General features: G+C 38.4%; 55 protein-coding genes and 1 tRNA gene (2 of these 56 running past the window's edge). 28 read left to right on the top strand and 28 right to left on the bottom strand.

Annotation, left to right across the window (positions count from 1 at the left end):
- Positions 1-1,513, top strand: the 3' portion of a protein-coding gene (gene htpG / locus BLS38_RS08865; RefSeq protein WP_092748723.1) for a molecular chaperone HtpG. The gene continues 410 nt to the left of window position 1, outside the view; 1,513 of the gene's 1,923 nt are visible here — the last part of the coding sequence; its start codon lies beyond the left edge, outside the window; it ends in the stop codon at positions 1,511-1,513.
- A 47-nt stretch (positions 1,514-1,560) separates the two neighbouring features.
- On the opposite strand, the gene BLS38_RS08860 is transcribed toward htpG, so the two are convergent.
- The 4 genes from BLS38_RS08860 to BLS38_RS08845 form a co-directional block, all read right to left on the bottom strand.
- Positions 1,561-2,496: a hypothetical protein gene (locus tag BLS38_RS08860; protein WP_092748721.1), complete on the bottom strand. Its 936-nt coding sequence runs from the start codon at positions 2,494-2,496 to the stop codon at positions 1,561-1,563.
- 217 nt (positions 2,497-2,713) lie between these two features.
- Positions 2,714-3,379 carry a DsbA family oxidoreductase gene (locus BLS38_RS08855; RefSeq protein WP_092748771.1) on the bottom strand — a complete coding sequence of 222 codons (666 nt, stop codon included), beginning with the start codon at positions 3,377-3,379 and terminating at the stop codon, positions 2,714-2,716.
- A gap of 105 nt (positions 3,380-3,484) precedes the next feature.
- Positions 3,485-4,651: an acetyl-CoA C-acyltransferase gene (locus tag BLS38_RS08850; RefSeq protein WP_092748719.1), complete on the bottom strand. Its 1,167-nt coding sequence runs from the start codon at positions 4,649-4,651 to the stop codon at positions 3,485-3,487.
- Between the two features lies 1 nt (position 4,652).
- A complete protein-coding gene (locus tag BLS38_RS08845; protein ID WP_171258560.1) occupies positions 4,653-6,701 on the bottom strand; it encodes a 3-hydroxyacyl-CoA dehydrogenase NAD-binding domain-containing protein in 2,049 nt (682 codons plus the stop codon).
- Positions 6,702-6,989: 288 nt separating this feature from the next.
- Between BLS38_RS08845 and BLS38_RS08840 the strand changes: the two genes are divergently transcribed.
- From BLS38_RS08840 to pgsA, 3 genes are all read left to right on the top strand, one after another.
- The gene (locus BLS38_RS08840; protein WP_092748715.1) at positions 6,990-7,718 is read left to right on the top strand and encodes a pyridoxine 5'-phosphate synthase; all 729 of its coding nucleotides are present in this window, start codon (positions 6,990-6,992) and stop codon (positions 7,716-7,718) included.
- A gap of 79 nt (positions 7,719-7,797) precedes the next feature.
- On the top strand, positions 7,798-9,552 hold the full coding sequence (gene uvrC / locus BLS38_RS08835) for an excinuclease ABC subunit UvrC (protein WP_213030512.1): 1,755 nt from the start codon (positions 7,798-7,800) through the stop codon (positions 9,550-9,552).
- A 145-nt stretch (positions 9,553-9,697) separates the two neighbouring features.
- Positions 9,698-10,288: a CDP-diacylglycerol--glycerol-3-phosphate 3-phosphatidyltransferase gene (gene pgsA / locus BLS38_RS08830; RefSeq protein ID WP_092748713.1), complete on the top strand. Its 591-nt coding sequence runs from the start codon at positions 9,698-9,700 to the stop codon at positions 10,286-10,288.
- 44 nt (positions 10,289-10,332) lie between these two features.
- On the opposite strand, the gene BLS38_RS08825 is transcribed toward pgsA, so the two are convergent.
- A complete protein-coding gene (locus BLS38_RS08825) occupies positions 10,333-11,112 on the bottom strand; it encodes an IclR family transcriptional regulator (RefSeq protein ID WP_092748767.1) in 780 nt (259 codons plus the stop codon).
- Between the two features lie 248 nt (positions 11,113-11,360).
- On the opposite strand from BLS38_RS08825, the gene BLS38_RS08820 reads away from it, so the two are divergent.
- From BLS38_RS08820 to BLS38_RS08810, 3 genes are read left to right on the top strand one after another with little or no spacing between them, the layout of a single operon-like run.
- Positions 11,361-13,442 (top strand): FUSC family protein, encoded by a 2,082-nt coding sequence (locus BLS38_RS08820; RefSeq protein WP_092748711.1) that lies wholly within the window; start codon positions 11,361-11,363, stop codon positions 13,440-13,442.
- Positions 13,439-13,648: a DUF1656 domain-containing protein gene (locus BLS38_RS08815; protein WP_092748709.1), complete on the top strand. Its 210-nt coding sequence runs from the start codon at positions 13,439-13,441 to the stop codon at positions 13,646-13,648. The genes BLS38_RS08820 and BLS38_RS08815 overlap by 4 nt, the downstream gene beginning before the upstream one ends.
- Positions 13,649-13,656: 8 nt before the next feature.
- A complete protein-coding gene (locus tag BLS38_RS08810) occupies positions 13,657-14,667 on the top strand; it encodes an HlyD family secretion protein (protein WP_092748707.1) in 1,011 nt (336 codons plus the stop codon).
- An 8-nt stretch (positions 14,668-14,675) separates the two neighbouring features.
- Here BLS38_RS08810 and ruvX read toward each other — a convergent pair whose 3' ends face one another.
- The 3 genes from ruvX to recN all read right to left on the bottom strand — a co-directional run bounded on the left by ruvX (position 14,676) and on the right by recN (position 17,411).
- Positions 14,676-15,113 (bottom strand): Holliday junction resolvase RuvX, encoded by a 438-nt coding sequence (ruvX, locus tag BLS38_RS08805; RefSeq protein WP_092748705.1) that lies wholly within the window; start codon positions 15,111-15,113, stop codon positions 14,676-14,678.
- Positions 15,106-15,660: a YqgE/AlgH family protein gene (locus BLS38_RS08800; protein WP_092748703.1), complete on the bottom strand. Its 555-nt coding sequence runs from the start codon at positions 15,658-15,660 to the stop codon at positions 15,106-15,108. The genes ruvX and BLS38_RS08800 overlap by 8 nt, the downstream gene beginning before the upstream one ends.
- A gap of 86 nt (positions 15,661-15,746) precedes the next feature.
- Positions 15,747-17,411, bottom strand: coding sequence for a DNA repair protein RecN (gene recN, locus BLS38_RS08795; RefSeq protein WP_092748701.1), 1,665 nt, complete (start codon positions 17,409-17,411; stop codon positions 15,747-15,749).
- A gap of 272 nt (positions 17,412-17,683) precedes the next feature.
- Here recN and ppnP point away from each other — a divergent pair, with 272 nt between their 5' ends.
- Both ppnP and rlmB read left to right on the top strand, forming a co-directional pair.
- Entirely contained in the window at positions 17,684-18,007 is a 324-nt protein-coding gene (gene ppnP / locus BLS38_RS08790) for a pyrimidine/purine nucleoside phosphorylase (protein WP_092748699.1), read from the top strand.
- Positions 18,008-18,111: 104 nt separating this feature from the next.
- Entirely contained in the window at positions 18,112-18,864 is a 753-nt protein-coding gene (gene rlmB, locus BLS38_RS08785) for a 23S rRNA (guanosine(2251)-2'-O)-methyltransferase RlmB (RefSeq protein ID WP_092748697.1), read from the top strand.
- Here rlmB and coaE read toward each other — a convergent pair.
- Genes coaE through pilB form a run of 4 tightly spaced genes read right to left on the bottom strand, consistent with a single transcriptional unit; the run spans position 18,850 to position 23,355 of the window.
- Entirely contained in the window at positions 18,850-19,452 is a 603-nt protein-coding gene (gene coaE / locus BLS38_RS08780) for a dephospho-CoA kinase (protein ID WP_092748695.1), read from the bottom strand. The two genes, rlmB and coaE, sit on opposite strands and share 15 nt — an antisense overlap.
- On the bottom strand, positions 19,452-20,315 hold the full coding sequence (locus BLS38_RS08775) for a prepilin peptidase (protein WP_092748693.1): 864 nt from the start codon (positions 20,313-20,315) through the stop codon (positions 19,452-19,454). The genes coaE and BLS38_RS08775 overlap by 1 nt, the downstream gene beginning before the upstream one ends.
- Positions 20,315-21,538 carry a type II secretion system F family protein gene (locus tag BLS38_RS08770; protein ID WP_092748691.1) on the bottom strand — a complete coding sequence of 408 codons (1,224 nt, stop codon included), beginning with the start codon at positions 21,536-21,538 and terminating at the stop codon, positions 20,315-20,317. Before BLS38_RS08770 ends, BLS38_RS08775 begins: the two co-directional genes overlap by 1 nt.
- Before the next feature lie 23 nt (positions 21,539-21,561).
- Entirely contained in the window at positions 21,562-23,355 is a 1,794-nt protein-coding gene (gene pilB / locus BLS38_RS08765; RefSeq protein ID WP_092748689.1) for a type IV-A pilus assembly ATPase PilB, read from the bottom strand.
- A gap of 225 nt (positions 23,356-23,580) precedes the next feature.
- On the opposite strand from pilB, the gene tpiA reads away from it, so the two are divergent.
- The 3 genes from tpiA (at position 23,581) to BLS38_RS08750 (ending at position 24,863) form a co-directional block, all read left to right on the top strand.
- On the top strand, positions 23,581-24,375 hold the full coding sequence (gene tpiA / locus BLS38_RS08760; RefSeq protein WP_092748687.1) for a triose-phosphate isomerase: 795 nt from the start codon (positions 23,581-23,583) through the stop codon (positions 24,373-24,375).
- A gap of 14 nt (positions 24,376-24,389) precedes the next feature.
- A complete protein-coding gene (gene secG, locus BLS38_RS08755) occupies positions 24,390-24,725 on the top strand; it encodes a preprotein translocase subunit SecG (RefSeq protein ID WP_092748685.1) in 336 nt (111 codons plus the stop codon).
- Positions 24,726-24,778: 53 nt separating this feature from the next.
- Positions 24,779-24,863: transfer RNA gene (locus BLS38_RS08750), tRNA-Leu, on the top strand.
- Positions 24,864-25,337: 474 nt separating this feature from the next.
- On the opposite strand, the gene BLS38_RS08745 is transcribed toward BLS38_RS08750, so the two are convergent.
- The 3 genes from BLS38_RS08745 to BLS38_RS08735 all read right to left on the bottom strand — a co-directional run bounded on the left by BLS38_RS08745 (position 25,338) and on the right by BLS38_RS08735 (position 27,676).
- The gene (locus BLS38_RS08745) at positions 25,338-25,577 is read right to left on the bottom strand and encodes a hypothetical protein (RefSeq protein ID WP_092748683.1); all 240 of its coding nucleotides are present in this window, start codon (positions 25,575-25,577) and stop codon (positions 25,338-25,340) included.
- A gap of 103 nt (positions 25,578-25,680) precedes the next feature.
- The gene (locus BLS38_RS08740; RefSeq protein WP_092748681.1) at positions 25,681-26,166 is read right to left on the bottom strand and encodes a BLUF domain-containing protein; all 486 of its coding nucleotides are present in this window, start codon (positions 26,164-26,166) and stop codon (positions 25,681-25,683) included.
- A gap of 742 nt (positions 26,167-26,908) precedes the next feature.
- Positions 26,909-27,676, bottom strand: a complete 768-nt coding sequence (locus BLS38_RS08735; RefSeq protein WP_092748679.1) for an META domain-containing protein — start codon at positions 27,674-27,676, stop codon at positions 26,909-26,911.
- A gap of 189 nt (positions 27,677-27,865) precedes the next feature.
- Here BLS38_RS08735 and BLS38_RS08730 point away from each other — a divergent pair, with 189 nt between their 5' ends.
- A complete protein-coding gene (locus BLS38_RS08730) occupies positions 27,866-29,485 on the top strand; it encodes a PglL family O-oligosaccharyltransferase (protein WP_092748765.1) in 1,620 nt (539 codons plus the stop codon).
- Between the two features lie 39 nt (positions 29,486-29,524).
- Here the strand turns inward: BLS38_RS08730 and bfr are convergent, their stop codons facing one another.
- The 9 genes from bfr to gmk all read right to left on the bottom strand — a co-directional run bounded on the left by bfr (position 29,525) and on the right by gmk (position 38,737).
- Entirely contained in the window at positions 29,525-29,995 is a 471-nt protein-coding gene (gene bfr, locus BLS38_RS08725) for a heteropolymeric bacterioferritin subunit Bfr (RefSeq protein WP_092748677.1), read from the bottom strand.
- A gap of 187 nt (positions 29,996-30,182) precedes the next feature.
- Complete coding sequence (locus BLS38_RS08720) at positions 30,183-30,377, bottom strand: bacterioferritin-associated ferredoxin (RefSeq protein ID WP_092748675.1); 195 nt, start codon at positions 30,375-30,377, stop codon at positions 30,183-30,185.
- Between the two features lie 237 nt (positions 30,378-30,614).
- A complete protein-coding gene (locus BLS38_RS08715; RefSeq protein ID WP_092748673.1) occupies positions 30,615-32,249 on the bottom strand; it encodes an ABC transporter permease in 1,635 nt (544 codons plus the stop codon).
- An 80-nt stretch (positions 32,250-32,329) separates the two neighbouring features.
- A complete protein-coding gene (locus tag BLS38_RS08710) occupies positions 32,330-33,352 on the bottom strand; it encodes an extracellular solute-binding protein (RefSeq protein ID WP_092748671.1) in 1,023 nt (340 codons plus the stop codon).
- Between the two features lie 40 nt (positions 33,353-33,392).
- Positions 33,393-34,508: an ABC transporter ATP-binding protein gene (locus BLS38_RS08705; protein ID WP_092748763.1), complete on the bottom strand. Its 1,116-nt coding sequence runs from the start codon at positions 34,506-34,508 to the stop codon at positions 33,393-33,395.
- Between the two features lie 541 nt (positions 34,509-35,049).
- Positions 35,050-35,430: a RidA family protein gene (locus tag BLS38_RS08700; RefSeq protein ID WP_092748669.1), complete on the bottom strand. Its 381-nt coding sequence runs from the start codon at positions 35,428-35,430 to the stop codon at positions 35,050-35,052.
- Between the two features lie 19 nt (positions 35,431-35,449).
- A complete protein-coding gene (locus tag BLS38_RS08695) occupies positions 35,450-37,567 on the bottom strand; it encodes a RelA/SpoT family protein (RefSeq protein WP_092748761.1) in 2,118 nt (705 codons plus the stop codon).
- 195 nt (positions 37,568-37,762) lie between these two features.
- Positions 37,763-38,041, bottom strand: a complete 279-nt coding sequence (gene rpoZ / locus BLS38_RS08690) for a DNA-directed RNA polymerase subunit omega (RefSeq protein WP_092748667.1) — start codon at positions 38,039-38,041, stop codon at positions 37,763-37,765.
- Positions 38,042-38,116: 75 nt separating this feature from the next.
- Positions 38,117-38,737, bottom strand: coding sequence for a guanylate kinase (gene gmk, locus BLS38_RS08685; RefSeq protein ID WP_092748665.1), 621 nt, complete (start codon positions 38,735-38,737; stop codon positions 38,117-38,119).
- Positions 38,738-38,868: 131 nt separating this feature from the next.
- Here gmk and ispH point away from each other — a divergent pair, with 131 nt between their 5' ends.
- The 14 genes from ispH to BLS38_RS08615 all read left to right on the top strand — a co-directional run bounded on the left by ispH (position 38,869) and on the right by BLS38_RS08615 (position 51,497).
- The gene (ispH, locus tag BLS38_RS08680; protein ID WP_092748663.1) at positions 38,869-39,819 is read left to right on the top strand and encodes a 4-hydroxy-3-methylbut-2-enyl diphosphate reductase; all 951 of its coding nucleotides are present in this window, start codon (positions 38,869-38,871) and stop codon (positions 39,817-39,819) included.
- Between the two features lie 147 nt (positions 39,820-39,966).
- Positions 39,967-40,395 (top strand): pilus assembly FimT family protein, encoded by a 429-nt coding sequence (locus BLS38_RS08675; RefSeq protein ID WP_244518246.1) that lies wholly within the window; start codon positions 39,967-39,969, stop codon positions 40,393-40,395.
- The gene (gene pilV / locus BLS38_RS08670) at positions 40,395-40,922 is read left to right on the top strand and encodes a type IV pilus modification protein PilV (RefSeq protein WP_092748661.1); all 528 of its coding nucleotides are present in this window, start codon (positions 40,395-40,397) and stop codon (positions 40,920-40,922) included. Before BLS38_RS08675 ends, pilV begins: the two co-directional genes overlap by 1 nt.
- Positions 40,922-41,761 carry a prepilin-type N-terminal cleavage/methylation domain-containing protein gene (locus BLS38_RS08665; RefSeq protein WP_244518244.1) on the top strand — a complete coding sequence of 280 codons (840 nt, stop codon included), beginning with the start codon at positions 40,922-40,924 and terminating at the stop codon, positions 41,759-41,761. Before pilV ends, BLS38_RS08665 begins: the two co-directional genes overlap by 1 nt.
- Complete coding sequence (locus BLS38_RS08660; RefSeq protein WP_092748657.1) at positions 41,758-42,567, top strand: pilus assembly PilX family protein; 810 nt, start codon at positions 41,758-41,760, stop codon at positions 42,565-42,567. Before BLS38_RS08665 ends, BLS38_RS08660 begins: the two co-directional genes overlap by 4 nt.
- Positions 42,568-42,577: 10 nt before the next feature.
- Positions 42,578-46,273 carry a pilus assembly protein gene (locus BLS38_RS08655; RefSeq protein ID WP_092748655.1) on the top strand — a complete coding sequence of 1,232 codons (3,696 nt, stop codon included), beginning with the start codon at positions 42,578-42,580 and terminating at the stop codon, positions 46,271-46,273.
- Positions 46,274-46,282: 9 nt separating this feature from the next.
- A complete protein-coding gene (locus BLS38_RS08650; protein ID WP_092748653.1) occupies positions 46,283-46,720 on the top strand; it encodes a type IV pilin protein in 438 nt (145 codons plus the stop codon).
- Entirely contained in the window at positions 46,714-47,151 is a 438-nt protein-coding gene (locus BLS38_RS08645; RefSeq protein ID WP_092748651.1) for a type IV pilin protein, read from the top strand. The genes BLS38_RS08650 and BLS38_RS08645 overlap by 7 nt, the downstream gene beginning before the upstream one ends.
- Positions 47,152-47,280: 129 nt before the next feature.
- Positions 47,281-47,538: a 30S ribosomal protein S16 gene (rpsP, locus tag BLS38_RS08640; RefSeq protein ID WP_092748649.1), complete on the top strand. Its 258-nt coding sequence runs from the start codon at positions 47,281-47,283 to the stop codon at positions 47,536-47,538.
- 15 nt (positions 47,539-47,553) lie between these two features.
- Positions 47,554-48,102 (top strand): ribosome maturation factor RimM, encoded by a 549-nt coding sequence (rimM, locus tag BLS38_RS08635; protein WP_092748647.1) that lies wholly within the window; start codon positions 47,554-47,556, stop codon positions 48,100-48,102.
- A 43-nt stretch (positions 48,103-48,145) separates the two neighbouring features.
- Entirely contained in the window at positions 48,146-48,886 is a 741-nt protein-coding gene (gene trmD, locus BLS38_RS08630) for a tRNA (guanosine(37)-N1)-methyltransferase TrmD (protein WP_092748645.1), read from the top strand.
- 140 nt (positions 48,887-49,026) lie between these two features.
- On the top strand, positions 49,027-49,398 hold the full coding sequence (gene rplS / locus BLS38_RS08625; protein WP_092748643.1) for a 50S ribosomal protein L19: 372 nt from the start codon (positions 49,027-49,029) through the stop codon (positions 49,396-49,398).
- A gap of 402 nt (positions 49,399-49,800) precedes the next feature.
- Positions 49,801-50,712 carry a tRNA pseudouridine(55) synthase TruB gene (gene truB / locus BLS38_RS08620; RefSeq protein WP_092748641.1) on the top strand — a complete coding sequence of 304 codons (912 nt, stop codon included), beginning with the start codon at positions 49,801-49,803 and terminating at the stop codon, positions 50,710-50,712.
- A gap of 11 nt (positions 50,713-50,723) precedes the next feature.
- Positions 50,724-51,497: a sulfite exporter TauE/SafE family protein gene (locus BLS38_RS08615; protein ID WP_092748639.1), complete on the top strand. Its 774-nt coding sequence runs from the start codon at positions 50,724-50,726 to the stop codon at positions 51,495-51,497.
- 33 nt (positions 51,498-51,530) lie between these two features.
- Here BLS38_RS08615 and BLS38_RS08610 read toward each other — a convergent pair whose 3' ends face one another.
- From BLS38_RS08610 to serA, 3 genes are all read right to left on the bottom strand, one after another.
- Entirely contained in the window at positions 51,531-52,388 is an 858-nt protein-coding gene (locus tag BLS38_RS08610; RefSeq protein ID WP_092748637.1) for an EamA family transporter, read from the bottom strand.
- A 26-nt stretch (positions 52,389-52,414) separates the two neighbouring features.
- Positions 52,415-53,308: an EamA family transporter gene (locus BLS38_RS08605; protein ID WP_092748635.1), complete on the bottom strand. Its 894-nt coding sequence runs from the start codon at positions 53,306-53,308 to the stop codon at positions 52,415-52,417.
- Positions 53,309-53,375: 67 nt separating this feature from the next.
- On the bottom strand, positions 53,376-54,608 hold the full coding sequence (serA, locus tag BLS38_RS08600; protein ID WP_092748633.1) for a phosphoglycerate dehydrogenase: 1,233 nt from the start codon (positions 54,606-54,608) through the stop codon (positions 53,376-53,378).
- Between the two features lie 88 nt (positions 54,609-54,696).
- Between serA and BLS38_RS08595 the strand changes: the two genes are divergently transcribed.
- The gene (locus BLS38_RS08595) at positions 54,697-56,106 is read left to right on the top strand and encodes an FAD-binding oxidoreductase (RefSeq protein WP_092748631.1); all 1,410 of its coding nucleotides are present in this window, start codon (positions 54,697-54,699) and stop codon (positions 56,104-56,106) included.
- A 110-nt stretch (positions 56,107-56,216) separates the two neighbouring features.
- On the opposite strand, the gene BLS38_RS08590 is transcribed toward BLS38_RS08595, so the two are convergent.
- On the bottom strand, positions 56,217-57,671 hold the 3' portion of the coding sequence (locus BLS38_RS08590) for an aminopeptidase P family protein (RefSeq protein WP_092748629.1). It continues 354 nt past the right edge of the window; only the last 1,455 of its 1,809 coding nucleotides appear in the window; its start codon lies beyond the right edge, outside the window; the stop codon is at positions 56,217-56,219.

The following is a 57,671-nucleotide window of genomic DNA, read 5'->3' as shown; positions in this document are numbered from 1 at the left end:
AGATAAAATCGTGGTTGAATCACGCCGTGCAGGTGCTGAAGAAGGCCAATCTGTACGTTGGACCAGTGGTGGTACTGGTGATTTTGAAGTAGAGCAAATCACAAAGGCTTCACGTGGAACAGATATCATTTTACATCTGCGTGAAGATGCTCTGGACTACTTACAATCGCAAAAAGTAAAGCAGATTGTAAATAAATACTCAGACCATATTAGCCTGCCAATTCAAATGCAAAAAGAAGTATGGCAAGAGGAAGAGGTTGCTGAAGGTGAAACACCAACAGGCGGTCAAATGGTCAAAACAGATGAATGGGAAGCGATTAACTCAGCCAGTGCATTGTGGACACGCAGTAAAAGCGAAGTGACAGATGAGCAATATGTTGAGTTTTATAAAAACTTAACCCATGCATATGATGAACCGTTGGCTTGGTCGCATAACCGTGTTGAAGGCAATACTGAATATACGCAACTGTTGTATATTCCGAGTAAAGCACCCCATGATATTTTTACACGAGAAGCCAAAGCAGGCATTAAGCTGTATGTGAAACGCGTCTTTATTATGGACGATGCAGATAATCTGATTCCGAACTATTTACGTTTTGTGCAAGGTGTTGTAGATAGTGCAGATTTACCATTAAATGTGAGCCGTGAGCTTCTTCAAGAAAGCCGTGATGTTAAACTCATTCGTGAAGGGAATGCACGCCGTATTTTAACGCTAATTGATGGCTTAGCAAAATCGGAAGATGAAAAAGACCAAGAAAAATTCAAGCAATTCTATGCTGAATTTGGTTCGGTACTGAAAGAAGGTTTAGGTGAAGATACAGGTAACCGTGACCGTATTTTAAAAATTCTACGTTTTGCAACATCAACCAATGAAGATATTACAACGTCATTGGCCGATTATAAAGCACGTATGAAAGATGGCCAAAAAGCCATTTACTATGTGACTGCAGACAGCTTACTGGCCGCTAAAAACTCACCACAGCTAGAGTTGTTTAAGAAAAAAGGCATTGAAGTATTACTCATGGCTGATCGTGTAGATGAATGGGCAATGAATTTTGTGCATGAGTTTGACGGCGTGGTCATGCAAAGTATTGCTAAAGGTGCCGTTGATTTAGGTGATTTGCAAGATGCTGAAGAGAAAAAAGCACTTGAACAAGCTCAAGCAGAATTTAAACCTGTAGTTGATAAGTTAACAGAAGCATTAAAAGACAAAACCAAGGATGTACGTGTAACGACTCGTTTGGTTGATTCACCTGCATGTCTTGTGACCAATGAAGGTGAGTTATCACCACAGTTGGCACGTATGCTAAAACAAGCAGGTCAAGCTGTACCAGATATGAAACCAACGCTCGAAATTAATCCTGAGCACCCATTGGTAAAAAAACTGGCAGAAACAGTACAGTTTGATGATTTAGCTAATGTCATTTTTGATCAAGCTGTTATTGCAGAAGGTGGCTTACCAGAAGACCCTGCTGCATATGTAAAGCGTATTAATAGCTTGTTAGTGAAATAATAACGAGTCTTTTAAACCAAAAGGCTTTTGATAAGCCTTTTGGTTGTTTAAAATATAGCTTCAAGCTGTAAATTTACATTGAAGCTATAACCATCTGTTGCGGTGCTATCTTTATAATAAGAAACATCATTGTCTAAATATAACCATGTTCGCCATAGTGGCAAACGCCAACCTAAGTATGGCCCCCAACTTTGTATTTCGAGTTCTTTTTTATCTTTGTTATAGGTACCACTAGTATATAAACCGTAAGTAAGCTGGTGATCTAGCCATAACTTTTGTTTCATAAACAGTTTATCATTCCAATTATATTGTGACTCGTATGTCTTAATCACAGAGAGTTGATTGGCCATGAGTTCGGCGCTGTTACTTTTTTGTGAAAAGTTAAAGTCTGTTTCAGAATAATTTTTACTCTGTGCACCATAACGAAAGGTTTGACTGGTGTCTAGATTCCAATTTGCAAATAAAGGCCAACTTTTAGCCGCACTTAACTGTACATAAACATCTGAAGTTGAGTTAGAGCCTAAATCTAAATTACTTTGAAAAGGTAAAATCTTAGAAACATCTTGCAGAACTTGACCAATCCATAACTTTTCTTTGGCTTTAGTGGCCTTTTTGTTCAGTGTTTTTTTCTTAGGTATGCCAAGTGTACGGACTTTAGGATGTGATTTTTCATTTTTATTGAGCCGTGTTGCTAAAGAGTCCTGACTAAATACTGCCATCAGTTCATTTGCAAACTCGGGAGAGTAGGGGTCAAACCCTAATACATATTCTGGTGTATCTGGGGGTGGGGGTAAAGTTGTTTTTTGAATAGGTGCTGGCTTTAGAAGATGATGCTTTTTCTTTTGGCTTGAACAATTCTGCGCATGAGAAGATGCTACCCATGTATAAGTATTTGAAAAATATATTATTGTGCAGAGTGTATATCCTAAAACACAAGGAATAACGAGCATTGCACCACGAGTATCTTTACAGAGTTGAGCCACGGTTGTTCTTTAGCAAGTTCATCGTACATGATTGTCTACGCTATACTTAAAATAAGCTGAAAAGATCTTTAAATGTCTGATTAATTTAACCTGATTTTATATGGCTATATTATAAGGTAAGTTCAAATTGTCGGTATATTATTTTGAGCATATTATATTTCTCAGAAATTTTATTATTTATGTTAAAGCGTGAGCGACTATAAAGTCGCCCAAAAAATCATTCTGCTTCTGGTGGTGTGTTTTCTGCATTGGCTTGATCAAGGCGTACTTTGGTAATCACATCTTGTAATACTTGAGCCGGTTGTGCGCCCGCTAAAGCGACACGTTGGTCAAATACAAAAAATGGTACAGCAGTGATATTTAATTTCTCTCGTGCCATTTCTTCATCATATTTAACAAAATCAGCAAAAGCATTGGAGTCTAAAACATCTTCGACTTCACCATGCTCTAAGCCAATTCGAGAAGCAATTTCATCAAGAACTTCTCGTTCACCAATCGCCAGTCCTTCGGTCATATACGCTTTAAAAAATGCTTCTTGTGCTTCTGAACCCAAGTGTTTACTTTGTGCTAAGTGAATCACACGGTGTGCGTTAAAACTATTGCCCGAATTGGCTTTTTGCCATTGAAAATCAATGCCTTCTTCTGCTGCCATGGTTGCAATTTGTCTTTGCATTTGTTCAATATCTTCAACACTACGTTGATATTTTATTGCCAAGCGTTCACTGTTTGATGACTGGTGTGATGTAGGTGCATCTGGGTCTAATTGGAAGCTGTGCCAATAAATCTCTAAAGGCTCTTGCATTTCACTTGCAACGCGTTCTAATCGTTTTTTTGCAATATAACAAAATGGACAGACTACATCTGACCAAATATCTACACGCATTTTTTTCCCCAATAATGTTAAATTGATCGTTGTATACATGGTGGTACATTTTAAAAAGGCAAGCTTTAAATGTACTACCATACCAATAATGATGATTCGTAATGATTATATACGTTCAATGATTGTACACATGCCTTGACCCAAAGGTATTGCTAAGCTGGCTAGCCCAAATTGACGGTCATGTTGTTCCATTGCATGCAGTAGAGATGTGATTAGCTGTAATCCTGTTGCGCCACTGGCATCCCCTAAAGCGATTGCACCACCATATGAGTTAATACAATCTTGTTGTTTTGAAATGTCTAGAGCACGTATAGCGGTTAGATATTGGCTTGCAGACGCTTCATGTATTTCAAATTGTTGTATGTCTTTAGCTGTCATATTGGCTTTGTTGAGTGCTTTTTGTGTTGCAGATACTAGTGCAAACGGTGATATTGCAGGGTCACAGCTTGCAACTGTATTGGCTCGAATGACTGCTCGTGCTTTTAAACCACATTGCTGTGCATAGTGTTGCGACATAACGAGCATACCTGAAGCCCCACTGGCAGGAAGCGCACTGTTACCCAAACTAAAACTGGCATGTGGTAGATCTGATATTGGCGTATGTTGTTTTATGTCGGATAAGGCGAGGTCGGTATGAGTATACGTATCTTCTGTACATATGCTGGCTGTGCCATCACTTAATTGTCCTTCTAAGGCAATGATTTGCGATTTAAATAAACCCCTTTGCTGTGCAAGCTGTACTTTTTGATGTGAAGCAAATGCCATTTCATCTTGTTCTTCTTTGCTGATATCGTACATTTTAGCCAGTAAATCATGGCTATAAGCACTGTGCTGTGCCATAGATGGGTAAAATTTACTTGCTTCATTACATGCGAGGGTTTCAGATGTTTTTGGTCGGACATGCTCTAGCCCACCAAGTAAAAAAACCTGTGCTTGTGCGGCCATAATTTGTGCTGTGGCATGGTGTAAGGCTTGCATTGATGAGCCTGTAAACGCACTAATACAATGTGCAGGAACCTCTACAGGGAGCTGTGTTAATAAACCAATACGCCGTGCAATATTTTGACTTTGTTGTTGTTCTGGATATGCACAGCCAAGAATTAAGCCATCTATGTCATTTCGGTCAAAAGTATGACGTTGCAAAAGTGAAGCAAGTAGTCTAGCACCGAGTTGCTCTGGGTGTAGCTGTTGGAATTGTCCATGATGTGCAGGTGTAATTGCACTGCGGGCACAGTCGACAATGACAACGTCATGTGGTTTGATTTTTGACATTTTAAACCACTCCCTGAGTATAAAAAAATTGTTGGGTTGCTAACATGTTTTTAATTTTTTTAGGTACATGATATGTTTCACCAAGATGAGCATGTCGGTTGCATAGTGCAATATATTCTGCAAAACCAATATGTTGTATGTAATAGCATGGTCCAACATAAAAGTCAGGAAAACCAAAGCCATGGACTAATGCCAAGTCTGCTTGTTGCGCATCTTTGACCATGCCTTCATTGATCGCTTGTAATGTGGCATGGCATAAAGCGATGAGGAAACGGTCAACAATATCTTGATCTTCCATCACATGAAACGGCTGCTCACTATATAATAAATCATATATTATATGATTGGTTCTAGCCGTTTGTGTGCTGTTGTCGTAGCGATAAAATCCAAAGTCGTGTGTTTGACCGAAGTGCCCTTGATCAACCATGTATTGAATACATTTGGGAATACTTGCTTGCTTGCCATATCGTGCTTTCTCAATATAGACATACTGTTTGAGACCAATGCGATCAAGCAATTTTGCAGGGCCTTCTAAAAATCCAAAATTTTGCATCGCAGTATCAATAACGGCAAAATCTATACCGTCATCGATCAGTTCAGATAAAACCGAGACATAAGCCGCTAAAATATGTTGGCTAAATAAACCTGCTTTTGGATTAACTAAAAGCGGCATTTTCCCGAGTTGTTGTAAGTGGTGGTGTGCTAAGGTGACTGTATTTTGATTAGCTTTGCTATGCGCAACAAGCTCGACCAACGGCTTGCTGTGTAGGCTGGTCATCTGATGCATGACCAGCACGTGTTCTGGTTGCTCAAGTTGCTCTGCTAAATTTTGTGCAGAAATCATAGGACTTTCAACAAGTATGATGCAGTTTGTATCTAGCTGTTGTTGTAACTGATTTAAGCGAATAACTTTTGTATTGATATTTTCTGCAACCAAATCAAAGACACATTGAATGTCATGACTCAATGGATTATAGCGAGAATATTTAATGGCAGATGTTTTTAAATCTATAGTGGATTGCTCAAGGGCCTGATTGAAAGTGTTGTAGTCGAAGTCTTGCCCTGTATCTGCAATATGCACCTGTAAGTCATGCTGAAGAAGATCTGTTATCCATGGCTGATAACTGTTCACGACAGTGGCGACATGTTGTAACTGAGGTGGCATGGCTTGATCTGTTATATATTGCGAACATGCTTGTATTGTTAATTGTGGGGTTTGCCAAAGGTTATTTATTTTTATATATGCCTGTAACTCGAATTGTTGCGCTTCTACACGACTGCTATTTACAGATTGTTCGAGAGTATCGAGTAAAATTTTATAAGCAGGGTAGTGAACATGTGATTTCTGTTGGTAGGTCAATGCTCTTGCTTGCTCAAACACCATAAACTGTGCAATTCGTGTGAGTTTTGTTGGTTGAACTTTATATAACGGTTTAGGTTGTTGTTGTTTTAATTGCACATACTGTATAGCGCTGTTTAGAATATTGTTTGTAGATATCTGAGCATCTGCAAGCCCTATAGTACGTAAACTAATGGTATTAAATGGCGTATTATTTTGTAGCGTTGTTATGGCGTGTTCAAGTCCAATAAGTCTAGGTAAGCGAACACTTGCACCGAGTGCCGAGCTTTGACCAAAGGTGTGTGCAGCAAAAAACATGCGAGCTTGCGGGCAAGTCATACGGTAGTCACAGCATAAAGCAATTTCAGCCATCGGGCCAAAGGTATACTGTTCGATTAAAGCGACAGTTGGAAAGGTATAGTCTTCAATACGGTTAAGCTGTGTTTGAGCATGGGCAAATAGGTCTTCAATATGTTGCTGTTGTAACTGTTGCTGATAATACTGACACATTGTGGCAGGAGGGCATTCTAAATCTAATAAAAGTAACCCTGAAATATTGCGTTCGTTATCAAGAGAATTAAGTGCTATGTCTAAGTCATTAAAAAAATCGTAATGAAAAAGTGGGGTATTACCCTGTGGTGCTTTAAAGCGCAGTGCTGCAATATCATGTTCTAATCGTTGTATGCTGACCGCAGGGCCGTTATAAATCATGCCCTTATCTCCTTGAGTATGTGTTTGACTACATGTCATTGTAAAATTTAGTGAAAAGAGTATTTACTTTAAGATAACTGAACCTGTCGGTTTTGTCTGTATTGTATGGGTTTAAAATGTAGAGTGGCTATATTTTAGTGTAAATCTGATAGATTGTATTGTGGCAAGTGGTATTTAAAGCAATTGATACATTTTTATATGGTAGGTGCTTTGAAGATATAGACAGTATTCGATTAAAAATTAAATGATGAAATATCCTCTCGGTTGAACATATTTGGATTAATGTAGATGGCCAGATTAAGTATTAATGTAAATAAAATCGCTTTAATTAGAAATTCAAGAGGGACTAATTTTCCAGACTTAGGCGAGTTTGTAGAGCAAATATTAAAGCTTGGTGTGGGTGGTATTACTGTTCATCCAAGGCCAGATCAAAGACATATTAAGTATGAGGACGTCTATACCATTTCAAAAATATTAAAAAGGTATCCTAACGCGGAGTTAAATGTAGAAGGTTATCCAGATAGAGCGTTTCTTGATCTTATAAAAGATGTTTCTCCTCATCAATGTACATTGGTTCCAGACTCATCAACGCAACTCACATCAGATCATGGGTGGGATTTAACAGATTCATCTATTTTAAAACCGTTAATACAAGAAATACGAGAGGTTCCCACACGATTAACACTATTTATTGAACCTCATCTAGAAGATGCTAAGTTAGCTAAGAAATTTGACGTTGATGCTGTTGAAATATATACCGAATATTATGCAAGTAGAAAGATAAAGAGTGAAATAGATAGTGCGACTCAAGCCATAGTGAATACGTGTTTAGCTGCGCAAGAGGAAGGAATGATTGTGAATGCTGGACATGATCTTAATTTAGATAATTTGGAAAATTTATTAAGTTGTTGCAGTATTAGTGAGGTTTCGATAGGACATGCATTTACGATTGAATGTATACAGTATGGACTAAAAGAAGTGCTTAATAGATATATTGAGATATGTAGTAAGTATTGAATTAAAAAGTTTAATTGGTAAAAGAAGGCAAGGCGTGAATCCAAATATCAGTGCACATGTTCAAACAATACTTCATCACATGACTCAACTGCCTGGCGTGTACAAAATGCTCGGTGAACATGGCGAGCTGTTGTACGTTGGTAAAGCAAAAAACTTAAAAAACCGTGTTTCTAATTATTTTGTTAAAACCATTGATCACCCTAAAACCAAAGCTTTGGTTGCCCGAATTCGTGACATTGAAACGATCATTGTACGTTCTGAAACTGAAGCTTTATTGTTAGAACAAAATCTAATTAAGTTACATCGGCCACAGTATAATATTTTACTCAGAGATGATAAATCATACGTTTATATTTACGTGTCTACAGATAAACCTTACCCACGCATTGCCAGTGGACGAGGCAAAGGACGACATCAAGTGGGGCGTTTTTTTGGGCCCTACCCAAGCGCGTATGCCGCTAAGGATATGTTGTTAACTTTACAAAAGCTTTTTAATGTTCGGCAATGCGAAAATAGTTATTTTGCACAACGCAAACGCCCATGTTTGCAGTATCAAATTAAACGTTGTACTGCTCCATGTGTGGGCTTAGTGACGCCTGAAAGCTACAAGCACGATGTCGATAATTCAATACAGTTTTTGCAAGGTAATACTAAAGCGCTGAATCAAGAGCTGATTGAACAGATGGAACAGGCGGCAGAAAAGCTCGAATTTGAAAAAGCGGTATTTTATAGAGATCGTTTAAGTTTGTTACGTGAAGTATCTGCACAACAAGCGGTCTACAAAGTCAAAGGCGAAGCCGATATTTTAGCCATTTCTCATCTTGCAGGGGTAACATGCGTACAAGTTATGCACGTACGTAATGGCCGTATGTTAGGTGGAAAAAGCTATTTTCCAGACATGTTGAGTGATGATCTTGGGCAAATGCTCAGTGACTTTATGGCGAACTTTTACTTTCAAGTGGCAGATGAAGTACCACAAGAGTTAATTGTTAATCAAACCTTACCCGACCAAACACAGCTTGAACAGGCCCTTTCTCAAAGTTTAGACAAGCGTATACATATTAAATCAAGTGTCCGAGAAACACGTGCTGAATGGTTACAACTGGCTCAAATGAATGTAGAGCATGCCATTAAAGGTCAATTGAGCAATCATTTAGAGCTACATGAACGATTTTATCAGTTACAGCAGTTACTTGAGCGTAGTATAGATCGTATTGAGTGTTTTGATATTAGTCATACCATGGGTGAGGCCACGGTTGCATCTTGTGTGGTATTTGACCAAGGGGGAATGCGTAAGCGAGATTATCGCCAGTTTGACATTGAAGATATTCAAGCCGGAGATGACTATGCTGCTATGCGTCAAGCACTGACTCGCCGTTATAAAAAAGCCATGTTACCTGACTTATTACTCATAGATGGTGGTAAAGGGCAACTCCATATGGCCATGGAGGTAATGCAAGATCTGAATTTAGAGGCCTTTATGGTTGGGGTGTCAAAAGGCGAAGGTCGAAAACCGGGTTTAGAAACCCTACATTTTACCAATGGTGAAAAAATACAGTTACCTGAAGACAGTAAAGCATTGCATTTAATTCAACAAGTACGTGATGAAGCCCATCGTTTTGCGATTACCAAACACCGTGCGAAGCGAGATAAACGCCGTGCAGGCTCAGTACTAGAGGTGATTCCTGGTTTAGGCCAAAAGCGTCGCCGTGATTTACTCACACACTTTGGTGGCATACAAGGGGTACTAAAAGCCTCTGAAAAAGAGCTCACAGGTGTATCTGGTATTGGTGCAATGATGGCAAGAACTATTTATAAGGTATTACATGAGTAAAGATGGTTACTGCAAACACATTCGGTTAACTTTCATGGTCGACAGTGCTTGTGATTTCGTATAAAGTGGCATCATATTTAGATACAATTTATTTTGTCTAATGGGATTGTACACACAATTGGCTAAGCAAGGTGGCGAGTAGATCATGAGTACAGGGCAGATCCTGAATATTCCAAATGTGTTGACCATCGCAAGGATTGGATTAATCCCCGTTTTTTTACTGATTGCGTATTGGCCCCCTGTAATTGGGGTACACGGTAGTGAACATACCATTGTTTTTCGCCATGCTTTACTCACTTCAATTTTTATTTTAGCCGCAATTACCGATTGGTTTGATGGCTATTTAGCACGAGTATTGAATCAGAGCTCTGCTTTTGGGCGCTTTTTAGACCCTGTTGCAGATAAACTCATGGTTGTAGCGGCTTTAATTATGTTGGTGCAGTGGAAACCCACAATTTTAATGGCATTTGCAGCCATTGTGATTATTTCTCGTGAAATTACAGTATCTGCTTTGCGTGAATGGATGGCAGAGCTTGGTGCACGTACCAATGTTGCAGTGTCTACGGTCGGTAAATATAAAACTGCATTTCAAATGATTTCAATTAGTGTATTTTTACTCAACTGGCAACCATTAGATATTTTAGCGTATATTATTTTATATGCAGCCGTCATTTTGACCTTATGGTCTATGGTGATTTATTTAAGAGCAGCATGGCCTTTTTTGAAACAGCCATAATTTAGAATCTCTATTGTTTAAAACACCTCCTATGAGGTGTTTTTTTATTGCTCAGTCTCATCTTGATGAATGAGTTCAAAATATTGTTGTTCAATTTGCCGAGCGCTGTCTGTGAGCATCGCAATAAGTTTATTGAGATCAACAAAAGTAAAGCGATTTTTTGAGCCAATAATGGTCAGGGCTAAAGGTGGGAGCTTTTTGGAGTAATGTACAGGTACGGCAAGCCCTGCATAGTTTTCTAGTACTTCGCCTTGTGAAAAATAATAACCTTGTTTTTTAATTTTTTTCATACGCTGTAGAAAAATGGTTTCATTCTCTGCGAACCCAGTATGAGCAAAGTTTTTCGCATATTTTTTATAAAATGTTTGTAAGCTTTTTTTGCTTAAATAAGATACCATAATTTTGGGAGAAGACCCCATATAAACAGAACGTGGATTACCACGTCCATAAGACAATAGTTTATGTTTTTGAAATGATTCACTATGTAAGTCAATACAATAATCATGATTTAAGAAAGTGAGCATGCAGTCTAACTCTGTAATTTCAGCTATTTCTTTCATAAAAGGAATGCTCATTTGTACTAACGGGTCAGTGGCTCTAGAAATGTAGTCGAGGACTGCAATTTTAGGCCCTAACATATAGTCACCAGAGGTGCCACAAATACGTTGTAATAAACCTGTTGCAACCAATTCTTTTAAATAACGATAACTGGTTGGTTTAGATAATCCAAGTTCATATCCAATTAAGTCAACATTAATCACAGGTCGACTGACTGAAAATAAGTCGAGTACAGTCAGTATTTTTCCAAAACTGGTCATAGACATAGTGAGTTCTTTCCCTAAAACACGCATTCAAACAGGTATGACGCCATTTTTAACATAACTGAGCCAATAATAAAAACCCAATAGTTATTAAATTATCATATAGGGATATTTTATTGACTTTTTATCCTTATTTTGTAATCATAATTTAAATAAATATCTAATAAAGAAAATACTGTGTAAATAATTTGGGTCATAACAGCGTATTGTCTTGTGTCAGATCAAATGAATTTTATGTGCGAAGGAACATCATGCAAATTTTGAAACAGCTCGTGGCATATCGTCCGAGTAAGTTAGATTGGGTCTTTGCCATTAAAACTTATATTGCAGCGATGTTGGCACTATTTATTTCTTTTCAGCTCGATTTACTCAATCCAATCTGGTCCATTGGGACAGTGATGATTATTGCAAATCCGTATGCAGGTATGTTGTCATCAAAAGCACTGTATCGTTTGGCAGGTACCGCAATCGGAGCAATCGTTGCTGTGATACTTATGCCACACTTAATTAATACGCCGTGGTTATTTGCCAGCGTGATTGCAGGGTGGGTTGGCTTTTGTTTGTATATTTCTTTGCTTGACCGCACACCACGTAGTTATATGCTCATGTTGTCTGGTTATACAGTCGCTATGATTGTATTTAATGCCATTAATAGCATGGATACACATAGTATTTTTGATATTGCTTTGGCTCGGTTTTTAGAAATTGGTATAGCAGTGATTTGTTCAGCAGTAGTGTCTGCAGTTATTTTACCTGTACATATTGGTCCAATTATTCAACAGCGTGTAGAAGGTAATTTGGCTAGTTTAGATACATTGTTTGAGAAGGTATTTACGCCTGATACCAAAATAGAGGACTACAGTCAAAACATTGCAGCGATTACACGTGATATGAGTGAGCTACACAGTATGGCTGTGCATTTGTGGTTCGAAAATTCCGAACTGAGAGGTATGACGAAACCTGTACAAGAGATGTTGCATCAGTTGGCCATGGCCGTGACCAATTTGGTAGCAATGTCTGAGCGACTCAAACAACTACAACCCGTGCAAAATAGCCAGTTTAGCCAAGCTCTAACGCAGTTATCGAATGATGTTTTAGTATTTCTGCATCAAGATAAAGTACTTCAAGAACAAGAATTAGAAGATTTATCTGATCATTTTTCAGTAATTTTTGAACAGTTACGTCAACAGGTTGGAAGCGAGTATTTTACCGTACTAAATAGTTTACAGATGGACTTGCGCCATTATATTTATAATGTACGAATCGTTCGCTTTATTTGGCAACGTATTCAGCAAGGACGTAAAGACTTTCCAGAAAATATTGTGCCTCTTACCACAGCTTATCCAAGTTTACACCGAGACCACGGCGTGGCGGTGAGAGGTGGTTTGGCTGCATTATGTAGTACATTTTTCGCAATTGCTGTCTGGATTTTAAGTGGTTGGAAAGCTGGTTTTATGATGGCGCAAATGGCAGCTGTGTGCTCTTGTATTTTAACTGCAATAGATAACCCTATACCCGCATTGAAGATCTTCTTTTGGGGCAGTATTAGTGCTTTTTGCATTGTATTTGTTTATGTTTTTGCTATTTTTCCAAGTATTAGTCAGTTTTGGCAGTTGGCATTGGTACTCGCTCCAGCAGTAATTGCGTTTACTTTACTGGTTGCACGACCAAATTTAATGGCGCTTGGTCTGGTTTTGGGCGTGGTGAGTGTGATGTCAATGAACTTACAAAACCGTTATGCCATAGATACAATCTCATTTTTAGATGCAGATTTTGCCATGGTTTTAGGGGTGTTATGTGCATTGGTCAGTGTTTATTTTATTCGTGCAATGTCACCCGAAGAAACTGCAACACGTATTTTACAACGCCATTATCGTGCGATGCAAAAAATGGTGCATATGTCTTATGGCACAGCATTTAGAGTGCGTTTGCGTAGCATGATTGATCGGATTGGTATATTGAACAGTAAGTTAGTACAGTCACAAGATATAAAGCATGCCATGCACTCTGCATTGGTTGAAACCAGTGCAACGGTAGATTTATCTCGTATTCATGAGCTGGCTTCATCGCAATTGATTTCACCTACCTTACAGCAAGCATTGGTGAGATTACAGAGTCATTGTGTGGTGCTCTTTCAAGAATTGGAAAAGCAAGGGCAAGCAACAACTAAAACACATGAACAATTGGTTTTAGCCTTACAAAATATTGATGCTGCATTGAAAGGTGAAGAAAATAGCAATATTAAACAACGTGTCTATATGAGTTTAAATAATATTCAAAATAGTATTTTCAAACACGTGGGGATACAAACGCATGTGGAGCAAATCGCATGAGTGACTTTAATCTGTACGGTATTTTTATTCCTAGTTTTCTAGTTCAGGCCATTTTGGCATATGTCTTATTTTTAGTGGTCAGTCGTTGCACCCGTGTTTGTGTAGAGCGTGGCTGGATTATGTTTGTGGGTGTATTTCATTTGTGCCTGTATCTGCTGTGTTTATTATGCATGCACTCTATTTTTATTTGGTTTACGGTGAAGTAGGTTATTTCATGAGTTCATTTGAGGTGCGCAAAGCAGTGAGACCATTGCTTATGCTGATTTTAATTATACTTGCTGTACTCACAGTATGGCATTTATGGGATTACTATAATGCAGAGCCATGGACACGGGATGGTCGTGTGAGAGCTGATGTGATTGAAGTATCTTCAGATGTATCTGGACTAGTGACTCAAGTATTGGTGCAAGATAACCAGACCATCAAAAAAGGTCAGTTATTATTTGAAGTCGATACAGCAAGACAGGTACTGAGTGTGGCTCAGGCCAAGTCTGATTTGGCTAAAGCCCAAGCAGGCTTAGCGCAAGCAGAAGCAAGTTTAGCGCAAACCAAAGCCAATGCAGTTAAATCTGTGGCCAATACCAAACTTGCTGACCAAAATGCCATGCGTTATGCCAATTTAATGAATGGCGCTATTTCTAAACAAGAGCAAGATCAAGTGTTGGCAGTCAAAGCACAGTCACATGCTGAAGACAAACAGTTAGAAGCCAGTATTGAACAAGCACAAGCCAATATTAAACAACAGCATGCATTAATTGCCGTTGCACAAAGTAATTTAAATTTAGCAACATTGAATTTACAGCGTTCTTCGGTGGTGGCTCCTGCTGACGGTACATTGTCTAATTTTGATATGCGTGTGGGTGATTATGTAAAAGTCGGGCAGGCCGTTGCTGCCATGGTCGATCGTAAGCAGTTATATGTGGTGGGTTATTTTGAAGAAACTAAACTGAGTAAAATACATGTGGGTGATCAAGCCAGTATTGAACTTATGGGCGATCAACATGCCATCAAAGGTCATGTGCAAGGCATTGCATCGGGTATTGAAGACCGTGAGCGTAGTGCAAGTAGTTCACTGTTGGCCAATGTGAATCCAACTTTTACGTGGGTGCGTTTGGCACAACGTATACCTGTGAAAATTATGTTAGATGAAGAACCTAAAAATTTAATGACATTTGTGGCAGGTAGAACAGCAACCGTAAGAATTTTACCTACGGCACAGAAGTAATACTCACTTTATGGTTTGATAGGCGTTGGGTACTCATACCAATTTTCAATCAAAATAGCAGCTGCAAGGCTGTCGGCAGATAGGGTTTTACCTCGCCCTTGCTTCTGATAGCCCTCGAGTTGCTCACGCGCACTACGTGTTGTTAAGCGCTCATCTACCATATAGGTTTCGATGTTGGTTTGGTGGCGTAAACGCCGTGCAAATTTTCGAGCTCTGAGTGATAAATCGGATTCGCTATCATCCATGTTGAGTGGTAAACCGACCAAAAATAATTCAGGTTGCCATTCTTTAACAATTTTAAGTAGCTGTTCCCATTGAGGAATTCCATCTTTCATGGGGAATTGTGCCAAGGGTGTACTCGACTGTATACGACTTTGGCCAATTGCCATGCCCATTTTTTGCGTACCGAAGTCAAAGGCCATAATACTGTTGACTGAATTAGGCATGACCAATCTCTACTGAAAGGCGAGTAGGATCTACACCAATTTTTCGGTAAGCTGCACCAAGTCGTTCGGTATAATCTAAATTAAAAATTAAGTCCATATCTGACTCACAAATGAGCCAATCGCCACGGGCAATTTCAGCTTCAAGTTGATCTTTTTGCCAGCTTGCATACCCTAGAGCAATTTGGTAATTGTCTACGCCTTCGTTATGGGCAATCGCATCTAAAATATCTTTGCTGGTGGTGATGCAGACATTTTCACCAATCGCAATTGAAGAGTGCCATGTGGGTTGGCCTGTGTGTAATACAAAACCTGCCTCAGGGCGTAAAGGTCCACCTTGTAAAACAGCATGTGGATTGACATGATCCGCATCAATGTCTAGGTCATTCAGTAGCTCTCTAATTTCAATATTACTGGGTTGATTTAATACGATACCTTGAGCACCATCTGCATCATGGCGTGCTAGATAAATGACTGTATTTGCAAAAGTATCATCGTGCATACCGGGTGGTGCAATTAAACAACGATGTGTTAAATATTGTTTTGTCACCTAAAATGTGCTCCAAAGGTGTTACATAGTCAATGGGTAGAGGCTCTAACATACAAGAACATCTTCTATACGCCAAGCGTGTACAGTTATTTTTGTGTTTGAAACTTGAGTGCGCGAAGTTGTTTGGCATGTTGTAAGGTGGTTTGATTAATTTCTATACCACCCGTCATTCGTGCCAACTCATGTATACATTGTTCTTCATTAAGTTGAAAAATGGTACTACTTGCAGGGTCTGTTTGTTGCTTTTGTACAAATAAATGCTGGTCAGATTGTGCAGCCACCTGTGCTTGGTGGGTAATACATAAAATTTGTACGTGTTGCGCTAGTTTACTGAGCAAACGGCCAACAATTTCAGCAGTGCCACCACTAATACCTACATCTATTTCATCAAATACAATCATTTCAGCTTCAGTGCGTTCAGCATTCATGACCTGCATAACCAATGCGATGCGAGATAATTCACCGCCCGAAGCGACTTTTGCTAAAGGTTGGGCAGGTATGCCTTTATTGGCAGTAAAGAGCAATTGAATATTGCTGAGTCCTTCTGTGTTGGCCTGCTCTAAAGGTTCAAACTTAAACTCAAAATAGGCTTCTGGTAAGGCCAATGTTTTGATTTGTGCTGTGAGCTGCTGAGCTAAACGTGGTGCTGCTTCTTGGCGGATTTTGTCTAAATGACGTGCTTTTTCAAAGAAATCTGCCTCAAGCTCAGTCACCAAAGTGGCCAAAGTAGTTGGGTCTTCTTGTTGCAAAAGTGCATCAAGTTGCTTTTGGTCACTCAGGTATTGCATTTTTAACTGTTCAGGTTGAGTGCGGTATTTACGTGCTAAACGGTGGAATACTTCTAGCTCATGGTTAAGCTGTTCCATGCGTTCAGGATTGAAACTTTGTTTGTCAATAAACTGGCGTATGGCTAAAGCGGCATCATTAATTTCACTTTGTGCATTGCTTAAACTGATATAAATGTCTTGCAATTCGTTACTGCGCCCTGCATGAGCTTCTAAGCGTTTGACCACACTTGCTAGTGTTTGAGTAATATTTTGCTCATCTTCATCTAGTACATTTAAACCATAAGCCGTGTCTTGCATAATGGCTTCATGATGGCTAAATCGGTCAAATTCTTGCTCGATTTCGCTATAGTTCTTTTCTGAAATGGTTTCTAGTTCTTCAATCTGGATTTCTAATTGTTCAATGCGTTGCTGTCTAGAGGTTTGTGCAGCCAATGCATCTTGGTGTTGACGAATGGTTTTTTGCCATAAAGTATAGGCTTGGCGAACAGCTTGAGCAGGTTGTGCAAATTGGTGTACGTGGTCAAGCCATTGTTTAGGGTAAGGCGGAGCGAGTAGCTGTTGTTGGCTGTGTTGGCTATAGAGTTGAACTAACAGTCGACCAAGCTCTTTAAGTTCCGTTAAACTGGTCGGGCGACCGTTGACCCATGCTTTACTGCGACCTGTGGCAAAAATAACACGACGCAAGTGAATTTCACCTGAGTCATCGTCAAGTTCCTTCTGGTTAAGCCATATGGCTTCGGGAGAGTTTTTTTTACAGCTAAATACTGCAGTTACATCTGCCTTTTCTGTACCAAAGCGGACTAGTCCTGCATCTGTGCGCTCGCCTAGACATGCAGACAGTGCATCTAGCAGTAATGATTTACCTGCACCGGTCTCACCTGTTAAAACATTAAATCCTGATGCAATATCTAAGGCCAAATGTTTGGCTAAAGCAAAATTGATAAGTGTTAAATGTGTGAGCATATACGCATCCATCATGTGCGAAGTGTTATTTTACGTGGCATTTAGTGATGCCAGTTGCACTAAAAAGTATCATATAAAATAGAATACTGAAAAAATATATACGACCAATCTATTTTATCAGTAGATTATACGAATACTACAATATTGCTGTCATGGTTTTGCGATAAATTTACGAATATAAGTAGATAAAACCATATCAATATGGCATGGTTGTTGTAAGTAAATAAATATATTAATTGGCATAACATATTAATCATAGGGTGGAAAAAAAGATGTCAGTTCAGTTCGATTATGTATCTGTGGTCAAAAAATCTAATGTTTATTTTAATGGTTTATGTGTAAGCCACACGGTGCAATTTGAAGATGGTACTAAAAAAACGTTAGGTGTGATTTTACCCAGCGATCAAGCATTAACATTTGAAACACATGTACCAGAGCGTATGGAAATTATTTCTGGTGAATGCCGTGTACGCATTGCAGGCAATGAACAAGCAGAATTATTCCGTGCAGGGCAGTCTTTCTATGTGCCCGGTGAAAGCACATTTAAAATTGAAACAGACCAAGTAATAGATTATGTCTGTCATTTAGAAGGTTAGGCTTCGCTAAATAGGTTAAAATCAGCTAAAATGGCGCATACTTTTATCCTGTAAAGTCACTTACTTTACAGGATTTTATTTTTTAAATTTGAGGTCACTGCATCATGGCAAAGCCAGAATATTATTATGGTGTTCACTCTGTTGAATCTTTATTGGAGTTAGAACCTGAGCGTGTGCTAACGCTATTCACCTTAAAAGGGCGAGATGATCAGCGGTTACAACACCTTTTAAGTTTGGCAGAACCTTTTGGCATTAGCGTACAAAAGGCGAGTCGTGATAATTTAGAAAAAATGGCAGGCCTACCTTATCACCAAGGTGTCGTTGCTGCTGTGCGACCGCAACAAACTTTAAATGAAAAAGATTTAGATCAGCTGATTAAGAAAGAGCCACAGGCTTTATTGTTGGCACTTGATCAAGTCACAGACCCACATAACTTGGGTGCATGTATTCGTACGGCCGCCGCTATGGGTGTGCAAGCCGTCATTGTTTCGCGTGATCGTTCTGCGAGTCTGACCCCAACAGCACGAAAAGTAGCTGCAGGTGGTGCGGAAAAAGTACAGTTTATTCAAGTAACGAATTTGGCAAGGACATTGGCCCATTTAAAAGAGACCGCTTTTTACCGCGTGGTGGGTACGATGCTTGATGAACAAGCCAAGCCAATTCAAGCCTGTGATTTGTCTGGTGCACTTGTTATTGTAATGGGTGCAGAAGACACAGGTTTACGCCCAATTACTCAAGCACAGTGTGATGAGAAAGCATATATTCCAATGGCGGGTAACTTACAAAGTTTAAATGTGAGCGTTGCAACCGGCATGGCTTTGTATGAAGCTTGCCGTCAACGTTTACATGCTCACTAGCGTCAAATAGTGTTGGTGTAGTGGTTGTAATTGAGCATATAGTTGCTCAATTACACCTGTATTTAATACAATATCGTTGGCGCGTTGTTGTTTTTCTTGTCGCGGCATTTGTGCTGAAATAATTTGACTAATTTTTTCTATTGATTGTTGGTCTCGTGCTGAAGCACGTTGTTGTTGTAGTTCTTCAGAAGTGTCAATCAGTAAGGTTCTTTGCACCAGTTGATGTTGATCAGTTTCAAAGAGTAACGGTGATACTAAAATACAATATGGACTATGTGCTTGAGCGAGTTGTTGAATGATTTCAGCCCGAATTATCGGATGAGTAATTTGTTCAAGTTGTTTTTTTGCATGAGTACTATTAAAAATAAGTTCTCGTAAATATGCGCGATGTAGTGATCCATCCGCTAGAATGACCTGCTGACCAAATACATGCGCTATTTCAACTAATGCAGGTTGTCCGACCTCTACAACTTTTCGGGCAACAATATCTGCATCTACTACAGTAATACCTTGTGTGGCAAACCAATCACTGGCCACAGTTTTACCACTGCCAATACCACCTGTTAGACCAATGGTGAGGCTGGACATTAATAGCTACCCAAATAGATTTGCATAATTTGATTGCCCCAAATTAAAGCGATCCAACCTGCTAACGCAATATATGGGCCAAAAGCAAAAGGAAGACTTTCTTTTCTTTTCTTCATTAAGATAATACCAATAATTGAGCCTAACAAAGATGAAAGTAAAATAATGAGTGGTAACATCAGTGGCCCTAAACACGCACCTAAAGCAGCCAAAAGCTTAAAGTCACCATAGCCCATACCATCTTTACCTGTAATGATTTTATACATCACACACACGACCCATAAACATAAAAAGCCAATAATTGCACCCCAAATCGCACTGACGGGGCTAACAAACAGTTGCATACTATTTGCGGCTAAACCAAGACCGAGTAGGGTAAAGGTAAAACGATCTGGCAGGTATTGGGTATCAAAGTCAATAAAAGACAGTGTGATGAGTAGCCAGGTAAAGATCAGTGCAAATATCATGTGTAAGCTTGGGCCAAAGCTGTAAGCAATAACGACAGAACATATGCAGGTCAGTAGTTCTATGAAAGGATATCGGATGCTAATGGGTTCATGGCAGTTTGAACATTTTCCCCGAAGCACTAACCAACTGACTAGTGGAATATTTTGATACCAATGAATCAGTGCTTTACAGCCACGACAGTGTGAGCGTGGCGTGTTTAAACTGAGCTTTTCATGCTCAATGATCGGTTCATTTGGGTGAAGGAGCATTTTGCATTCATTTTGCCATGCTTGCTCCATCATTTTTGGCGTTCTAAAAATCACAACATTCAAAAAGCTACCGATACACAAGCTTATAACAGCAGTAGCAGTATAAAAAAGTATGCTGTTTTGGTTTAATAAATCTATTAAATCACTCACTACACCACCGAACCCATTTGGAAAATTGGCAGATACATCGCAACGACAAGACCACCAACCAATACACCCAAAACTGCCATAATCAGTGGTTCCATCATAGAGGTTAAACCATCGACTGCATTATCGACTTCTTCTTCATAGTAGGTCGCAACCTTATCCAACATGGCATCTAGTGCACCCGACTCTTCACCAATTGCAACCATTTGAATGGCCATAGATGGAAAACGTTCAGTCTGACGCATAGAAAACTGAAGTTGTTGACCTGAAGCAACATCATCTCGAATACGCATCACAGCAGTTTCATAAACAATATTGTTGGTTGCTCTTGCTGTAGATTCTAAAGCATCAATCAGCGGTACGCCTGCAGCAAAAGTAGTGGCTAGCGTACGACTATAACGAGCAATAATAGATTTGTAGATCAAACCACCAAAAATAGGGAGTTTAAGTACCAAGTGATCGATACGGTTACGTAAGCCCTGACTGCGTTTGTAGCTTTGTGAAATGCCAATCACACTGGCTATAATAGCACCAATTAAAATATACCAATATGACTGCATCCAATTTGACATATTAACCACCATTTGAGTAAATGCCGGTAACTCTGCACCAAAGGATGAAAATAAGCCTTGGAACACAGGAACTACTTTTACCATCAAAATAATAGTAACAATGAATGCGACAACAATGACACTGATTGGATATTTAACAGCTTTTTTAATTTTTTGCTTCAACTGTTCGCTTTTTTCTTTGTAGATTGCAACACGGTCAAGCATGGTTTCAAGCGCACCAGATTGCTCGCCTGCTTCGACTAAAGCACAAAATAGTTGATCAAAATATTTAGGATATTTTTGTAATGCTTGAGCAAAAGTGCTCCCATTTTCTACTTCATTTTTAATACCAAGCACAATGTCACGCATACTTGGGTTTTCAAGCCCACCTGCAACAATTTCAAAACTTTGTACTAAAGGTACACCAGCTTTCATCATGGTGGCCAATTGGCGTGTAAAAATAGTAATATCTAGTGTAGAAATTCCTTTTTTAAAGACGCCTTCAAGTAAATCTTTTCGTTTAGGATTGATTTTTGAGACATTAATTCCTTGTTTGCGTAAACTCGCTTTGGCTAACGCCATATTTTTTGCGGTTAACTCACCAGTAATTTTAGCCCCTTTTCTATCTACTCCAACGTAAGAAAAAGTTTGTAGCTTTTCTGCATTTGCTGCCATGTTTATCTCATATGTTGTATTGGTCACTCATTGGTAACACGGTTAACTTCTTGCAGTGTGGTGAGACCTTGCATAACTTTGTTTAAGCCAGAGCGACGTAAATTGTTAAAACCCAATTCTTGTGCTTTTTTTGCAATTTGAAGTGAATTTGCATCTTCCATAATCAGTTGAGCAATTTCTGGGGTGATTTTCATCACTTCATATACGCCCAATCGACCTTTATAACCGTCTCTACATTCGGAGCACCCCACGGCTTCAAAGATAGTGACAGATTTTTGTGTCAGGTCATCATTGGTAAAGCCTAATTCTAACAGGCTTTTGTTTGGAATGTTGATTGGCCTTTTACAGCGTGAACACAGTTTCCGAACCAAACGTTGCGCAATAACCAAGTTAACTGACGTTGCAATATTAAAAGAGGGAACGCCCATATTACGCAGTCGAGTAAGTGTTTCAGGTGCGCTATTGGTATGCAACGTAGATAAAACCATATGACCTGTTTGGGCTGCCTTAATTGCAATTTCTGCAGTTTCTATGTCACGAATCTCCCCCACCATAATAATATCTGGATCTTGACGTAGAAAAGAACGTAGTGCTGTGGCAAAGTTAAGTCCAACTTTAGCATTGACGTTGACTTGGTTAATCCCTTCTAAGTTAATCTCTACTGGGTCTTCTGCTGTTGAAATATTTGCACTTTCGGTATTTAAAATATTTAAGCCAGTGTATAGCGAAACCGTTTTTCCTGACCCTGTCGGCCCTGTGATGAGCACCATACCTTGTGGTTGATGTAGTGCATCTAAAAATAGTTTTTTTTGTGCAGGTTCATAGCCTAAAACATCAATACCCAACATGGCACTTGAAGGATCTAAAATCCGCAGTACAATTTTTTCACCAAATAGAGTAGGCAATGAGTTTACACGAAAATCAATCGCTTTATCTTCAGCCACTTTGAGTTTAATACGGCCATCTTGTGGCATTCTTTTTTCAGAAATGTCCATTTGTGACATGACTTTTAATCGCGAAGAAATCCGGTTTGCTTCATCAACTGGAGGGTTTGCAATTTCGCGTAAAATGCCATCAATACGGTAGCGTACTCTGTATGATTTTTCATAGGGTTCAAAGTGTAAGTCAGATGCTTTTAAACGAATTGCATCAAAAAGTAGTGCATTAACGTACTTTATGATAGGTAGTTCGTTAGGATTATCTTTATTTCTAAACGGCTCAAAATCAAACTTAAGCTCATCGCCTTTAAGTTGTTTCTCTTGCCGAATCTGTTGCTCTTCTTCGGTGAGATCCTCATCTTCAATCTTCTGATTTTGCTCATTTTGTTGAACTAAGTATTGAAGTTTATTATGTTCGACAATGATCCATGTGGGCTTAATATAACTATCATTTTGGATACTTACCACGCCTTCCATTGTACGAAACTTTTTCGCTTCAATATCATTTTGATAAAGTAGCTTTTCTAGAGTTTCAATGTACTCTGGATTACTAATCGCAATTACAAAGCGTTTACTGTCTTTTATCAGCGGTAAAATATGATGAGATGCTACCAATTCGGCATCAAGCGCATCATGGGGTAATTCTTCAAATCTGAAAGAAAATAAATCAAATAAAGGCAGATTAAATGCTTTAGCAAAGGTTTGAGCTAAAGTTTTAGGAGAAAAACTTTTATAGTCGACTAAATATCGAACAAAATCGATATCAATTTTTTTAGCCTGAGCCAAACACTCTCTCAGCGTTTCTTCTGAAAAGTGTCCGTCATTTACTAAAGTGAGCATAAAGCCACTCAGTTGAGAGGGTATAGGAGAATTGGTCATGAGCACTGCCCGATATCGTTTTAGCCATAGAGGCAATAAATAAAATAGGCGATTAAATATCTAAATAAATAAACTAACTGTTCGTAGCTTAAGCGATATTTGTTGTATCCATATTACAGGTAAATATCTTTTTCAAGATAGCAAGTTGCAAAAAAAAAGGCAAAATAAAAAAAAGTGTGTAAAATAAGCACATATATTTAACTAACTATAAATAGGGTGTTTGCAATGTCAGTATCAACAATTGTACCTTGGGTCATTGGGAATTGGAAAATGAATCCCGCGACTGCCGACGTTCAAAAATGGGCCCAACAATTTAACCAATGTCTACAATTGGCACCAATTGCACAGCAACAGTGTAATATTGCAGTTGCGCCAACGTATCTTTCATTAATTTCGCTCAAAGAAAACTTTACTGGCTATAATCGTACTGTACACGTTGTTGCACAAGATGTATCACGTTTTCCAGGTACGGGCGCTTACACGGGTGATATTAGTGCACAGTTATTACAGGATGCACATGTATCTTATGTGTTGGTAGGGCATTCAGAGCGTCGTGAATTACTTGGTGATGACACACAAATTTTATGTGCTAAAATTAAACATGCTTTAGACGCCGGTTTAACTGTGGTTTACTGTGTTGGTGAAAGTTTGGCACAACGAGAAAATGGTGAAGCTGAAGCTGTTGTCTTGCAACAAGTGAAAGATATTGTTCCAGTTGTGAGTGCAGATCAGTGGGAAGATCGTATCATTATTGCGTATGAACCGATCTGGGCAATTGGTACGGGTAAAACAGCATCTGCTGATGATGCCCAAGCAATGCACGCAAAAATTCGTGAAGGTTTAAAGCAAATTACAGCTGCAAGTGATCGTGTTGCAATTTTATATGGCGGTAGTGTTAAGCCTGAAAATGCAGCAGACTTTGCGGCATGCCCAGATATTAATGGTGCCCTTGTAGGTGGTGCATCTCTTAGTGCTACGTCTTTTTATAAGATTGCAGCATCTTTTGCAGGTAAAAAATAAGGTAAGGTGAGTTCATGCAAACATTTGTGCTTGTTGTACATGTTTTGTTGGCAGTTGGTATGATTGTCTTGGTTCTAGTACAACATGGTAAGGGTGCAGATGCAGGTGCTTCTTTTGGCGGCGCCGGTGCAGCTACAGTTTTTGGGGCATCTGGCTCTGGTAACTTCCTTACGCGATTAACAGGTATTTTGACAGCACTCTTCTTTGTTACAAGTATTACGTTAGCCGTGTTTGCGAAAAAACAGACTGCAGATGCTTATAGTCTAGTCCCAGATCATCAGGCACCTGTCACTGCGCCAGCACCTAATTCGGGTGTTAATTCGACAAATACATCAAAAACAGCCAATTAATTTGGCCAAGGTACTTTTCTTTTCTTAATGAAAGGAATAAAATGCCTGCAAATGCGGTGGTGGTGGAATTGGTAGACACGCTACCTTGAGGTGGTAGTGCTTTCGGGCGTGGGGGTTCAAGTCCCCCCTTCCGCACCAATAGTGCAATAAATTGCAGTGTTGGATACTCATTAAAGGCTTAATTCTTATCGAATTGAGCCTTTTTTGTTGCCTATAAAAATATACAATAACCTTAACCTATGTGTTATATCTTTGGTAAGTTTAAGTATTTACATGCCACTTTCATCATCTTTTTACTAGAGCAAGAGTCATGACTTAAGCATAAATTGATGCTATGAAATTCTAAGCAATAAAAAATGAGAGGGAATGATGTTTATTTACTTCCATGATTTATTACTGGTACAAAAAAGCGAATATTTATTCACGGTAATATTTAATTACCTTCGGCCATAATATGATTCAAACATAGTCAAATAAGATTAATACGACTTAATATATAAATGTATGTACTTCTAAAATTTTAGATACGGGTCTAGATTATAAAAATATTTACATGCTTTAGAAGTACACAAAAATAGGTGTGTTATTGTAATGATATTGCACTAAGCTTAATTAGTACTGAGCAATAAGTTGGCTTACTTCAGTGACTTTGTATTCAATGTAATTGAGAATAATTAATTGATTTCTAGTCATTTTATTAAACATAGGATAAAGGCTTGGATTAACGATCTCTGAACTATTGCGGTTAATCCATATACTATAATGATGACTTTTTTCGATTTCTTCAACTTTTTCAAAGCACAACATATGGCTGTCATCTTTAGCTTTTAGGGTAATGAGTGCTGTAAGCATGTCTTTATCCTCCGAAATTAAAGTGAGTTGATATGGGGTAATTCGGGGGCAGTATAGCACCGTTGAAGATAGTTGGCGTAAGCAAGGACAAAAACCATGTTAATTATGATATATAATTAACATACCCACGTTTATAACCCTTGTTATTACTCTCTTTAGGGTCTTGTTGATCCACGGCTGTATTTTCTGCACTAATTAGGCAGTTTACGAGTTCATTGTAGTCCGTTTCTGTTAGTCTCTCAGGTCTAAAATAATCAAAACCACGTTGCTTAAAAAATAAATCGACTGCTTTATTTTTTTGCACATACTTCATAGACCACTGACTGAAATTTACTTCAAATACTTCTTTTGTTGAAACAACATGTAGTGCTTTATGTCGTTGATCTTGCTGTATGCGTTCAAACGTTTTTTCTACTGACTCTTTTTCACCTTCTAAACATTGAAAAAAGGAGTTATTTGCATAGTATAAAACACCACAAATATTGTGTTTTTGATTAAAACGCATAGCTGACGTTAAAATCTGACTGAGATCAGAAAGTAGATCACCAGATTCTTCTCTTTTACTTGTATAGCACAACTGGATTAACATACGCTTTACCTATAACTATATTTTTATTTAGTTTTTCAATAAATTAGAAAAACTTACAGATATACATATATTTAATACATAGTATGATGATTCATATAAATGTTTTTTTCAAATAAATAAATGTTTTTTTTTAAGTATCTCGTCATTAAAGCCATTATATTTTTAATTAGATTTATTTTAAAATGCGTTTGAGTATCATTACTTATGAGATTTTTTTATGTAGGATTCAATAAAAAATTATTATTAAGTTGACATCATGTTTATTAAAAGCTCAATTTTAATTTTTATTATGTTTGCCTTTTAGCTTTTTATTTAAATAAAGTGAACTAGTTTGTCTTTTATTTAAAGAAGATTATACTTATTCAATCTAAGAGGTATGTTTTGAAGAAGTAAATATTTAATGGATAGTTTTAGAAATGATGATTAATAAATAAATTCTTTTTATATTTTATTGCACGAGTATTTAGACTCAAAAAATAGAAAACAATCAATTCAATTTTAAAGTCAGCTATATTTATGGTGTGTAGTATGTGTAGTAGCATCAGTAGACACTGAAAATGCTATTTCTAAGGCTTATATTTACAAATAACACGGTTTAATTTTTCATAAATATCCTTTTATTGCTTTTGTAATTTAAATATGGGTATGGCGTATTAAAGAATCATTGACTAAATGTACTCCAAACAGTGGTGAGGTGACAGTATTGGTAAATATGACTATACAGTCACCACACGCGATATTTTTAAGGATGAATCATTTCTTGTTGTACAGTCATATCATAAATATAGATAAATTGAGGGGCGTTATCTTTATTATGAAAGCGTTTAACCCGTATCGTTTTTTTTACTTTAGGATCATGCTGATAACCTTGTATGCTCTCGGGTAGAGTTTTCCAATCTTGATCAATATACGTTTGTATTCCCTGATCGTTATATTTAATTTCTTTCACTTGAAGACATGATGTATTTGGATTGCCCGAACATGGTTTAGTCGTTGGTGCAATATCTAGAAAAATAATCTCTGCTTCAGATTTATATTGTGCTTCAGGTTTTATGTGCCCTTGAAACTGATATGTTTTTCCATTCTTATCTGTAATTTGTAACTGTGGTATCTCTTTTTCATCGAAATTCACTTGTACATTCAGTTGTGATTGGCCAAATAAGTCTGCTGATTGCTTTTCTTGAAGCATGAGTTGTGGACTACACATCATCATGGTTGAGCGCAGTACAGAAGTCGTTATAGCTTGGCCTGATAGCTGCCATGAGCCACCTTGTTGGTTACAGCCTGTTGATATACTGAAAGTTTGGTCTTTATCAAAATTAATACGGATATCTGGTAGGTTCTTTTGGGCTTGATAAGACCATGTGTAGTCAGAGAGTGTTTGATGTAAATTTGCTGTATTCTTTTGAGTGTTATGCATAGTGTGTTGGACTGTATGATGTTGTGGTAGGCTTTGGCATGCAGGCAGTAAAAAAGGTAAAACACAAATTAACAGATATTTTTTGTTCATTGAAAAATTTCCTCGTTGTCTTTATTTCATTATAAGTATTTGCTTTCTTGTTATGTGTTGTGTTTAGTCAATATATTGATATTTTAAGTAAATTTTAATGTACTATGATTGATATAAATATTTTTTATTACAGTTGTGTGCGCCAAAATTATTTATAATCGCTACTTTATTTTTCGCATTTTTAATCACATGCCACGTTTTCTTTTTATACTTGCAGCTATTTTATTGGGCTTGGCTTGGTTGTCACCTGATCACTATACGCCATGGCTTACGTTTTCTAGTGAAATGTTGACTTATGCAAGTGTTTTTTGCCTATTCGCTGCATATATAGAGCGACCTTTACAGTGCCCAAAATTTCAGTTGTTATGGCTATTTGTGGTCAGTATACCTTTACTACAGTGGTCTTTGGGTATAGAGCTCTATTTTAGCAAAGCACTTTTAAGTGCATGCTATTTGCTTGGCTTTGGTATGAGTGTAGTGCTCGGCTATAATATTGCGAAAGAATATGGTAAGGCTCGTATTTTAATGCCGTTATCGATTTTAATATGTGCTGTGGCTGTAGTGAGCTGTGGTATTGCATTGCTACAGTGGTTAGATTTAGAGAAAAACCTTTGGGGTATTATGCAGCTTCGGGGTAACCGACCGTATGCAAATTTTGCACAGCCAAATAACTTTGCTACATTTTTGCTCATGAGCGTATTTGCCACGTGGTATTTATTTGAAAAGCGTGTTTTACATGGCTTAATTATGGCAGTTATAGCCAGCCTAATTATCTTTACAATTGCTTTAACGCAGTCTAGAACACCTTGGATTGCTTGTGTTGTTTTAACTGCTTATGTTCTCTATAAATATAAACATGATGATTATCGTCTAACATATAAGCACTTGGCTTTCTGGTTGTTACTCTACCTAAACAGCTTGCTGTGGCTACCTATTTTAAATGGTTGGCTAGTACAGCTGGGCTTGTCTCAAGCTCAAATGGTTGATGTGGTGCAACGTGCAAATTCAAGCCATTCCCGATTTGGTATATGGGCACAAATGTTGTATGCCATTCGTGAGCAACCGTGGTGGGGTTATGGTTGGAATCAAACCAGTATTGCACAGCTTGTTGGTGCAGATTTTATTGTGCATAGTGAGCGAACCAATAGTGCACATAACTTTATTTTAGAATTATTTGTTTGGAATGGTGTGCCAATTGGTACTGCAATGATTGCATATATTTCGTATTGGTTGTTTAAGCTGAATCAAGTGGTTCGCTCTAAGGAAAATTTAATTGCATCATTGATGGTCTTATCAGTCATGATTCATGCAATGTTAGAGTTTCCACAAAATTATGCTTATTTTCTATTTCCAAGCGCATTTTTGCTCGGTGTTATTCAGTCAGATGTGATTGATCAGAAAGTATTTTTAATGAAATCATGGTTTAACACCAGTTTTCTCGTACTGTCTATATTGTTGTACGGCTTAATTTGGCGTGATTATATTGTTGCTGTAGACGAGCTATCTTACGCCAAGAAGCGGGCAGAAAGTGGCTTAAGTAAAATACCGAACAGCCAAATCATTGTATTGACAGAGTATAAGGCTCGTTGCAGTTGGTATGCATTAAACCGCTTTAGTCAGCTTACACCTGAACAATTACAACAATTTCACAATGCGGTAAAAGTATCGCCAACAGAGTATGATTTGTATAAATATGCACAGCTTCTAGCGTTTAATAATCAACAACAACAGGCAGAGCATCAGTTGCGGCTGATTAAAGGGCTATACCGTGTCAATTATAGAGTCGATCAATTAGATAAACGGCCTTAATATAAAAAAGCGCATTTTTTTAATGCGCTTTTTTATGCTTTATTTGTTTAAATTGCTTTGAATATAATTTTCAATACTTACCGTTCCGGTCAGATCAATTTGTGTATCTGCCCAATCTAAGTATTCTTCTTCAGACTCTAAAATTTCTTGTATGAAATCACGAGTCACATAGTCTTGTTTTTCTTCAGCGATTTTCACACATTGTACTAAAGCTTCAATGTTTTCTTTTACTTTACGTACGTCGCACTGTAGTACTTCTAATGTATGTTGTCCGATATAAAGCTTTCCTAAATGTTGCAGATTAGGTAAACCCTCTAAAAATAGAATACGCGCAATGACTTTATCAGCATGTTTCATTTGACGAATTGATTCTTTGTATTCAGCAACCCCCAATTTTTCAATGCCCCAGTCATTAAACATGCGAGAGTGTAGAAAATACTGGTTTATTGCAGTGAGGTGATGATACAACACTTGATTAAGCTGATTAATAACGTCACGATTGCCTTTCATTTCACATACTCCACACAATTTTGGGCGCCTTATTTCAATACAAGGCAATCTATAGTGTCTATGCTAACGAAGCGAGGCAGGCAAAGCGAGTTGTTTTTTGAACAGCAAATGGAAATCATAATCAAAAACAATTATATACAGTATTTGATTTGAAGCGGTAAGTAGCAAAGCTCATGTTTTTTTGAGTTTAAGCTGCAACCGAGATACGTGCAGCAATTTCTGAAAGCTCTTCACGAAGAATACTTTTTGCTTCTGGTGCACAGCGACCACAGCATGTTGCAATATCAAGTTGATCACGTATTTCACGAAAAGTTTCTGCACCGTTTTGTACAGCATCTTTAATATCTTGGTCTGTGATGCCTCGGCACAAGCATACGTACATGAGATGAACTCACATTTATTTGAGAATGGTTATATTATTGATAATTATTATCGATTGTCAAGATCGTTTTTGTAGTTATATTCGTCCGTATCCAATGCAAAAAATGAAGTCTAGAAGTCAAGTTATTATTTCTACATGTGTAGCATAAATTTTAACTACGGCGTGAATGTAAAAGTCGAAAATTAATTGATATTTATCGAATTGAACAGGCGATAACCTGTTGTATCAAATAATCAATTAGCGTTTTTTGCTGACATAAGCCAATAAAATCACAGGCAGTAAGCCAACCAATACAATAAGTAGGGCTGCAATCGCACCATCTTCGTATGTGCCTCGAGAGGCTTCAGCATATAAAAAAGTGGCCAATGTATCTAAATTCATGGGGCGTAGTAATAAAGTTGCGGGAAGTTCTTTCATACAGTCAACAAAAATGAGTAGTGCTGCAGACATTAAAGCAGGTCGTAATAACGGAAGATGAATTTTTCCTAAAATAGTGATGGGTGAGCATTTTAGAGTACGTGCAGCATCGTCTAAGCTTGGGCTGATCCTGTCATAGCCGGCTTCTGTATTTCCAATAGCAATCGCTAAAAAACGAGTACTATAAGCATAAATCACGGTGAACGTTGTACCTAAAAAAAGTAAGCCAGTAGGAATCCCCATTTTAAATTCTAAAAAGTCACCGATTGTACGATCTATAAATCCAAGCGCCAGCATGAGGCCGATTGCTAATACTGTACCCGGTATGGCATAACCAAGACTTGCAATACGGCCAAGCATCATTTTTCCTGTAAATCGCATGGTACTGCTGAGAATGAAACCAATCACTAAAGTTACACATGTTGCAAGTAGAGATAAGGTGAGTGTGTTAAACGATACTTGTAGTAATTGATTTGAAAAGCCATTAAATTGTATGCGTTTAAATGCTTCGACAGCGAGATAGCTTGTAGGAATAATAAAGCCAAATAATATAGGAATAGAACCCATACAAAAAAAGATAAAACCTTTGTATGCGGTGAGTTTAATGGGTGTCATCACTTGACTGCGCTGTGAAGCGACATGGTAACGCTGTTTACGTCGACCTATCCGTTCGGACAATACAAGGCAGGTAATAATTACTAACATGAATATCGCAATTTGAGCAGCACCTGCCAAGTTGGATTGATTCACCCATGTTGAGTAAATTGAAAGCGTTAGTGTTTTTACCCCTAAAAATTCGGTTGCACCCACATCATTAATCGTTTCCATGAGTGCAAGACTTGCTCCTACAGCAATTGCAGGGCGAGCTAAAGGAATGGCGACCCGATAAAAAAGTCGAATGGGACCAAAGCCTAAGGTTCTAGATGCGTCTATAAAGCTTGCAGACTGCATCATAAATAATGCACGAGTACTGAGGTAAACATAAGGATAAAGGACAAAGCTGAGTAAGAATATACAGCCCCATAAGCTACGAATATTCGGAATAAAGGCATTGGCATGCTGAATATTAAACGTAACTTTAAGGAATGTTTGTACGGGTCCAATAGGATGCAAAAGATCAATGTAGCTATAGGCAATAATATAAGTGGGTACCGCAAGGGGGAGTAATAACGCCCAGTCTAGAATCCCTCGACCTTTAAAATCATAAGCAGTGACCAACCATGCAGTACTTGTACCCATAAAAATTGTAAGTACCCCAACCCCGAATAGTAAAATACAGGTATTTATGAGTGTGGGTGGAATTGTATATTGAATTAAATGTGACCAAATTTCAGGGTCCCCTTGCCATGCTGTCCACACTAACGCAATGACTGGCAAACAAGCGAGTAGTGCAAATAGGCAACTTAACCAAAAGCCAAACTTAAATTGAATAGTAGATGGGGAATGACTTTGCATAGGACACACTAAAATGAGCTAGATGAAAAAAAAGAACTTCGCTATGTCATATAGATCGTAGCGAAGTTGGTGCGTTTTGTTTAGTGATCAAATTGAACTTTTTCAACCAGGCGACTGGCAGCTTTGCGGTATTTAGCAATGTCATTTAAGCGAAGGTTATCAATTTTAAGTGGACCAAAACTTGCAATCATTGGGTCAATTTGTGCTGATACATTGACAGGGTATTCATAGCCACTTTGTGCATATATTGCTTGTCCACGTGTTGATGCAAGGAATTCAAGTAATTGCACAGCCTCTTTACGGTTTGGTGAATATTTTGCTAATACTGCGCCAGTGACATTAACGTGTGTACCGCCATTTTTAAAGGTAGGGAGTACAACATGAATAGCATTTGACCAACTTTTTTGACGATCATCACCGTTACGCATGGTGCCAACATAATAGGTATTTGCAATGCCAAGATCACAGATATTACCTAAAATGTCACGCGCAACATCACGGTCACCACCACTTGCGGAGCGAGCCAAATTCGCTTTGACGTCACGTAACCACTGTTCAGCTTTGGCTTCGCCATGATGCGCAATATAAGCTGCAATGAGTGCAGTATTGTAAGGGTGAGCACCTGAACGAATACAAAGTTTGCCTTTCCATTTTGGATCGGCAAGATCTTCGTAATTAATGGCAGTGATGTGCGTACGATCTTTTGATGCATATACAGCTCTTGCTCGCATAGATAAAGCATACCAATGACCATTTGCAGATCTTAATGTTGGAGGAATAGATGCATCTAAAACTTTAGAATTTACTTTCTGGCTCAAGTCATTTTCTACAAGGTCAATTAGATTACCAAAGTCTACGGTCATCAAAATATCTGCAGGTGAACGGCGACCTTCCACTTTTACACGCTCTACGAGACCTTCTTTCACAAACACTGTATTTACTTTTACACCTGTTGACTGAGTAAAGTCATTCAATAATGGCTGAATAAGCCCAGGTTCTCGGGTTGTATAAAGGTTGACCTCACTAGCCTGTAAGCCTGAACTTAAAGCCAAAGTAATGAAAGCAAGGTGACCTAGAGTGTAACGTTTAAGTGTATTTTTCATCTTTTTGCTCATATTGATGGCGGTGAAAAGGGAATTAAAGTTAAGGTGTTGCTGAATCTTTAGCAAAAATAAAGCTTTGCTGAGGTTGAATACACATAAAAAGTGCTTGTCCAACATGGGTTGGGCAGTGAAATATACCCTGTGCATGTATTATGTATGAGGTGCTATGGATCTGGACTTTAACTAACATTTGATGCCCTAAGTAATCGCTAGAAGTCACAGTGACAGGTATGCTGTCTTGGTTTTGTGGCTCTACACTGAGCGTCACATGATAAGGACGAAAACAGTAAAGATAGTTAGCGTTAGGCGATGTACTCTGATCTACACGTTGTTCAGGGTTGATAGATTTAAACTCTAATTGACCACATGCGCTTTTTAATACATTGTGATTTACAACACAGGGAATTTGGTTGATCGCTGAAAAATACTCTGCAGCAAATAAACTATTTGGTGTCTCATAAAGTTGCTGTGGTGTACCACTTTGAATAATTTGTCCTTCGTGCATTAAAATAATTTGATCTGCAATATGTAATGCTTCTTCTGGGTCATGTGTGACAATAATCGTGGTTGTACCAAGATCTCTTAAAATACTTAGCGTATCTTGGCGAATCCGATCTCTAAGTCTGCGATCTAAGTTTGAAAATGGCTCATCCATAAGTAAAACATCAGGCTTTGGCGCCAGTGCTCTTGCTAAAGCAATACGTTGTTGTTCTCCACCAGAAAGCATATGAGGATATTTTGTTGCATGTTGAGAAAGTGAAACGTGTTTGAGTACGTCATCTGCAATTTGTTTTTGTTGTTCTCTTTTAAAATGGTTGAGACCAAACTTAATATTTTCAAACACATTTAAATGTGGAAATAAAGCATAGTCTTGAAAAACAAGGCCAATGTTACGATGCTCGGCAGCAACATGGTGCGTATTGCTCCATAAAATGCGATCTCCAAACATAATCTGTCCTGCACTTGGTGATTCTAGCCCAGCAATCAGCCGTAGCATGGTTGTTTTTCCACAGCCAGAGTGTCCGAGCAGACACACAATTTCACCACGCTTGGCTTGCCAAGAGGTATCGTAGACTGCATTTTGTTGACCAAACTTTTTACTCAAATTTTGAATGTGCAAAGCAGACATATCAGACATACCATTGTGTAAATTGATAATCATTTTCATATTATCATTTTAAGATTCAGACTTCATTAATTTATTTTCCTTTAATTTTTTATTGTGTTTTTTTAAAATAAATTATTTATTATTAGTGACTTAAGTTAATTTAATTTTCTAGAAGGAGTTGGTTTTTAATATTTTTATTATTTATTTTTTTAAGTTTTATGTTTTATTTATTGTTTTTATGTCTAAGTTTGGTGTTCGGTCGTATTGCTCAATGTGACGTATCTTCATTAAATCTTGCATTGAAGATTTATATCTATGCCTATGTTAAGCCTAAACCTAGTGCAAAGCTGAGGGGAGGTTCTTCGTTTTATAAATGACATTTTTTGGGTGTAGTTTTATCGTTTTTTAATATGAGTAAGTGAAGTGTGATAACAGACTAAATAATAATTTAGAAAAACAAGATTTTTTCTTTTAGAATATAAAAGGCTTATAGGTCGTGACATTAAATGACAAAAGCAATCTGATTTCAGATTGCTTTCATTACCTATCATATTTTGGTAACCCAAATGGAATATTTAAGCAGATTGGGTTAGCCAATAATTACAATACCATCCATTTCAACCAATGCTCCTTTAGGTAGGCTTGCAACACCAAGGGCTGCACGGGCAGGGTATGGCTGAACAAAGTACTCGCCCATAATTTGATTAACCAATTGGAAGTGAGATAAATCAGTCAAAAAAATGTTGAGTTTGGCAATGTCAGCAAGGCTCCCTTGAGCCGCTTCGCAGACAGCTTTTACATTTTCAAATACTTGACGGATTTGTGCTTCAATGCCCTCTACAAGCACCATTGTTTTTGGGTCTAAGCCAATTTGTCCAGAAAGATAGAGTGTGTTTTCAACAAGGATAGCTTGTGAATACGTACCAATTGCAGCAGGCGCATTGTCACTATGAATCACTTTACGGCTCATGTTGAGCTCCTTTCAAATATTATGAGTGAGAGAGTGTACTGGTTTTTTGACCATCAAAAGCATTGAATGGTATATCTTGTCTGAGTATGCGTGGGAAGCCAAAGTGTATACGTAAATCTCGAATGACATGCGCAATTTCTTTTCGGTTATGTACCACAATATTGACGTAAGTTTTTTTATCTTGTGTGTGAACAAACTCAACCCCAATCTGAGATTTTCGGCATTGGTAAATTAATTCAGACACTTGCTCATCATTCATTTTTAAATGAATGCATAAAAATGCAGAAAAATTAATATCAGCACTTTTTTCTGTATTCCAATACAGAGACATCATACTTTCTGGGTGTAAGTGTTGTTCATGGAGTAGATTATTACAGCGTATACGATGCACGATGAGTCCTCTACGTGAAAGGTGTCCTTGAATAGGGTCACCAAGTACAGGATTACAACATCTGGCATATTTTACATCAACACCCTCAGTCCCTTGAATGAGACGAGATGACTCGCTGTAATTTTTAACCTCATCTGCAAACAAGTGATTTGCAACAAGTTGTGGTAGTAAGTCGCCAACTGCAATTTGCTCATATAAGCGGTCAGTTGAGTCAATATGTCGCCATTGTAATACGCTTTGCCACTGTTCTTGAGTAATATCCGATGTCGATTTATTAAATAACCGAAATGCACGTGTGAGTGCTTGCTGGCCTAACATGCGCTGTTCTTCAGTACTTTGTTCACGTAATATATTTTGAATGGCACGACGAGCTTTTTGTGTATTTACAAAACTGAGCCAATCTGGGTTTGGCGTTGCGAGTACGTCAGTAATAACTTCAATGACTTGACCACTGGTTAGTGCAGTTGAAAGCGGTTTTACTTCTCCATCGACTTTGGCACCAATCGCATGATTGCCTAGAAATAAACTGGCAGAATAAGCGAAGTCGACGACAGTTGCGCCTTGTGGTAACTCATGGAGTTGACCATGGGGTGTATAGACCCAAATTTTTTCTTGGTGTAGATAGTCAAGTAAATAATTAAATGTGGTTTTAGCACAGTCTGTGTCTATAAGGGTGTTTAAATTTTGCATAGATGCTTGAATGGCTGAGCGGCAGGCCTGTGGTGCACTTTCACCTAGAATTACGCCTAAACGAGCAGCTTTCTGCATCAGCTCTGTTTGTATCGTGAGCGATAGTGTGGTTTTTTCACCTTTAAGTTTCATCACTAAAGACTGATTGCCACCCGGTAGTGGTTTACGAATGTTGTCTTCGAAATGAACGACTTTAAAGTTGTCTGTTAAAATATCTGTTAGGCGGTCACAATCTGCAATTGAGCCTAATGTAATTTCAAAAGTGTGGCTTCGAGTGAGTTGGTCTAGGTTAATTTCATTTTTAAAGAAATGACGTAACAATTCAATATTATTGTTTTTCTTGCTAATTTGGCCTTGAATATGATGATCTTCTAGCAACAGATGTAAGTTTTTTTCCCATATTTTTTGGTATTCACAGCGTTGCGGACGTGTTTTCTCTAATGCTTGTTGAATTTGCTCAAAGGTATCTAAGTCTAAGTTTTGATAACATAGATGCTCTAGATGATCTGCAATTTCATTCATTCCCACAGTGCGAGCAATTGGCACAAAAACATCAAAGGTTTCTTGAGCAATACGGGCTCTTTTGTCTGGTCGTAATGCTTCAAGCGTGGTCATATTATGATAGCGGTCTGCCAATTTTATAATAATCACACGTGGATCTTGCAGCGTGGCTTGAATGATTTTACGAAAAGAAGCCGCTTTATTAAATTCTTTGTCGCTAGAGTGGGTGAGCTTAGTGACTCCATCAACCAATTCAGCGACAGTTCTACCGAAACGTGCAGTAATATCTTCTTTGGTAAAATGAGTATCCTCAATCACATCATGTAATAAAGATGCCATGAGGGTTTCACTGTCTAGGCGCATTCCTGCCAAAATACAGCATACAGCGATGGGGTGTAAAATGTAAGGTTCGCCACTTTTACGTGTTATACCATCGTGTGCAAGGTCAGCAAAGTCGCATGCAGCCAATATCTGTTCTACGTCAGATTCATCTAAATAGACATCAATGATTTCTTTGAGCTGTTGTCGGGCTTGGCTGACTTCTTTGCCTGGCATAAAACGTCCTTTGTGTAAGTAAATAAAAAAGTATGCAGGTCTTCTAATCAAAAGCATTCTGTTGCATTTGTCAAATTTTCTTGATTAAAAGCCAGTGTATTTTTCAATGGAAGCCATCTTTTTTAGCCATATTGGTTAAAAAGGTGAATAAAAAAAGCCTAGCATGACAGACTAGGCTTTGTTTTAAATTTAGATTTAGAATGAAAAATTATCTAAACCTAAATTGTTTGCAGATAAAGCGAGGTCTAAGTTCGAACGTTGATAGTCTTGATCACGTTGTTTTAAAATGTCTTTGGTCACATGGCCAAGTGCAATTTCACGTAGTGAAACCACAGTCGGTTTGTCATTGTCCCACTCAACAGTTGGTTCAAGACCTTGACGTGACAATTGGCGCGCACGTTTACTAGCTACAAGTACTAACTCAAAGCGGTTATCTACATGTTCTAAACAATCTTCAACGGTTACGCGTGCCATAATGTATCTCTAGTGTGAGTTAAAATTAACCAAGCCTTGCATTATAAGTCGCTTTTTAGTCAGACTCAAGCAACCTTACGGCTCAACACGTAATAATTTTTCAATGAGTGCCTGATGGCGTATGGCTTGTTGTTGCATACTTAAACGATTTGCACTCACAATAGATTCAAGATCATGTAATGCTTTGTTGAAGTCATCGTTAATAATCACGTAATCAAAATGTGTGTATTGTTGCATGTCTTCAACAGCACAGCTTAAACGATGCTCAATAATTTCTACACTGTCTGTGCCGCGGTTGGAAAGACGTTGACGTAAGTCGAATTGGCTTGGTGGTAAAATAAAAATTTGTTTAGCCTTGGGAAAAATATGACGGACTTGCTCTGCGCCTTGCCAATCAATTTCGAGTAGTACGTCATGGCCTTGCTCAAGTTGTTGGCGAACAGTGGTTTGAGACGTGCCATAGTAGTTGCCAAAAACTTCAGCATATTCAATAAACCCATCTTGTTTGACTTGGTTTAAAAAATCTTCTTTTGATGTAAAGTGGTAATGCACACCATTGAGCTCACCGGAACGCTGGCCACGGGTGGTATGTGATACAGATACGTGTAAGTTAGTCACACGCTCAAGCAGGGCTTTCACCAAAGAGGTTTTGCCTGTTCCTGATGCAGCAGAAACAACAAACAAGAGACCTGACATGATATTTTCCTGATATGATAAAATATCTTCTCTATTTTAAAGTAGACTGTAGCTAAACTGAATAGCTTATTTGATTTGAATGGCGTATAAAACGCAAAAAATCAGTTGTTTCGAGTGTGATTGAGGATTTTATGGAAATTGTATTGGCGAATCCACGAGGTTTCTGTGCAGGTGTTGATCGCGCCATTGCGATCGTGAATAGAGCACTTGAGTGTTTTGAGCATCCTATTTATGTACGTCATGAAGTGGTACATAATAAATTTGTCGTTGATGATTTGCGTCAGCGTGGTGCAATTTTTGTAGATGAGCTTGATCAGGTTCCTGACGACAATATTGTGATTTTTAGTGCGCATGGTGTGTCTAAAGCCGTGCAAGATGAAGCAAAACGCCGTGGCTTAAAGGTGTTTGATGCAACATGCCCATTGGTCACTAAAGTACATATTGAAGTGACTAAATATGCTAGAGAAGCCAGAGAGGCCATTTTAATTGGGCATCATGGTCATCCAGAAGTGGAAGGCACCATGGGACAATACGATTTACAATATGGTGGTCAAATTTATTTGGTTGAAGATGAGCAAGATGTAGCGCAACTGGAAGTGACCAATGCTGAACATTTGGCTTTTGTGACACAAACAACACTTTCAATTGATGATACTGCTAAAGTGATTGATGCCTTGCGAGATAAATTTCCCGAAATTAAAGGACCTCGTAAAGATGATATTTGCTATGCCACACAGAATCGTCAAGATGCTGTTCGTGATTTAGCACAGCAGTGTGATGTGGTTTTAGTGGTCGGTTCACCGAATTCATCAAACTCGAATCGCTTGAGAGAGCTCGCTGAGCGTATGGGGAAAACAGCATTTTTAGTGGATAACGCACAAGAATTGCAGTCTGATTGGTTTAAACCAGAGACTAAAATTGGTGTAACGGCAGGCGCATCTGCACCAGAAATTTTAATTAAACAAGTAATTCAGCGGTTAAAAGACTGGGGAGCACAGGCTCCACAAGAGTTAGATGGTCGTGAAGAAAATATTACGTTTAGTTTACCGAAAGAATTAAGAATACAAGTAGTACAATCTTAAAGAATTAAGAGTACGGGTAATACAATTTTAAAGAATTAAGAGTACAAGTAGTACAATCTTAACAAAAACAGCATACAATGGAAGCGGGCTTTAAAGTCCGCTTTTTTTTTACGGTTGTACTTGGGCTTGTTTTTTTGGGGAAGATTGGTGAAATTAATACGTGGTTTTACACTCATTGAGTTAATGGTCACAATCGTAATTATGGCGATTATTGCAACAATGGCTGTACCTTCATTCTCCAATATGATTAAACGGCAACGTTTGGATCGAGATACACAGAATTTAATTAGGCAATTTTCACAGGCACGTAGCCAAGCAGTTATTCTAAGGCGTGATGTTACTGTAAATTTAAATAGTCAAACCGCAGATACTACAACGGTCTTGAATTGGGCCCCATCTGGCTACAATGTGTTGAATTCACCGAGTTTAACCACTGTTAGATTAACTCCAATGGGAGTGACGAACTTAGCTGCTGATACTAGCTTTTCTGTGTGTGATAAGAACCTTAAAGTTAGTCGTAACTTTACTTTAACACGTTTTGGTACAGTGGTACTAACAGCAAGTGGGGGGTGTTAATGAACTTTTCTAAACGACAGAAAGGGGTGGGGATGATTGAGGTTTTGGTAGCACTACTCATTTTATCTGTTGCTGTTTTAGGTTTTGTTGGACTTCAGTTAAGGGCCGCTGAAGCAGGGCGAGAGGCATCAAACCGTATTTTAGCCATGAATGTTGCCCGTGATTTAGCTGAAAAAATAAGAATAAATAGTACACAAATCTCGACATATACAATGCAAATGGGAAGTGAAGAAAGTCAAAAGTCGAGTAGCACAAATTGTTTTGATACGTATTGTACTGCGGCTCAAAAAGCAGCTTTTGATGTGAATCAATCGTATTTAAATGCGCTTGCTTTGGGGATGTCAATAAATATGCAAACTTGTCCAAGTGGTTTAAATGGTAAACAATGTATTTATGTTGCATGGGGGAAAACTTTGCCGAGCAATAGTGCAACTGATGCTGATAATTTAAACTCTTGTACTGTCAGTAGCGATAATGGCTTTACCTATAGAAATAACTCGACATGTACCGTCATGGAGGTCTTTTAATGCATATGCAAAAGGGCTTTACAATGGTTGAACTGCTGATTGCTTTACTCTTAGGAACAATCATTTCTTCTATTGCACTCATGTTGTTTCTTTCTGGTCAACGTAGCCAAGCACTGCAGCAAGCTACTTCTGAAATTCAAGATGGGTCAAACTTCTCACTAGACTATATGGTTAAAAATATAAGAAAAGCAAACTTTGGTTCAGACGGAGAAACAGTGAATAATAATTCTCCTAATGGTGGGATTGTTTTGACTAGTACAAATTTAAGTGGTGTAAGTAATGGGTTTGTTACGTTAAATGCTGCAAGTGATAGCGCATCTAACCGTGTTAATGTAGGAAATAGTGATCAATTAACGATACAGTACCTTGTGCCTCAAGACCAAGTGAACCAAGGTTTTTTTGATTGTACCGGACAACAAGTCACACAAAGTAGATATGTTGTTGAACGCTATTTTGTTAGGCAAAATGGTGGTTTAGTTTGTACTTCAAATAGAGATGGGAATGTTGGTAGTTTAGGATCTAATGCTCAATTGATTATGCCAGGCGTAGATTACTTCCGTGTCTTGTTGTCGGTGCAAAGAAGTGGTGACAGTGCTTTACGTGATGTTTCAATTAATACGTATAACGGTGTGGATAACATTGTGGGTGTAAAGCTTGGTATATTAGTTACATCTAATCAAACAATAGGAACAAATATTGCTTTTAATCAAGGGCAAAGTATACGTGTTTTGGACCGTACGGTCGCACTTAATTCTACAAACACAACAACAAGTAATTTACGTGTTGTTTTAGAGCAAACGGTTGCTTTCCGTAATGCAATTGGTGGGGGAGCATCATGATGAATCGATTATCTACCCAAAAGGGTGCAACACTGATTATTGTACTGTGTGTGCTGATTTTAACGGCGATGATTGGTGCCATGATTGTTAGACAGAGTATGACTTCATTAAATATTGCAACCAATGCCCAGGCGAAACAACTTCTGTTCCAAAGTTCAGATGCTGCTTTAATGAAAGTACAAAATGCTTCAGAGTCGTTAATTCTCACTATTAGTGGGAGTTTGGGGCGTTCAATGAATAGTGTTTCTAAGTCACAAGAAATTGTATTTTGCTATCAAAAAAATAGTGCTGATTTTTTTAATGTCACTAGATACAGCACAATAGAGTGGCAAGATGGTGCCTCTGCCCCAAATGGCAGCATTTCCGGTACATTAGGATATTGCCAAGTGAGCCAAGCCAGCCGTAATTTTTTTACTAGTGGTCGAAATGCTATTTTAACGCAAGTTTCTATTCAAAATATTGGTACGTCTACTACCTCAACTGAATCCGGTGCTTTTACGGGGCATAGCTTAGGTACAGATGCACAATCACTGAATGCAACCGCTGGTGGTGGAAATAATACACAAAGTAACCAAGTGATTCGTGTCTATGCTGTCTCTCTCATGCCAAGTATGTCTACAGCATCTGGCGCGGCCATTAATACGTGTCTTAATTCTCATATGAATAATCCAGTTGTACCGACATCGTCAACGCCGACCGAAGATTCTTTAAAAACTATTTCAACCTGTTTAAATCAGTTAGGTGTTCCTTTTTCAACACAATACAGTGATTACAACTTAGTACAGAATGATCTTGAAGGCGTATAGGGGAAATATAATGGATCTGAGTTTAAATAAAAGCTTTCCTTTTGTCTTGAAACAATCTAGATGGATTAGCTGTGTTTGTATGATGTTAGGTATAGCACAAACGAGTTATGCTAGTGATATTGAAATATATCAAACAGGAACAACAACACCGCCTACACTAATGTTTCTTCTGGATATTTCAGGAAGCATGACATCAACATTTGGAATAAGGTTTGGTTATACATCTAGCTATTGTAGTAATAATCCATCAAATGCATATTGTAGTATTGGGATTTCTGCATGTGATATCCCTTCTGGTTATCAATTTACAGCGTTTGAGAGCGATGCATCGACGACCGACCGCCCTTATACAAGAAACTATTGTAGTGCAGTTTCAGCTAACAATATGACCTATTTTTTTAAAAGGTTGTATGTGCCTGGAGAGTGGCGCTGGAGTGGGCGACGCTGGTATTGGGTGAGTGACAGATATGATTATTATAGTTGTGGTAGTGCTGGTTCATCGAGCCAAGATGCATGTACAAGTATCGTGGGTGCACCTTCTGCTAATGTATTAGCCAGTTATAACTCGAGTTCAAATGGTAATGCAACTTATTATTTTAAATATAATGCGCAAAAATTTTATGACCGTATCACTAAAGTTAAAGATGGTATGTTCGATCTACTACAAGGTTCTTCAACTGTATCAAGACTTTCAAATGATAAAATAATTGGGTTATCTGCTTTTTCTTATAGATCGGATAATAGTACGGGTTATATTGTTGTGCCTGCGAGACCTTTGAATACAAGCGTAAGTAGTAATAAAGACCAAAGAGCAACTTTATTGGCAGAAATTGCAAATTTAACAGCAGGTGGTGGAACACCAACAGCACATGCTTATGCAGAAACAGCGGCTTATTTAATGGGAACAACCACTTTTGGAGCTACTTATAGTGGATTTAATAATTCCACTTCAACAGCTAAAAATAGTTCTACACAATATAGAAAGCCTGATTCACTCAATCAAGATAATGCACAATGTACTGGACAGGGCATATATGTATTAACTGACGGTCAGCCTAATGCGTCTAGCAGCAGTGCCGCAAGTAATATTATGCAAACCTCTTTGACCTCAAGTTATCGTTCAATGTTAAATTGTTCTGCAAGCCCGTTGGCTGCTGGATCGGATGATAGTGGTTGGGCGTGTATTGGTAGTTTTTCACAGTTATTATTGGATAAAAATAAAAATCCCTTGGGGCGCTCAATAAAAACGGCTGTGGTTGGTTTTGGTGGTGAATTTAGTGGTTTAACATCATATAGCCCGTCGCTCACACAACAACAAAATATTGATAATATTGATAACTCTAGTGCCAGTGTTAGTGTAAAAAATGCCGCAAAATGGGGAGTGTATGCTAAGGGAGGTTGGTATGCTGGGTCCAAGGCTTCAGATATTGTGAGCAGTGTAAATATGTTTATTACTAATACGAGTGGAGATATTCCACCTGTAACAACAGGCGCTGCAACAGTACCAATAGATAATTTAAACCCATTAGCACTAAGAAATAATGCTTACTTTTCACAGTTTCAGCCAACACCAGATAAAAACTATCAACTATGGTTAGGTAATTTAAAGAAATATGTGGTTGATGGTGGTTTCTTGAAAGATCAAAACAAAAATAACATTCAGAATGGTGCCGGTGAAATTATTAGTAATTATGATTTCTGGGCACGCAGTTCTAGTGACTTAGTGGGTGGAGTGACAGCCAGATTGCCACTAGGTGTGAAAAATGATAGTGAGTTTAATCGAGTTGTTTGGACTGATCGTAAATTAGATCTTTCGACAGATGGTGTTGGTCTAAGAAAACTGGGCTTAGATGATTTAAATAATGGATCCGATGCGGATAGAGGATATTTACTATCTTTACTTGGTTTTAATATAGATTTAAAGAATTTACCAAGAACCATGAATGATTTAAAAAATACAGCAGAGCTCAGACAAATGGGAGCGCTATTGCATTCATCACCATTATTACTCACCAATGAAGGGATTATCCAAGTTGATAATAATAAAGTCGTAACGAAAGAGCGTGCCGATTATATTGTTTTTGGTTCAACTCAAGGGTTATTGCATGTTGTAGATGCAACGACAGGTATTGAAAAATTTGCATTTATGCCGAATGAGCTCGCAAAAACACAGAAAGAAGCATTTGCTCGTTTTGATACGACCTCTGGAGGTGTCGGTAGTTTGTTTTATGGTATTGATGCACCGTGGACAAATTATACAGAATACGTTACAAAAGATAGCAGTACAGGTAAAGTGACTGTTGGCAATGGTGAAAATAGTACCACAGGTAAACAAATTATTTATGGTGGGCTACGTATGGGTGGACGCAGTTATTATGCGATTGATTTAAAGGATATGGATGCACCATCTATTTTGTTTCACATTAGTCCAGAAGATAAAAAAGTATTTTCTCAATCGCAAACTGTTTCGGATAAAACCTACCCTGAGTTAGATTTTATGGGGCAGAGTTGGGCGAAACCAACCACAGCGTGGGTAAATTGGCAAAATAAGAAACGATTAGTTATGTTTGTTAGTGGGGGGTATGATGCTGGAGGTGACGATGGAGATGGTGAGTTTGATTATTCAGCAGGAAAACGAGGCGTCTACTCAGGCTATGAGTCTGCAGAATATGAGCAAAGAACCAAAAAGGGTGCAGGCGTTTATATGTTTGATGCTCTAACCGGCGAGCTACTGTGGTGGGCTGGTGCGAATGCAACTGCAAATAATACCAGTTCAACTGTGAAATATAGTAATGTCCCAGATATGAAATACAGTGTGGTGAGCCAAATTAGAACAGTCGACCGTAATTTAGATGGTTTGGTGGATCACTTGTATTTTGGTGACTTAGGTGGACAAGTATGGCGTATAGATATAAATAATAATGCACCAGACAGTAATCTTTTTGCAAAACCACCTGTACGTCTAATGAATTTAAATAACGGAAAATATAGCCCACGTTTTTATGACATGCCAGCATTTTCAGTATATAAAAAAGATAATCAGCTGTTTACAGTGATTTCGATTGGTGCGGGTAATAGAAGTTCTCCAATGTTTAATACTGCGGATGGAAATTATAAAGATGATGCTATTTATAATATTTATGATAAAGACGTAGTTAAAAATAGATTGTTTAATCTAACTAAAAATAATGAAGGTAATTACGTTTATACCGATGTAGATGGATTGAACAGTCAAAATGCAACACTAACGAGTAGTAATATTGCCAGCAGAATTGTTCCTATGGGTGATACAAACGTACAAACAGCTGCAGGTTGGTTCTACGGGTTTAAAACAGCCTCGTTGAGTACTTTACAGACAGAGAAAGTGACTCAGATACCAATCGTTGTGAGTAATGATATGTATGTAACAACTTTTAATAATACTCAAAATGGTGTATCTGGGTTATGTGGCTCCGGCGTAAAGGGTAAAAGTTATGTGAGTTTATTTTGTATGCCGTATGGCCAATGTTCTGGTGGTGTTAAACGAAATGAAATTGGTGCTGGCTTGGTCTCTCCATCAGTTGCTTCTCCAACTGCAGATGGTTATGACCGCTCTTTGGTATCTACAGTGGCTTCAGTTCTAAATGGATCAACCGATAATCCATTTAGACAGTATAGAAACAACCAAAAAATTATCCCGAAAAATTGGGTTGAGGTTGGGCAGTGAGTGTTTTAGATGATCATAATGAGAAGTAAAGGATTCACTTTAATTGAGATGATGATTGTTGTTGTCATTGTTGCTATTTTAGTGGCGGTGGCAATACCAAGTTATCAATCATATGTCCGTACAGTAAATGAAGGTCGCGCTATACAAGCGATGCAAAATGAAAGTGTCTTGTTAGAACGCTATAAAGCACGGAACTTTAGTTATATTAACTATAGTTCTGCTTTAAGTGGCATTCAAGGCTATACCTTTACATTAACTGACCAGGCTGGAAATACGTTAACGAGTAATAATACAACGGGGTCTGACTGGTCTATTATTGCTCAAAATACGAGTGCAGATTCAAAACAGGCTTCATTTTTAATAACTAGTAACGGTACGCGCTGTAAAAATACCGCATTTAGTAACATCAGTAAAACAGACTGTGGTACAGGGGCAGAAACATGGTAAATGTACAGCAAAAAGGGTTTACATTGATTGAGTTAATGATTGTGGTCGCTATTATAGGTGTACTTTCAGCGATTGCTTATCCTTCGTATACTCGTTATGTCGTAAATACAAACAGGGCTGATGTACAAGGAGAAATGGTTAGGCTATCGTCAAGATTACAAAGTTATATTGCTGTTAACCGAACATACAGCGGAGCAACGCTTACAAATATTGGTGGTACCGCAAATTATCCAGATCAAGGCACTGCAAAATATACCATTGCTTTGGCTGTAGATGCAGACAATAGAGGTTATACGGTCACAGCAACACCCGTGAGTAACGGTACGCAAGACAGTAACGGTGTAGTCTGTTTAAACCAAGATGGACAAAAATTTTGGTCTAAAGGTGCAACGGTTTGTGCCTTGAGTGCAACATCTACCTGGACGAACTAGCGGGTTAAATTCAAATTTGTGAATAACTCAAACTTTGACCTTTCACTTTGGCTGAATATATCGTAAAATAACCGCCTTTTTAGGCTCAGCCGAGTTTAAAAAGTTTTATCAACATGTGAGAGTATTAACATGGTCGTAATTCGTCTAGCACGCGGTGGTGCTAAAAAACGTCCGTTTTATCAAGTGATCATTACAGATAGCCGTAATGCACGTGACGGTCGTTTCATCGAACGTATTGGTTTCTTTAACCCAACTGCTCAAGGTCAAGCGGAAAAACTTCGTTTAGATGTTGATCGTTATGCACATTGGGTTGCTCAAGGTGCTCAACCTTCAGAGCGTGTTGCTGCGTTAGCTGCTCAAGCTAAAAAAGCAACTGTTGCTGCATAAGTCGTAGGATAGCCCATGGAACCAACACAGAATGTACCTGAAAATCATATACAGATTGGACAGTTGCGTTCAGCATATGGCCTAAATGGGTGGCTCTGGGTGTATTCAAATACAGACCCCATGAGCAATGTGTTTGACTATCTTCCTTGGTTGGTTAAAACCAAAGAGGGCTGGCAAACAATGAGTGTAAAACGTTGGAAACCACATGGTAAAGGTCTTGTTGTTGCATTAAAAGGTGTGAGTGATCGCACTGCAGCAGATGCTTTAGTGGGTGCTGAAATTTGGGTTGATAAAGCACAACTTCCAAAAGCAGGCGTAGATGAATACTACTGGTCTGACTTAAAAGGGTTAACCGTTTTGAGTTTAGATGAGCAAGAGCAAGATATTAATCTTGGTCGCATCTATGAATTGTTTGAAACAGGGGCAAATGATGTCATGGTGGTTCACGCAACCCCAGATAGCATTGACTCGGAAGAACGCATGATTCCTTGGCATAAAGACGTTGTACAACACGTTGATCTAGAAGCTGGTCGTATTTACGTCAACTGGGGCGTAGATTATTAACCCTGTATGGGGTTGAAGCAGCAGGGAAATAGAGGAGTCTGTGATGTTTTTTGCAGTCATTACGCTTTTTCCTGAAATGTTTGAAGCGATTACAGCCTATGGTATTAGCGGCCGTGCAATAAAGCGAGACATTGTACACGTACATTGTATTAACCCTCGTGATTTTGCAGAGGGAAACTACAAGCGAGTGGATGAACGTCCATTTGGTGGTGGCCCTGGCATGGTTATGATGGCTGAGCCTTTGGCAAAAGCAATTCATCATGCCAAACAACTTGCAACGCAAGCAGGCTGTGAGCATGTACCTGTTGTGTATATGTCACCGCAAGGAAAAACACTTCATGAAAATGAAGTACACCAGCTCATCGATTATGATGGTTTGATTGTACTTTGTGGACGTTATGAAGGTGTAGATGAGCGTTTAATTCAGCGTTATATAGACCAAGAATGGTCTATTGGCGATTACGTTTTGTCTGGTGGTGAACTCCCTGCGATGGTTTTATTAGACACACTTATTCGGCGTCTGCCCAATACGATGTCTGATGAGTTGTCGGCAGTGCAAGACTCTTTTGTGGATGGTTTGCTCGATTGCCCACAATACACAAAGCCTGATCATTTTGAAGGTATTGCTGTGCCTGAAGTCCTCAAGTCTGGGCATCACGGTAATATTGAGAAATGGCGTTTTTTACAACGCTATCAGCGTACGCTTGAACGTCGTCCTGAATTGGTCGAACAAGCCACTCTGACAACGCTGCAAAAAAAATGGCTAAAAGAATTTAACGCTTAATGACTTAATTATTAAGCGAATCAGATAGGCTCTTTACCGTATGGTAAAGGGGAAGATAAACGGGTCGATACGCGTATTTAGCCTCTATCCCCAGCGGTTGTGAAGATTAAAACTTCGCCGCATTATTGGAGATTCCCACAATGAGTGGTAAACATCCTTTAGTTCAAGCTGTTGAAAATGCACAATTAAGATCAGATATTCCTGCATTTGCACCAGGTGACACTGTTATCGTTCAAGTAAAAGTAAAAGAGGGCGACCGTGAGCGTCTTCAGGCTTTTGAAGGCGTGGTTATTGCAAAGAAAAACCGTGGCTTGAACTCAGCGTTTACAGTACGTAAAATTTCTAGCGGTGTTGGTGTTGAGCGTGTATTCCAAACACATTCACCAATCGTTGCTAAAGTAGAAGTTAAACGCCGTGGTGATGTACGCCGTGCGAAACTTTACTACTTACGTGAATTGTCTGGTAAAGCTGCACGTATTCGTGAAAAGCTTCCTGCACGTAAAGCAAAATAAGAGATACTCAAAAATGCGCCAATTACGGCGCATTTTTTATGCTTTAATTTTCATTTAAACTCACCACTGTATTGTTATATATAGAAACTATTAAAAATTGTAGATTTCGTTAGATTGGTCTCTTGTAGTGATTTCTTTGATGATTAAATGGAAGATAAGGCTGATTGATAATTGCTGTTCATTTGTTGGAGAACAGAGGTTATTTTTATGGCCAAAATATGCTGAATTAATGTAAATAATCAAAAAAAACGAACGATATTTTATATAGCATTTTATTTTATAGTCTTAAGGACAATTTTCTTTCTACAATGTGGGTTATATAGCTAATAAAAATCAAAAAATCTGCTGATGACCCTAAAGTGCTTTGTTAATATAGCGGGTCATTTTCTGGTGGTGTAAATCATGTCTGTACAAAAGAAAAAAATTGCACGTCGTCATGTTCATGGCGTATTTTTGCTGAATAAACCCTTGGAAATCAGCTCAAATGCAGCATTACAAAAAGTACGTTGGTTATTTCGTGCAGAAAAAGCAGGTCATACAGGTGCATTAGATCCATTAGCTACTGGTCTTTTACCTATTTGTTTGGGAGAGGCGACGAAATTTTCTCATTATTTATTAGAGTCAGCTAAACGCTATCAAACGACTTTGAAATTGGGAGAAACGACAGCAACAGGTGACGTAGAAGGTGACGTTTTACACAGACGTTCTGTACCTGAGTTAACAGAAGAAAAAATTGAGCAAGTATTAGCAACATTTCGTGGCCATACACAGCAAATTCCACCCATGTATTCAGCATTAAAAAAACAGGGTCGCCCATTATATGAGTTGGCAAGACAGGGGATTACTGTAGAGCGAGAGCCACGACCAGTTTTTATAAAGCATTTACAGTTGTTAGCGTGGACTGAAAACTCCATTACTTTAGATGTAGTGTGTTCTAAAGGCACTTACATACGTGTGTTAGGTGAAGATATTGGTGAAGCCCTTGGGTGTGGAGCTCATTTGTCTGCATTGCATCGCACCGCCACGGGACATTTCCATATTATTCCAGAATATACTATTGAGTATTTGGAAAGCTTGACTGAACAACAGCGAGATGAGTTACTCCTTCCAGCTTTTGAAGCCGTATCTTATTTACCACAAGTACAAGTCCCTGAAGGTCGAGCTTCGTATTTTTGTAATGGTTTAGAAAGTAATATTGATGCAGAAGAAGCAGAAAAAGTATTGGTTTTTGATGGTGAAAATTGTTTAGGGCTTGCTGAAATTACCGATAAGAAACGTCTAGTACCCAAGCGCGTACTCAATTTAAATAAATAACAGGATTTGATATGGATATTGATGTATTTACAATCATTACTTTAATTGGCTTTGCTTTTACTGCAGGGGCAATTGATGCTGCAGTAGGGGGCGGAGGTCTCATTCAAATTCCCGGTTTAATGAGTACTTTTCCTCATATGTCTACAGCGACTGTGATTGGTACAAATAAATTATCCTCTATCTTTGGAACTGCATCGGCAGCGTATACTTTCGCAAAAAAAGTAAAGCTGCAATGGAAGTTATTAATTGTTATTGCAATATGTGCTTTGATTAGCTCATTTGCGGGCGCAGCTTGTTTGTCTATGATTCCACAATCAGTTTTACGCCCCTTTGTATTGGTCATGCTGATCGTGATAGCCATTTATACTTTTATGAAAAAAGACTTTGGTCAAGTACATACACAATTAGAAATGACCACAAAAGTATTAATTCTAGCTGCGATTGGCAGTTTATTGATTGGTTTTTATGATGGTATTTTTGGTCCAGGAACGGGTAGCTTTTTTATTTTCTTTTTCATTCGCTTTTTAGGAGTGGATTTCTTACATGCATCTGCATTGTCTAAAATTGGTAATTTTATGACCAATTTGGCTGCTTTAAGCTTTTTAGCACCGACAGGACATGTACTTTTAACGATTGGTTTAATGATGGCAGTGGCAAATGTGGTGGGTTCGGTGGTAGGTGTGCGTGTTGCACTTAAATATGGTAGTGGTTTTGTTCGTAAAATATTTCTAGTACTTGTGACTGTATTAATTTGTCGTATTGGTTATCAAACACTCACAATGTAATAAGTGATTTAAAAAATAGTTGAGCAGATTGGGTCAACTATTTTTTTCGTTTAACGTAACGCCTATAGCTGCAATCATAATGAGTAATAACGAGAACCACTGTGTTAAAGATAAAAATTCATTGAGAAAAACTAAGCCAGATAGCGCTGCTAAAACAGGAGAAAGACTAGAAAGTGTGCCATAACTGATACTCGATAATTGTTTTAATGCAAGTAAGTCAAGGGTATACGGAATAGCAGTTGCAAGTACAGCAATAATAATACCAGACAACCAAAATTCAGGGTGTGTGAATATAGGGCTATGTTGAAAAATAGTGACTGGAAGTAGCAAAAGCGTAGAGATGACTAGAGCAATACTGAGTGCATGCATACCAATATTGAGTTTAATGACACGTTGTCCATAATAAATATAAAAGGCCCAGCATAATCCTGCACCAAGTGAACAGGCTGCACCAACAAATGAGAATTTAAGGCTATTGAGTTGTGTCCAAGGGACCATAAGTGCAATACCAATAATGGTTAACATGACCCAAATAAAATCAGAGCGTTTTTTAATTGATAAAAATGCTAAACCAAGTGGGCCCAAAAATTCTAAGCCAACAGCAATACCTTGCGGTAGCCGACCTAAAGATAAATAAAACAATATATTCATGAGGCCCAAAGATAAGCTATAAATAAGTAAGTATCGCCATTTAAGTGTTTTTAATTGCGGAATAATTTTCCAAGAACGAAACATAATACAGACAATGATTGCAGCAAAAAACATACGTAATAACGTCACACTAATGGGGTCGAGTTGCTCCATGAGGTGTTTGGCAATCGATGCACTAATTTGATAGGAAACCATGGATAAAATCATATAAACCACGGCCATCATGTAAGTATTTGGCATAAGAGTCACTTTGTTGTATCAATTATTTAAAGTTGTTTTATCTCTGAGATTTGTTGTTTTTTACTCCGCTGTACTGAGTAGGTGCAACCAATAGAGGCACTAATAATCGTACATAGTGCAATCCACTGCGTAAATAGTAGTGTTTCATGTAAAAAGATAAAGCCAATCATCGCTGCAATAGCAGGTTCTAGACTGGTCATTGTACCAAAGACTAACGGAGGTAAGCGTTTGAGAACTATAATATCGAGTGAAAAGGGGAGTGCCCCAGAAAGTATAGCGACCACTAAAAAATAACCCAAAGCATGGATATTGAAAATACTATTGATAGTCCCTGTAAGAGATGCAAAAGGTAAAATAAGACATGCACCCAGCATCATTCCAATTGCTACAGTATGTTGATTAGATATTCCTGTATTTCTTTTGGCTGATAAAATATAAAAAGCCCAACCAGCGCCTGCACCTAGTGCATACAGGGCTCCAAGCCAATCAAAACTATGTTGTGTTTGTTTAAATGGAATTAATAATACAATGCCAATAACTGCGAGTCCCACCCAAATAAAATCTGTTTTTTGTTTGGCGTAATAGAGTGCAACACTTAAGGGCCCAAGAAACTCAATTGCAACAACAATACCAAGCGGTAAGCGTGCTAAGGCAAGGTAAAAGAGTGCATTCATGGCTGCTAGTGATGCGCCATATATCAGCATATTTTTCCAGACAATATGATGAAACTTCACTTGCCACAGTTTGCTAAAACAAGCCAAAATGATTGCACCAAAACCTAATCGCATCACTGCAACGACTAAGACATGGTGTGATTGAAATAAAACTTTAGCAAAAGAACTACCGAGTTGAATACTGAAAATAGCAATAATGAGTAGTACAACTGCACTTGCATAGTGATTATGTTGAGAATTTTGCATCTTGCACCGTTATGAGTGAAGAAAAAAGCCACAACAACGTTGTGGCTTTTTAGTCTAATATTGGTGTTTAGAATAAAACACGAATACGAATGGTGCCTTGTACTTGGTGTAGCATGTCTAGCGCTTCTTTTGACGCTGAGGCATCTACATCCATAATCAAGTAGCCTACATCACCTTTGGTCATGAGGGTTTGACTTGAGATGTTTACTTCTTGTTCAGCAAATAGCGTATTTACTTTAGACAGCACGCCCGGCACATTTTTATGAATGTGAAGTAAACGATGTTTGCCTTCAGTCAATGGTAAAGCAATTTCTGGGAAGTTGACTGCAGAAAGTGTCATTCCACGATCTGAATAAGCGACAAATTTTTCAGCCACTTCTAAGCCAATATTGGCTTGAGCTTCAACGGTTGAACCACCCACGTGAGGGGTTAAAATCACGTTGTCTAAGCCACGAAGTGGTGATTGGAATTCTTCGTTATTGCCTTTAGGTTCTTTAGGGAACACATCTACAGCAGCGCCTGCAATATGACCAGATTTCAACGCATCTGCAAGGTCTTCAATGACCACACATGTACCACGTGCAGCATTGATAAAAATTGAGCCCTGCTTCATTTTATCAAACTGTACTTTAGTGAAAAAGTTACGTGTTGATGCTAAATCTGGCACGTGTAACGTGACGACATCTGCAGTTTCTAGTAGTTCATCGAGTGAACCGACTTGACGTGCATTACCCATAGGTAGTTTGGTCACTGTGTCATAGTAAATGACATGCATGCCTAAGCTTTCAGCAAGAACAGACAATTGTGAACCAATTGAGCCATAGCCGACAATACCTAGCGTTTTACCACGAGCTTCATATGAGCCTACAGCATTTTTTTGCCAACCGCCACGGTGACAGCTCATGGATTTTTCAGGTACGCCACGAAGTAATAAAATTGTTTCTGCTAAAACGAGTTCAGCTACTGAACGTGTGTTTGAAAAAGGTGCATTAAATACAGGAATACCACGCTTCATGGCAGCATCAAGGTCAACTTGATTGGTACCAATACAAAAACAACCTACAGCAATTAATTTGTCTGCGACTGAGAAAACATCTTCAGTCAGTTGCGTGCGCGAACGTATACCAATAAAGTGAGCATCTTTTACTGCTTCTTTTAAAGCATCCCCTTCAAGGGCAGTTTTATGGTATTCAATGTTGGTATAACCAGCTGCATTTAACGTATTAATTGCATTTTGGTGTACACCTTCTAGTAATAAAAAACGAATTTTGTCTTTATCAAGAGAAAGAAGTTGGCTCATTACGGCTCCGCTAGAAAGGCCAAATGTTGGTCGCAGTATGATAACATAATGCGTAACAACTTGTTTATTTCTTGCTGGGTTTGCCTTGATGAATATTGCAGCACCATTATCGCCACAATTACTGACTGAACTAAGCGCTATTGTGGGCGAAAGCCGTATTAAGACAGATGATTTAAGTTTACAGACGTGGGGATGTGATTACACCAAACACTTTGATCCCAAACCTGCTGTCATTGTATTTCCAACGTCAACAGCGCAAGTACAACAGATTGTACAGTTGGCCAATACACATCAGTTGGCCATTACGCCATCGGGTGGGCGTACAGGATTATCTGCCGGTGCAGTGGCTGCCAATGGCGAAATTGTTATTAGCTTAGATAAAATGAATCAGGTTTTAGATTTTTTTCCAGCAGACCGTATGGTGCGTATTCAAGCAGGTATGGTGACTGAGCAATTACAACATTATGCCGAAGAGCAAGGTCTGTATTACCCAGTAGATTTTGCTTCTGCGGGTTCAAGCCAAATGGGTGGAAATATTGCCACCAATGCAGGCGGTATTAAAGTCATTAAATATGGTATGACACGTAACTGGGTTTTAGGGCTGACTGTTGTTACAGGTAAAGGTGATATTTTACGCATTAATAAAGGCATGATTAAAAATGCCACAGGCTATGCTTTACAGCATTTATTTATTGGTGGTGAAGGTACATTAGGTATTGTGACTGAAGCTGAAATTAAATTAGATCGCCAACCGCAAGACTTACAAGTGATGGTACTGGGTGTCCCTAATTTTGATGCAGTCATGCCAATCTTACATGCATTTCAAAGTAAAATAGATCTCACTGCATTTGAATTTTTTGGTGAAGTTGCCATGCAAAAGGTCTTAGATCATGGTCATGTGCAACGTCCATTCGATACCGAATGTCCATTTTATGTATTGCTTGAGTTTGAAGCGCCGTATGAACCGATTATGGACAAGGCGATGGAAATTTTTGAACACTGCATGGAAGAAGAGTGGGTGCTTGATGGCGTACTGAGTCAGAGCCTAGACCAAGTGGAAAGCCTATGGCGTTTACGTGAAGATATTTCTGAGTCGATTGCCCCATTTACGCCGTATAAAAATGATATTTCAGTGCTGGTAACACACGTACCTGCATTTATTAAAGATATTGATGCCATTGTACAAGAAAATTATCCAGACTTTGAAGTATGTTGGTTTGGTCATATCGGTGATGGGAATTTGCACTTAAATATTTTAAAACCACAAGATTTAAGCAAAGATGAGTTTTTTGCCAAATGCCAAGTGGTGAATCAACATGTATTTGATACTGTACAAAAGTATGATGGTTCAATTTCAGCTGAACACGGTGTAGGAATGACTAAAAAGCCATATTTGTCTTATACACGCAGTGCTGAAGAAATTGAATATATGAAAGCGCTTAAACAAGTATTTGATCCAAATACAGTGATGAACCCGGGTAAATTATTTGATTTATAAATGCAAATTATCTGTTGTGAAATGCTGAATTTCTCATTGACTAAATGATGTCACATAAAGACGCTTTCAAATGTACTGTTGAAAGCGTCTTTATATTTTATTTTTAATGCTTAAATGGCTTGAGTACGCTCGATTAACCATGCTTTAACGTCACCTTCAAGGTGTTCACCAAGCACAGCTCTTACCTGCTCATGGTACTGATTGAGCCAAGCTTTCTCAGGTACAGTAATGAGATCATCTTGAATACAACGGGTATCAATCGGGCAGAGTGTTAGTGTTTCAAACTTTAAAAATTGTCCATAGCCAAGATCTTCAGTACTGACCAACGTATTCGCGACAAGGTTTTCAATACGAATCCCCCATTGTTGCTCACGGTATAGGCCAGGTTCAATAGAAGTGATCATGCCTTCACGCATAGCGACATTTGTACTAATAGGTGTGTGATATGAAATACTTTGTGGGCCTTCATGTACATTCAGTGCGAAGCCTACGCCGTGGCCTGTACCGTGTCGGTAGTCAAGTTGGTGTTGCCATAGTGGTTGGCGTGCAATACTGTCAAGCAGTGGGGCAGCAAGTCCTTCTGGAAATACAGCTTGTGACAGTGCGATATTACTTTTTAGTACCAACGTATAGTCTTGGCATTGCTCTACTGAAGGTGTCCCAATCGGCACAACACGGGTAATGTCTGTTGTTCCTTCATGATATTGTGCACCAGAATCTATGAGTAACAAGCCATCACCTTGAATCTGTGAGAAAGATTCAGGTGTTGCACGATAGTGTGGTAAAGCACCATTTTCATTAAAGCCTGCAATGGTTGGGAAGCTTAACCCTGTAAAGCCTTCTTGTTGTGCTCTAAAGTGAGTAATTTTTTCATCAATCGTGAGTTCATTGATGGCATCATTATTTTTAAGTGCTTGCTCTAACCAGTAAAAGAAATGACACAGTGCTATTCCATCTTTCAACATGGCATGTTTGATGTGTTCAATTTCACTTTGTGCTTTACATGCTTTTAAAAATGTACTTGGATTCGTGGCTTGGATGACTTCGACACTGCTTGGAATCGCATGTGCGTGATATAGCGTCACTTTGTTTGGGTCAATTAATATTTTTGTAGTTTCGAGGTGTGCTAAAAAGCGAGCACTGTCTTCGTAATTGTGAATATGAATACGTTCTTGATCAAGAATATCTCTGACTTCAGCAGGTAATTTATCTTGATCAATAAATAGGGTCGTGGTTTTGTCGTGAGCAATATATAAATGTGCTAAAAAAATTGGGTTATATTCTACATCACTACCACGGCAATTGAGTAACCATGCAATATCATCAAGGCTAGAAATAAAATGGCCATCTATACCATGTTCGTTCAGATAACGGCAGACTTCAGCAATTTTATCTTTAAGCGAAAGTGCATTAAGACCTTCTTGCATTGCGTAAATGGGTTTTTTAGGTAACGCTGGACGGTCTGACCAAATTGGGTCAACTAAATCTTTAATGGTATGTAATGCAATATCTTTTTCTTTTAATGCTTTTGAAAGTTGTTCAAATTGTGCTAATGAAAGTATCCG

The organism is Acinetobacter boissieri, assembly GCF_900096955.1.
Taxonomy (GTDB): domain Bacteria; phylum Pseudomonadota; class Gammaproteobacteria; order Pseudomonadales; family Moraxellaceae; genus Acinetobacter; species Acinetobacter boissieri.
This window is presented reverse-complemented; position numbering and strand designations above follow the sequence as displayed.

What these genes read in the sequence shown, in the direction of transcription:
- BLS38_RS08855 (WP_092748771.1), bottom strand. Translation starts at nt 3,379, where the DNA reads ATGCGTGTAGATATTTGGTCAGATGTAGTCTGTCCATTTTGTTATATT.
- BLS38_RS08850 (WP_092748719.1), bottom strand. Translation starts at nt 4,651, where the DNA reads ATGTCAAAAATCAAACCACATGACGTTGTCATTGTCGACTGTGCCCGC.
- BLS38_RS08845 (WP_171258560.1), bottom strand. Translation starts at nt 6,701, where the DNA reads ATGATTTATAACGGCCCTGCGGTCAGCATACAACGATTAGAACATGAT.
- BLS38_RS08840 (WP_092748715.1), top strand. Translation starts at nt 6,990, where the DNA reads ATGGCCAGATTAAGTATTAATGTAAATAAAATCGCTTTAATTAGAAAT.
- uvrC (WP_213030512.1), top strand. Translation starts at nt 7,798, where the DNA reads ATGACTCAACTGCCTGGCGTGTACAAAATGCTCGGTGAACATGGCGAG.
- pgsA (WP_092748713.1), top strand. Translation starts at nt 9,698, where the DNA reads ATGAGTACAGGGCAGATCCTGAATATTCCAAATGTGTTGACCATCGCA.
- BLS38_RS08825 (WP_092748767.1), bottom strand. Translation starts at nt 11,112, where the DNA reads ATGTCTATGACCAGTTTTGGAAAAATACTGACTGTACTCGACTTATTT.
- BLS38_RS08820 (WP_092748711.1), top strand. Translation starts at nt 11,361, where the DNA reads ATGCAAATTTTGAAACAGCTCGTGGCATATCGTCCGAGTAAGTTAGAT.
- BLS38_RS08815 (WP_092748709.1), top strand. Translation starts at nt 13,439, where the DNA reads ATGAGTGACTTTAATCTGTACGGTATTTTTATTCCTAGTTTTCTAGTT.
- BLS38_RS08810 (WP_092748707.1), top strand. Translation starts at nt 13,657, where the DNA reads ATGAGTTCATTTGAGGTGCGCAAAGCAGTGAGACCATTGCTTATGCTG.
- ruvX (WP_092748705.1), bottom strand. Translation starts at nt 15,113, where the DNA reads ATGCCTAATTCAGTCAACAGTATTATGGCCTTTGACTTCGGTACGCAA.
- recN (WP_092748701.1), bottom strand. Translation starts at nt 17,411, where the DNA reads ATGCTCACACATTTAACACTTATCAATTTTGCTTTAGCCAAACATTTG.
- ppnP (WP_092748699.1), top strand. Translation starts at nt 17,684, where the DNA reads ATGTCAGTTCAGTTCGATTATGTATCTGTGGTCAAAAAATCTAATGTT.
- rlmB (WP_092748697.1), top strand. Translation starts at nt 18,112, where the DNA reads ATGGCAAAGCCAGAATATTATTATGGTGTTCACTCTGTTGAATCTTTA.
- coaE (WP_092748695.1), bottom strand. Translation starts at nt 19,452, where the DNA reads ATGTCCAGCCTCACCATTGGTCTAACAGGTGGTATTGGCAGTGGTAAA.
- BLS38_RS08770 (WP_092748691.1), bottom strand. Translation starts at nt 21,538, where the DNA reads ATGGCAGCAAATGCAGAAAAGCTACAAACTTTTTCTTACGTTGGAGTA.
- pilB (WP_092748689.1), bottom strand. Translation starts at nt 23,355, where the DNA reads ATGACCAATTCTCCTATACCCTCTCAACTGAGTGGCTTTATGCTCACT.
- tpiA (WP_092748687.1), top strand. Translation starts at nt 23,581, where the DNA reads ATGTCAGTATCAACAATTGTACCTTGGGTCATTGGGAATTGGAAAATG.
- secG (WP_092748685.1), top strand. Translation starts at nt 24,390, where the DNA reads ATGCAAACATTTGTGCTTGTTGTACATGTTTTGTTGGCAGTTGGTATG.
- BLS38_RS08745 (WP_092748683.1), bottom strand. Translation starts at nt 25,577, where the DNA reads ATGCTTACAGCACTCATTACCCTAAAAGCTAAAGATGACAGCCATATG.
- BLS38_RS08740 (WP_092748681.1), bottom strand. Translation starts at nt 26,166, where the DNA reads ATGTTAATCCAGTTGTGCTATACAAGTAAAAGAGAAGAATCTGGTGAT.
- BLS38_RS08735 (WP_092748679.1), bottom strand. Translation starts at nt 27,676, where the DNA reads ATGAACAAAAAATATCTGTTAATTTGTGTTTTACCTTTTTTACTGCCT.
- BLS38_RS08730 (WP_092748765.1), top strand. Translation starts at nt 27,866, where the DNA reads ATGCCACGTTTTCTTTTTATACTTGCAGCTATTTTATTGGGCTTGGCT.
- bfr (WP_092748677.1), bottom strand. Translation starts at nt 29,995, where the DNA reads ATGAAAGGCAATCGTGACGTTATTAATCAGCTTAATCAAGTGTTGTAT.
- BLS38_RS08720 (WP_092748675.1), bottom strand. Translation starts at nt 30,377, where the DNA reads ATGTACGTATGCTTGTGCCGAGGCATCACAGACCAAGATATTAAAGAT.
- BLS38_RS08715 (WP_092748673.1), bottom strand. Translation starts at nt 32,249, where the DNA reads ATGCAAAGTCATTCCCCATCTACTATTCAATTTAAGTTTGGCTTTTGG.
- BLS38_RS08710 (WP_092748671.1), bottom strand. Translation starts at nt 33,352, where the DNA reads ATGAAAAATACACTTAAACGTTACACTCTAGGTCACCTTGCTTTCATT.
- BLS38_RS08700 (WP_092748669.1), bottom strand. Translation starts at nt 35,430, where the DNA reads ATGAGCCGTAAAGTGATTCATAGTGACAATGCGCCTGCTGCAATTGGT.
- BLS38_RS08695 (WP_092748761.1), bottom strand. Translation starts at nt 37,567, where the DNA reads ATGCCAGGCAAAGAAGTCAGCCAAGCCCGACAACAGCTCAAAGAAATC.
- rpoZ (WP_092748667.1), bottom strand. Translation starts at nt 38,041, where the DNA reads ATGGCACGCGTAACCGTTGAAGATTGTTTAGAACATGTAGATAACCGC.
- gmk (WP_092748665.1), bottom strand. Translation starts at nt 38,737, where the DNA reads ATGTCAGGTCTCTTGTTTGTTGTTTCTGCTGCATCAGGAACAGGCAAA.
- ispH (WP_092748663.1), top strand. Translation starts at nt 38,869, where the DNA reads ATGGAAATTGTATTGGCGAATCCACGAGGTTTCTGTGCAGGTGTTGAT.
- pilV (WP_092748661.1), top strand. Translation starts at nt 40,395, where the DNA reads ATGAACTTTTCTAAACGACAGAAAGGGGTGGGGATGATTGAGGTTTTG.
- BLS38_RS08665 (WP_244518244.1), top strand. Translation starts at nt 40,922, where the DNA reads ATGCATATGCAAAAGGGCTTTACAATGGTTGAACTGCTGATTGCTTTA.
- BLS38_RS08660 (WP_092748657.1), top strand. Translation starts at nt 41,758, where the DNA reads ATGATGAATCGATTATCTACCCAAAAGGGTGCAACACTGATTATTGTA.
- BLS38_RS08655 (WP_092748655.1), top strand. Translation starts at nt 42,578, where the DNA reads ATGGATCTGAGTTTAAATAAAAGCTTTCCTTTTGTCTTGAAACAATCT.
- BLS38_RS08650 (WP_092748653.1), top strand. Translation starts at nt 46,283, where the DNA reads ATGATCATAATGAGAAGTAAAGGATTCACTTTAATTGAGATGATGATT.
- BLS38_RS08645 (WP_092748651.1), top strand. Translation starts at nt 46,714, where the DNA reads ATGGTAAATGTACAGCAAAAAGGGTTTACATTGATTGAGTTAATGATT.
- rpsP (WP_092748649.1), top strand. Translation starts at nt 47,281, where the DNA reads ATGGTCGTAATTCGTCTAGCACGCGGTGGTGCTAAAAAACGTCCGTTT.
- rimM (WP_092748647.1), top strand. Translation starts at nt 47,554, where the DNA reads ATGGAACCAACACAGAATGTACCTGAAAATCATATACAGATTGGACAG.
- trmD (WP_092748645.1), top strand. Translation starts at nt 48,146, where the DNA reads ATGTTTTTTGCAGTCATTACGCTTTTTCCTGAAATGTTTGAAGCGATT.
- rplS (WP_092748643.1), top strand. Translation starts at nt 49,027, where the DNA reads ATGAGTGGTAAACATCCTTTAGTTCAAGCTGTTGAAAATGCACAATTA.
- truB (WP_092748641.1), top strand. Translation starts at nt 49,801, where the DNA reads ATGTCTGTACAAAAGAAAAAAATTGCACGTCGTCATGTTCATGGCGTA.
- BLS38_RS08615 (WP_092748639.1), top strand. Translation starts at nt 50,724, where the DNA reads ATGGATATTGATGTATTTACAATCATTACTTTAATTGGCTTTGCTTTT.
- BLS38_RS08610 (WP_092748637.1), bottom strand. Translation starts at nt 52,388, where the DNA reads ATGCCAAATACTTACATGATGGCCGTGGTTTATATGATTTTATCCATG.
- BLS38_RS08605 (WP_092748635.1), bottom strand. Translation starts at nt 53,308, where the DNA reads ATGCAAAATTCTCAACATAATCACTATGCAAGTGCAGTTGTACTACTC.
- serA (WP_092748633.1), bottom strand. Translation starts at nt 54,608, where the DNA reads ATGAGCCAACTTCTTTCTCTTGATAAAGACAAAATTCGTTTTTTATTA.
- BLS38_RS08595 (WP_092748631.1), top strand. Translation starts at nt 54,697, where the DNA reads ATGAATATTGCAGCACCATTATCGCCACAATTACTGACTGAACTAAGC.